Source organism: Photobacterium sp. 53610 (assembly GCF_036409375.1).
Classification (GTDB): domain Bacteria; phylum Pseudomonadota; class Gammaproteobacteria; order Enterobacterales; family Vibrionaceae; genus Photobacterium.
In genome coordinates this window covers 1-50,300 of the sequence record NZ_JAXOFS010000018.1, presented here as the reverse complement: position 1 = coordinate 50,300, position 50,300 = coordinate 1, and the positions used below count along the sequence as shown (strand labels likewise).

Sequence of the window (50,300 nt, the reverse complement as noted above, 5' to 3'; positions counted from 1 at the left end):
GGCTCTGGCTCTGGCTCTGGCTCTGGCTCTGGCTCTGGCTCTGGCTCTGGCTCTGCAGTTTGAGTTTCAGCTTCAGCCAGATCCAACTCATTCAGGTGTTCATCGACGGTTTTTTTTTCAGTCAGGTCCAGGGTGTCAAATGACGTCGCTTCGTCAAAATCCGCTATCTCACTCGCCCATGGCTCTTTAACTTCTGAAGACTCTTTATCCAGGGACAGCAGCTCATCAAAAACATCCGGACTGTCTTCGTCATTGTCCAGTTCCGGATCAACCGGCTGCTCCGGCTCGCCTTCATCCAGCAACTCATCCAGTAATACGGTACTGTTTTCTTCCAACTCAATGGCATTCTGCTCAGGTTCTTCTTCAATCAGCTCATCAAGCAAAACTGTGCTGTTTTCCTCCAGCTCAATCTTGGCTTCTGCTTCTGCGTCCGCATCATCTTCCTCGATCAGTTCATCAAGCAATTCGGTGCTGTTCGCATCAAGATTAAAGTCATCTGAAAGGTCATCCAGCGTCCAGTCTGTGTCTCCTTCAGCCGACTCAGAAACAGGGGCAGGTGATGCGGCGATTTCTGCCAGCAGAGGTTCTTCCTGAACGCTGCTCTCGCGTTCAAAATCTTCCATCAGCTCATTCAGGATGTCCTGATCCAGCATGCCAAGCTCAATGTTGTCGGTCTGTTGACTATTGACACCGTCAAGCAGCTCATCAAGAGAAGCCGTTGACTGGTACTGAGGTGCCGGGGGCTCAGGCTGGATTTTCTCATCTTCCATCAGGCCAACAGCGAGGTCAAAGTCGGTTTCCTCTTCCTCCTGGGTGCTCATTGGCTTATCCCAAAGACCACTCAGGCCGTCATCAGCTTCCCGCGCAGAAGGCTGATCGATTTGATCGAGCGCCCGCTCCATGTCCTGCAGGCCAATGGCCTGATCATTGTTCTTGACCGAGATATCACTTTTCGGCAATTCAGTGTCAAAAGCGTCATCCAGACCATCGGTCAGATCCAGCTCGTCAAGATCTGCGTCGTTTTCATCGAACAGGTCATCGGAAAATACAGGCTCATCCGTGTGATCTTTGTCGTCAAACAGCGCATCCAGACTGCTGTCTTCAACATCCAGTCCCAGTTGAGGCTCATCGTCGTCATCGTAAGAAACCGCGGATGGCAACGTCTCTTTCACTGGCGCTTCCGGTGCAGCAGCCGTTTCTTCTTCCTTCCGGCGACGGCCAAGGAAGAATGCAAGCAGGCCGGCAATCAGAGTTCCGGGAATCAGCGCAGCGCCAGCCAGTGCCAGTGGACTCGAAGCCAGCTTATCGAGCCAGTTTTCAGTCGGCACTGCAACCGCTGGTACCGGTTCCGTCTGGGCTGTTTTCTGCTGAGAGATGAAAGACTGAATTTCACTGCGCAGCTCATCATCCCCCGCCAGTTGCTCTTTCAGCGCACCAATTTCATGCTGCATCTCTGCAAGACGCAGCTTTAACAGATGGTTACTTTCACGCAGTTGGGCCAGCTCTTCATCAGAGACATTGAGTTGATCCTGCAGTGCAGCTGCCGCAACGGTGCTCCCAGCACCAGCTGAGGCAACAGACGCAGAAGATTCACCCGCTGTTTTCGATGAACTGACAGGCGTACTCACCGGCGCAGTCTGTGCCGTTGATTTTGCAGCCGGTGTTTTTCCTGCGGCACTTTGCCCGGCCGAACTTTTCAGTTCAGCGGCAGCTGTTTTCGGTACAGGCGCAGGTTTTGCTGCCGGTGTAGATTTTGCAGCAGGCGCCGCAGTTGATGACGCTTGTTTTGCGGATGGACCCGCCCCTGAAGCAGTAGTTGCCGTCCGCGAAGAACGGGTGGCACGCGACAGCTCACGGCGTTTCAGATCATCCTCGACACGCTGACGGAGTTGATCGGTATTCTCTGCCCGGATTTGCGCCATGGTTGGCATGGTCAGACGACTGCCCGGGATCAGGCCGTGAATATTGTTGTCGGTAAAAGCGTTCGGGTTCGCCCGGAAAATTGCGCCCAGAACCTGATAAATCGAAACACTGTCGTTCGGTTTATACCGGGATGCAATTGACCACAGCGTTTCATTTTCCCCGGTTGGTCCGTAAATACCGACCGAACGGGTAGCCGCAGGTGCGGATGTCCGGACCGGCGTGCTTACCGGAGTCGCCGGCGCAGCGACACGCTGGCTGCTGGCCGGGGCAGCGTTCACCTGACGTGGCTGAGATGCCGGAAGCGTCTGGGACTGGCTCTGAGTCTTAGCCTTTGATTGAGTCTGTGTCTGAGCCGGTTCGGCTACTTCATCCACAGGCCCCATAATCCGGATCGTATTGGCTTGTACTGCTACCGGTATTTGCAATGCCGCTGAGGCGATAACAACCGGTAGGATCACACGTTTGATTTTATTAGATGAGTCAGACACTGCCTGCTGTCCTCTCTGGCAGAGATAAAAAACGATGGTCTGTTGACCGGGCTGCAAAAACTGAGCTAAAGGCAGGACCAGTCTGTCTGGAATGCTTCGGCCTGTTGCCAGAAAACTTGAACATAGGATGTATAACCACAGGCTTGATGAATAAATACTGTGATTGTTGCGTGCAACGACATGATGTCAATCATCACGCCCTGCTTTTACTGTGAAGATCAAGAAATTGGCGACAGGTATCAAGTGAACGCTTTCCCTTCCGCTTTTTCTTGGACTTCGGGGCGCTGCAGCAGCCAATTTCTGCCACAGCGCCCCGTGACCGGAAAACCCGATCAGGACCTGTGAGTTACAGGTATTCCTGAATCAGTTTTTCAGCAATCTGGACACTGTTCGTAGCGGCCCCTTTCCGGACGTTGTCTGCAACCACCCACATGTTCAGACCACAAGGATGACTGATGTCTTCACGGATTCGGCCGACCATCACATGGTCTTTGCCATTGGCATCCTCAACCTGAGTCGGGAACTCAGTTCCGTGGAATACTTCGACGCCTTCCGCGTTTTCCAGCAGGCTAATCGCTTCTTCAATGATCACTGGCTGGCAGGTTTCAACATGGACTGCTTCAGCATGTCCGTAGAACACAGGGACACGCACACAGGTCGGATTCACGCGAATATTGGCATCACCGAGAATCTTCTGGGTTTCCCACACCATTTTCATTTCTTCTTTGGTGTAGCCGTTATCCATAAACACATCGATCTGCGGCAAACAGTTGAAAGCGATCTGCTTCGGATAAGCTTTGTTTTCAACCGGCAACCCATTCAGCAGCTTTGCCGTCTGCCCCGCCAGTTCATCAATACCGCTCTTACCGGAACCGGATACCGACTGATAAGTCGCGACATTAATCCGGTCAATACCGTATGCATCCTGAATCGGTTTCAGCGCCACCAGCATCTGGATGGTGGAACAGTTCGGATTAGCCACAATATTGCGGTTACGGAAGTCAGCCAGTGCTTCCGGGTTCACTTCAGGCACCACCAGCGGGATTTCCGGGTCATACCGGAAGCATGACGTGTTGTCGATCACCACAACGCCTGCATCCGCTGCAATCGGTGCCCAATATTCAGATGCTTCTGAACCGGCCGAAAACAGCGCTAACTGAACCTGCGTCCAGTCGAAATCATCGACATTGGTGACCCGGACACTCTTGCCCTTAAATTGCAGTCTCTTGCCTGCACTCCGCTCTGAAGCCAGCAGATACAGATTACGGACAGGAAAGTTACGTGCCTCAAGCACCTCGACCATGGCTTCTCCAACCGCGCCGGTCGCGCCGAGAATGGCAATATCAAATTCCTGACTCATGGTGTTTCCTCAACTGTAAAACCTAATTTAGCCAGCGACTCTAACTCAAAACGCCCCTGACCTGCTACCGTCACAGCACTGTATTCGCGGCGATCCCAGTAATTTTTACGCATCCGGTCGAATTCAGCCGCCATGCCCGCATCATCCACGGCATTCATCTTGCGGCGGAACACCCCGTCATCCTTTCTGACATCATAGATCAGTTGGATCAGACTAAATAAAGTGCTTTCATCCCATGCCTGACTCAGGCGGACAAAAGAAACCGGCGCAACCGGCAGCAACTCCGCAGCTTCGACCCGATCATCCAGCTCCAGAAATTCACAGAAGCTGTTGAAGATCATGGTCGTTCCGCGCGCTTTACCTTCCAGGCCGTACCCGGCGACGTGCGGCGTTGCAAAGGCCAGTAATGGCAATAATTCGCGATCCACCAAAGGTTCCTGCTCAAAAACGTCCAGTACGGCAGTCAGTGCTTTCCCTTCCCCCGACTGCGCTCGCTGCAGCGCCAGCTTCAGGGCCTGATTATCAACCACAGGCCCCCGGGCTGCGTTAATCAGAATCGCGTCCGGTTTCATGCGCTCCAGAAAAGATGCGTTGACGAGGTGTCGGGTCGGGTAATCACCATCGCTCGTCAGTGGCGTGTGGAATGTCAGGACATCACATTCCTGAAGCAATGTGTCCAGCGTATCAAACTGACGGGGATCGCCTTCGGCTTCTTTCAACGGGTCATTCAGGAAATACCGGATACCCAGCGCATCCAGACACCCGGCCAGATAAGTCCCGACATTGCCCGCGCCGACGATACCCACCGTTTTATCGAATACAGAAAAGCCTTGCTGCTGCCCCAGGACCATCAGGCTGCTCAGTACATATTCGGCCACTCCCACTTTGTTACAACCGGGTGCAGCCGTATAAGCAATCCCTCTGGCTTCAACCGCCGCCTGATCAATATGGTCCTGACCGGCAGTCGCTGTACCAATAAAACGCAGCTTGTCTGCTTTTGCCAGTAAGTCGGCATTTACTTTGGTGACTGAACGGATCATCAGTCCGTCAATATCAACCAGATCATCCGCGGTCAGTGTACGGCCGGGCTTTGCGATCACTTCCCCCAGGCGGCCAAACAGCTCAACCGCATAGGGCATATTTTCATCTACAAGGATTTTCATTCGGGCTCCACATGTGCCAGGAATAGCATTGCGAACTAGCTTGGGAAAATTTCGGCTGATGTCAAGAAAGCACTGAAGTGATCTCCGGCAACCGGTATAAAAAAACCCGGTCAGATTGACCGGGTTAAAATCCAGGATGGTAAAAACACTTGCGCGTGCCGACTTCCGCTCTGTAAACCAAAATCCGCACGGCAATATGTCGCGTCTGAATACTGGCATGAATCAGACCGTGCCTGTTTCATGCTGGCCTGGAAATCTGACCACTCAGGCTCCGCTCAGCGCAGCCTGATGAGGCTCTTAGCCTTCGTATTTTTTAATCACCAGCGTGGCATTGGTGCCGCCGAAGCCGAAAGAGTTCGACATCACGGTATTCAGTTCTGCTTCACGGGTCTCGCGAACAATGTCCAGACCTTCCGCAGCCGGATCCAGATTCTCAATATTGATGCTTGGTGCGATAAAGCCGTTGTCCAGCATCAGCGTTGAGTAAATAGCTTCGTGTACACCCGCAGCGCCCAGGGCGTGGCCTGTCATCGCTTTGGTTGCAGAAATCGCCGGGCTGTTCTGACCGAACAGCTCCTGAATCGCACCCAGCTCTTTCACGTCACCCACTGGCGTAGAAGTCCCGTGCGTGTTGATGTAGTCGATGGGTGCATCCAGATCCTGCATTGCCATCTTCATACAGCGAACCGCACCTTCACCAGACGGAGCAACCATGTCGTAACCATCTGAAGTTGCACCATAACCCACGATTTCACCGTAGATTTTAGCACCACGAGCCAGCGCGTGCTCCAGCTCTTCAACGACAACCATACCGCCGCCGCCAGAGATCACGAAACCGTCACGGTCTGCATCATAAGTCCGTGAAGCTTTAGTCGGATCATCATTGTATTTGGTCGACAGAGCGCCCATCGCGTCAAACATCATGGTCAGGGACCAGTCCAGTTCTTCACCGCCACCGGCGAAAACAACATCTTGTTTGCCAAGCTGAATCAGCTCCAGTGCATGGCCGATACAGTGTGCAGAAGTCGCACAGGCAGAACTCATGGTGTAGTTCACGCCACGAATTTTGAATGGAGTAGCCAGACAGGCTGACACTGTAGAAGACATAGTACGCGGGACCATATAAGGACCGACACGCTTTACACCTTTCTCACGCAGTGTATCCACGGCTGCAACCTGGTTATAAGAGGATGCACCGCCAGAACCGGCAACCAGACCGGTTCGTTCATTCGAAACCTGATCTTCAGTCAGCCCTGCATCTTCAATTGCCTGCTCCATAGACAAATACGCGAAGGCTGCGGCATCGCCCATGAAACGCATTTTTTTACGATCGATATGATCAGCCGGGTTCATTTTCAGATCACCCCAGACATTGCTGCGCAGTTTCGCGTCTGCAAACTGCTGAGAGAAGTTAATGCCTGATTTGCCTGCTTTCAGAGATTCCAGTACCTCTTTCACATTGTTACCGATACTGGAGACGATACCCATGCCTGTAATTACGGCTCGTTTCATGATGAATTCCTACTGTCATTTAACGCGGATGATAATAACGGGTTTGACAAGCTAAAGTGGTCAGCTTTCCCCGTGATCGGTTACAATCCGCTGCTTATCGTGGTCAATTGATGATCTTTTACCAAAGTTACACGCGGTTAACCAAGGTCAAAAACAAAAAATCATCAGAATATCTAAATTGGAGAGGTTTTCCTTTTGTCCCATTTGTCGCCAAAACAGATAGAAAATGCCGTGCTTGACTGGAATGATGCAGGTACACCGGTTTCGAACGATTTCGATGACGTGTACTTTTCCAATGCGAACGGGCTGGAAGAAACACGCTATGTGTTTTTGCAGCAAAACGGACTCCCGGCACGCTGGGAAACCTTTGACCGTCGCCGGTTTGTCGTTGCCGAAACCGGTTTTGGCACCGGCCTGAATTTTCTGGCCGTATGGCAATGGTTCAAAAACTTTCGCCAGAGCAACCCGGATGCTTGTGTCAAAGAACTGCATTTCATCAGTTTCGAAAAATTTCCGGTCACCCGGGACGATCTGATCAAGGCCCATGCATCCTGGCCGGAACTGGCTGAACTTGCCGATCAGCTACATGCCCATTACCCGCCAGCGGTTGCCGACTGCCACCGTCTTGTACTGGAAGACGGCATGATTACTCTGGATCTCTGGTTCGGCGACATCAAAACCTCTCTCCCTCAAGTATGGACCCATCAGGAAGGCTTGGTCGACGCCTGGTTCCTGGATGGTTTTGCACCCAGCAAAAACCCGGAGATGTGGAATCAGAACTTATTCGACGGCATGGCATCTCTGGCACGCCAGGGATGCACCACGGCGACCTTTACTGCTGCCGGTTTTGTTCGTCGCGGGTTAATTGAGGCCGGGTTCGACATGAAGAAAGTCAAAGGCTTTGGCCACAAACGTGACATGCTGGCCGGCACCTACGCAGAACGTCGTCAGGGCGCCAACTTTGCCCCCTGGTACGCCCGTCATCAGGCGGCTGACTTATCGGATATCGCCATCATTGGTGGCGGGATTGGATCAGCCACCACCGCACTGGCCCTGACCCGCAGAGGTGTCAGCGTCAGCCTGTACTGTGCAGATTCGATGCCTGCAGAAGGAGCATCCGGCAACCGGCAAGGAGCGGTTTATCCGCTGCTCAACGGCTCAAATGATGCGCTCAGCCGTTTCTTTGCCCCGGCCTATCTCTATGCCCGCCAGTTTGTGGAACAAGCTGCCCGGTTCAGCGAATTCAGCCACGACTGGTGCGGTGTGACCCAACTGGCCTGGAGTGAAAAATCCGCTGAAAAACTCGACAAAATGCTGAACGGCGGCTTCCCGCCGGAAGTCGTCCATGCGCTGGATATCGCGCAAACTGAAGCCGTAACAGGGATACACAGCGGCCACCGCAGTGTGCATTACCCGTTGGGCGGCTGGCTGTGTCCGCAGGAACTCACCCGAGCTCTGATTCAACAGGCACAGGCTTCCGGCCTGCTGATGCTCCATCCGGAAACAGACATCTGCAGCCTTGAGAGAAATGGTAACGAACAATGGCTCCTTTCAAGCAAAGATGGTCGCCAGTTCGTCCATAAGACCGTCATCGTCGCCAACGGCCATCGGTTTGAAGATTTTGAACAGACAAAACCGATCCCGGCCTACGCTGTCCGCGGTCAGGTCAGCCATGTTCCGAGTGAAGGTGAGCTGGCTGCTCTGAAAACGGTACTGTGTTACGACGGTTACCTAACACCGGCCAATCCCTCGACCCGCACCCACTGCATCGGAGCCAGTTACCGCAGAAACAGTACCGACCTGACATTTTCTGAAGAAGAACATACAGATAATCGAACCCGTCTGATGGACTGCCTGCCCGATGCAGCCTGGCCAGAAGCCATTGATTTTTCTGCACAGGATGCCCGGGTTGGCGTCCGATGCGCCAGCCGGGACCATTTACCTTTTGTCGGTGACATCTGCCGGTTTGATGATGTACTCAGCCAGTATGCGACCTTGCGGAAACAGCAAGAGAGTGCGGAAGAGGTCCCTGTTTATCCTGGGCTTTATGCAATGATCGGATTGGGCTCACGAGGACTCAGTTCTGCACCGCTGCTCGGGGAAGTCCTCGCATCACAGCTTTGCGGCGATCCGCTGCCATTGCCAATCAGCGTACTGGATGCACTGCATCCAGGCCGGATGTGGGTACGAAAGCTGTTGAAAGGAAAAGCGGTCGACAGCGCTTCCTGATGACAGAACACCGATGAAAGAACAGCATGAGACATCCCCTCTGCGGATTGATGTCTCATGAAGTCATCACACAGAAAATACTTCCCGGCGCACGGGTCCTGTGTCGCAGCTATTCCTGAGTCGTCACCGGTGGTGAAGTGCTATCACCGCCGCCACCAGTATCAGAAAGCGCCACGCCAATCACGACAGCTGCCACACCGACAGCAACAACCGTTGCCGTTAAACCTCCGGCAGATGCTGCCGAGGCTGTTGTAATACCCGCTGCGGAGCCTTTGGAAGCCGCCGTTGATGAAGCGACCGTCGAGGAAGAAGAAGTTACCGATGATGAGGATGTTGCCGATGCTTCTGCTGCGGTTTGCGCTGCAAGTGCCCCCGCATTCATCAACCCGGCAACTGTAAGCGCAATCACAAGAGTTCTCATTGCTGCCCCTGACCAACAAAAAAAGTAGGTATTTTCAGTATAGTCAGGGATGGGAGAAATCTGTGATCTTCATAGAGGTTTTAGGGCAAGAAAAGCACGCATCCTGCCCTAAGTTGCGGCATCTGATTGATTAATCAGAGCCAAATAAATCACGTGTGTAGACTTTGTCCGCTACTTCATGTAGTTCATCGGACATTCGGTTCGAAACAATCACATCCGACATTGCCTTAAACTCCTCCAAATCATGAATCACTCTGGAGTTAAAGAACTCGTCTTCTTTCAGTACCGGCTCATAAACGACCACCTCAACCCCTTTGGCTTTGATGCGTTTCATGATCCCCTGAATCGAAGAAGCACGGAAATTATCTGAACCACTCTTCATGATCAGACGGTAAACACCAACCACCTTCGGCTTCTTGCTCAAAATGGCTTCAGCAATAAAGTCTTTGCGTGTCGAGTTTGCATCGACGATAGCGCGGATAATATTATTCGGCACGTTCTGGTAGTTTGCCAGCAACTGCTTGGTGTCTTTTGGCAAGCAATATCCGCCATAACCAAAAGACGGGTTGTTATAGTGATTACCAATACGCGGATCCAATCCGACCCCCTCAATGATCTGGCGGCTGTCCAGTCCGTGCGCAGCAGCATAACTGTCCAGTTCATTGAAATAAGCTACCCGCATCGCCAGGTAAGTATTCGAGAAAAGCTTCACCGCTTCCGCTTCTGTCGAATCGGTAAACAGCACCGGAATCTCTTCCTTTTCAGCCCCTTCAATCAGCAGATCAGCAAAGACTTTTGCACGCTCTGATTGCTCGCCAACAATGATTCGGGAAGGATACAGGTTGTCGTAAAGTGCTCGCCCTTCACGTAAAAACTCAGGCGAGAACAAGATGTTCTCAGTCCCCATTTCCTCCTGAATGCGCTGGGTATATCCCACAGGAATCGTGGACTTAATTACCATGACCGCATCAGGATTGATTGCCATCACATCTCGGATGACAGACTCCACCGATGAAGTATTGAAGTAATTCGTCACCGGATCGTAATCCGTCGGGGTAGCAATAATGACAAAATCAGCATTGCTGTATGCAAGCGTTTTATCTGTTGTTGCCGTCAGATTCAATTCACGATGTTCGAGGTACTCGCTGATTTCTTTATCAACGATTGGAGACTTTCTTTGATTGAGAAGTACAACTTTCTCTTCGACAATATCCAGCGCAATAACCTGATGATGCTGGGCCAGCAATACAGCATTTGACAAACCCACATAGCCTGTTCCCGCTACTGTTATTTTCATTATCCTTCCTCAAACTTGGTCGATATAACACCAATGATAACTTTGTCTCAATCTTTAGTAATGGCTTTGCTAATGGAGTCCACCCCGGGCATGTTCAGCCATGAAATCATGCGTTCAAGCTATCACGGTATTTTTTCAGAGACTAGAATATCGAAAGACTCCCCTGATGCAAGCAATGACTTAATCCGGGGTCAGGTTTGCGCAAACAATCACCTTCGCATCCGGTTTAATCTTCCTGAGACGCTTTGCCAGCGCTTCTTGCGCCGGTCTGTCGCCATGTACCAGACGAATTTCATTAGGCCCCTGTTCAATCCCTCTGACGAAACGAACCAGATCATTCTGATCCGCATGCGCAGAATACCCGGTCATCGTATGCACTCTAGCTTTCACTTCAATTCTGCTGTTGTGAATCATCACGGCCTTTGCCCCATTCTGAAGTTCACGACCCAGTGTTCCCCGGGCCTGATAGCCAATCAGCAGCAAGTCTGTTCTGGGATCAGGCAATAATGCTTCCAGATAACTCATGATCCGTCCTCCCGTACACATACCACTGGCGGCCACAATGACAGCTGGTTCACCACTTGCTTTCAGGCGATTAACCAGTCCAATGTGGTCGCTGTGTTCATCTATCTGTGTACATTGGTCAAAATCAAGCGGGTGACGGCCACTGTCTAATCTGGCTTTGGCCTCTTTCGCCCACAATCGCTTAAATCCCTGATAGGCCAGAGTAATTCTCATAGCCAATGGCGAATCCAGAACAATGGGTAACGACAACCAAGGACTGTTCAATCGGGCATTCTGGCTTTCCCCCGTCACTATATTTTCCAAATCAAACAGCAGCTCCTGCGTCCGTCCAAGACTGAAGGCCGGAATGAGAATCGCACCACCATCCTGCAACGATTGCTCGACAATTTTTTTCAACGCCTGTTCACGGTTCTCCACTCCGGGATGTCGTTTATCGCCATACGTACTCTCCAGCACTAAGACATCGGCATGCGACGGCGGTACAGGATCCACTAAGAGCGGTGTATTGCTGGGTCCCAGGTCACCGGAAAACACGACTTTCTGATGTTCAGGCAGAGTTAACTCAACATATGCAGAACCTAAAATGTGCCCTGCCTGCCGAAAGAACAGGCTCACATCCTGCCCGTCCGGCAGCATAATTTGAGCCCGACAGTCAAAAGGAACAGGTTTAAGTTGTGAACGAACCAGACGAATAAAGGCTTCGCATTTTTCATCACTCAGCCCTAGTTGCAGTTTCAGGCCATCTTCAAGCATGAGGGGCAACAGCGATGCGGTAGCCTCCGTCGCATAAATCGGCCCACGAAAACCGGCTGCAAGTAACCAGGGAATTCTGCCCACATGATCAATATGGCAATGTGTAAGAATAAGTGCCTTGATTGGCTCAACAGGAAAAGTAATATCGTTGCCGATTCTGGCCTCCTCCCCCTGAAATGCGCCGCAATCAATTAACAGACTGTATTTTCCTAACTGTAGTTCGTGACAGGAACCGGTCACTCCGTCCCTGGCACCATGGTGTAAAATCTTCACCTGATTCCCCTGGTGTTTTATTCGTTGTTAAATTACTCACTCCAGCATGACAAAGTTACTAATAGGTGGAACGTTAATAGCAAAATTGCGCGACTTAATTCACGAAAAACTTCATCAGTAAACACGAATTAATGCCAAAATTCCGACAATTTAGTCATTAGCACCATCACTAACAACACTCCCATCAATAGTGAATAGGCGAATAAGTAACCATGTGTTCAGTGTAATTGTTAATTGCATACATGAAGGCTTTTTATTTCAACACTCAGAAAGCCACAAGCCAATGATTCAAATCACATAAAAATGAAACGCCGAGTGAAATGTTATGGGGAAATCCAACCTAAAATAAAACACCTCAAGCAAACAGACTCGCATAAATATGAAAGTAAATGTCATGGAAAAGTCACGTTTATCAACCAAAACTCACTCAATATTGTATTCCCTGATTTCACACCCGTTCATTCATCTAATTTTCTTCAGTTATCGCATTCAATATCATCATTTCCTACGACTGAAGTATTGATAATATTTCAGCCGTTTTCTCTTCCATCAACGTGATATCCCCTCTGGATTCGACATTCAGGCGAAGTAAAGGCTCCGTATTAGAGGCACGCAAATTCAAACGCCATTTCGCAAAACTCAGGCTAATACCATCCGTGGTATCCACATCTAAAGCATCAGGTGCAAAAACAGCACATACTTTTTGAATCGCAGTTTCTGTATCGGCTACTGTCAGGTTAATCTCTCCCGATACCGGATAAGCCTGAATTCTGGCAGCCACAATTTCGGACAGAGGCTGTTCTTTCACTGAGAGCAACTGAGTCACCAGCAACCAGGGAATCATTCCGCTGTCACAATAAGCAAAATCACGAAAATAATGGTGCGCACTCATCTCACCGCCGTAGACAGCATCCTCCTGCCTCATACGTTCTTTGATGAAAACATGACCCGTTTTTGACTGAATCGCCTGCCCACCAAAATGATCGACAATCTCCATCGTGTTCCAGATTAGCCTGGGATCATGAATAATTTTGATTGCCTCCCCTTCAGACTGCTGCAAAAAAGCCTCCGCCAGTAAACCCACGATGTAATAGCCTTCAATAAACTCTCCGTATTCATCGAACAGAAAACAACGGTCAAAATCACCATCCCAGGCAATACCCATATCTGCCTGATGTGTGATCACAGCTTCTGATGTTGCCATACGACATTCAGGCAACATCGGATTCGGGATCCCATTCGGGAAGTTGCCATCTGGGTGGTGGTAGATTTTCACAAACTGAATCGGGAGCTGTAACTGGCAAAAGCGGGCTTCCAGTGCATCGATTACATGACCTGCGGCACCATTTCCGGCATTAACCACCAGCTTCAATGGCCTGATTTTATTGGGAGAGATATAGGATATGAGATGTTCAATGTAAGCATCCAAAATGGATATCTGACTCAGCATTCCCTGCCGGTCAGAAAGAGCAAACTGATTGCTCTCGGCCAGTTGTCGGATTTCCGCCAACCCACTGTCATAACTGATTGGCACTGCCTCCTTACGAACCAGCTTCATCCCGTTATAATTGCCAGGATTATGGCTAGCCGTGACTTCTATCCCGCCATCCACGTCCAACGTCTGGGCTGCAAAATACACTTCTTCCGTTCCTGTCAGACCCAGATCAAGTACATCGGCGCCAGCATCCATCAGCCCCTTTCCCAAGGCTCTTTTCAGTGCAGCCGTAGTCAGTCGGGCATCACCACCAACGGCAACACGTTTGGGCCGGAAATACTGTCCATAAGCCCTGCCGATCCGGTAGGCGATATCTTCATTCATCTCAAAACCCACTTCACCGCGGATATCGTAGGCTTTGAAACATGTAAGAGATTCCATTGCGTCTCCTTGGCAATCACTAATCAGGATGCAGTCATTTCCTGCCATATCGGTCTTCAAACCGGACAATATCATCCTCACCGAGATAACTGCCTGATTGTACTTCAATCATTTCAAGCGGGATTTTGCCAGGATTTTCCAGAGCATGAATTACGCCAATCGGAATATAAGTCGATTCGTTTTCAGTCAGGAGCCAGGTCTTATCACCCTGAGTGACTTTCGCTGTTCCGGAAACAACCACCCAGTGTTCAGAGCGGTGATGATGCATCTGCAGAGACAGCTTTTCACCCGGATTGACCGTAATATGTTTCACTTGGTGGCGAAGGCCATGGTCGACCTGTTCATATTTACCCCAGGGACGATACACTTCCCGGTGAAACTCAAGTTCCGGACGATGCGTCTCCCTGAGCTGCGCAACGATGGCTTTTACTTCCTGCACTTTGTCCTTTGCTGCGACTAAAACTGCATCCTTGGTTTCAATGACCACCACATGCTCCAGTCCGATGGTGGCGACCAACCGGCTGTCAGCCCGAATATAACTATGCCGAGTCTCTGTCGTCAGTACATCACCTTGAACGACATTGTATGACTCATCTTTCTTGCCTAACTCCCATAAGGCAGACCAGGCGCCTACATCACTCCATCCGGCGTCCATCGACACCATAACCGCTGAGTCCGTTTTTTCCATCACCGCATAATCAATGGAATCAGACGGGCAGGCTGCAAATGCCTGACGATCGACACGGATAAAATCTTTATCCACCTCAAGGGACTGGACCGCATGCTGACAAGCAGACAAAAGATCCGGGCGATATTTCCCCAGTTCCTGAAGATAGGCTGACGCTCTGAATAAGAACATGCCACTGTTCCAATAATAGTGGGCGCTGACTAAATACTCTTTCGCCGCATTGAGATCCGGTTTTTCAACAAACTGAGCGACTTCGTAACCAGCTCCTGAGGGCTCACCGCGCTTAATGTAGCCATAGCCGGTTTCAGGAGATTGTGGCGGAATACCAAAAGCAACTAGTTTCCCGGATTCAGCAAGTGGTATGGCTTGCTCAACAGCCGCCACAAAAGCTTCATGGTTTTGAATACAATGATCAGCTGCAAGAACCAAAAGGAGGGGATCTGTTTCTTCGAGTGAAACCGCAGACGGGCACTCACTCGTCAGCAACGCAGCCAAAGCTATCGCCGGTGCGGTATTTCTGCCTTCAGGCTCAAGTAGAAAGCGATGCTTACCGATACCACAATGCCGTAATTGTTCAGCAGCAATAAAGCGGTGACTTTCCTGACAAATGACTAATGGTGGCTGATGGTCCAGCCCGTCAAGGCGCTGAATGGTCTGTTGCAAAAGCGTGAAAAATTGATCAGGAGCGGCAGAGGACAATTGCTTTTCTGATGACGCAATAAGTGACAAGAATTGTTTCGGGTATTGCTCCCGGGATAACGGCCACAACCGACTGCCCGTGCCCCCCGCCATAACGACTGGCAAAATCTGCATATCACCTCCCTTTCTGCAACTTGTTCAGCCTCAACCGGACTTTATGAATTGAGTTTTTTGTTCCGGGAACGTCTTACGAAAACAAGTATAGACAAGCCAGCGCCTGTAGGAATGATGAAAAGCATGACTTCAAATACTGCGAGAGAGCCTGAAATTTCTAAAAGAATTGAACAGAAGTAATAATTTACTAACCGGACATCTTTTCTCCTCTTCCTAGACTTGCGAAATCTTGGTAGTCTTTCGACGTTTTGACAGCTTTCGGAATTGAGCATGTTTGCAGATTTTTTCTTTGTATTTTTTTCCTCGTTCGCTGCACTTTTTTTACTCCGGAAGGTCGCAAAACGTGTGGGTTTGGTTGATCAGCCCAACGCAAGAAAGCTTCATGACGGAGCCGTGCCCCTTGTCGGCGGCTTGGCTATCTGTATCACGCTGGCTCAGTTCCTGTATTATTCTCCCAGCATCCTCGATGATGCCGGACTGTATACCCTCTGTATTGTCATCCTGACTGTCGTTGGCGCTTTAGATGACAAATTTGATGTCAGTTTCAAGATCCGGTTATTAATCCAGGCAACCCTTTCGGTCTGTATGATGTACTTTGCCGGACTGGAACTACACACCCTGGGAAATATGGTAGGATTCGGTAAAATTGATTTGGGCATGTTCGGGTATCTGGTCACCGTACTGGCAGTCATAGGTGCAATCAATGCCTTCAATATGGTGGACGGTATCGATGGACTGCTAGGCGGATTATCTATCGTGACTTTCGGCGGACTCGGCATCATGCTGTTCCACGACGGGCAGCTTTCACTGGCCTATCTCTGTGCCATTATTATCATCACCATCATCCCTTATATCCTGCTGAATCTGGGCGCATTTGGACGAAGACGCAAAGTCTTTATGGGAGATGCTGGTAGTATGCTCATTGGCTTTACCGTAATCTGGTTTTTGTTGCTTGCCAGTCAGAATGGCAGCCGCCCGCCTCTGCGGCCTGTGACCGCGCTATGGTTGATTGCCGTCCCCCTGATGGACATGGCAGCCATCATGATCCGTCGTATTAAGCGCGGAGACTCTCCTTTCAAACCTGACCGGGAGCATCTGCATCATATCTTCCAGCGCCTGGGATTGAATTCCACTCAAACACTGATTGCTATCTGTACTATTGCAACTTTACTGAGCGGCGTGGGTATCTATGGTGAAATCGCTAATGTACCAGAGTATGTGATGTTCTGGCTTTTTATTGTCGGCTTTGTCATCTACTTCATTCTGTTATCGAAAGCAGAAAAAAGAAACACAGCTGTGAATACTTAATCTACCGTGCAACCACATTCACTAATTCCTGTGAGAGCTGATTGAAGGGCGTTAAAAACACCTTTTTTCACACAAACTGATCTTAAACCGCATAATAATAAGTAAGTCTCAGTTTAATTCAATCTATCTACAATTCATGACGCCATAGTATGGATTAGCATACAAACAATCTTTCAATGGCAGGAATCATGACGACTAACGATCACATCCTTCGCTTTAAAGACTACTGGAAACAGATTTTCGCATTTGTTCTGGAAATTGGATTTTTATTGCTTTGGGAAGTGATTTACCAGCTTGCTCAGCTGGATAAATTTGATAAAGAAGCGAAGCAGCTTCGCAGAGAAGACAGATCAGATAGCCTGCAGTAAGAAAGAAAAAACCCAGACCGAGGCCTGGGTTAATGCGATGAGCATTCATAAGATCACATCCGACGACTCTCTCGAATGTCCTGACTTTATTGCTCAGAAGGAACTTGTTCCGGAGCTTTTGGCTGTGCTCGTCCTGTCAGACGATGAATCCAAGTCGTAATACGCCAGATATGGCTTATGACTGCAAAGTACACACCAAACATTAACAAGAAACCAATCAGCATGACCGTTTCGTTAATTTGCGCCAAATCTGACCATATCCCAATCATCGCCATCGTCGCTGCCAAACTGCAAATCACAATCAAAGTCATGAATGGTGATAACCCAATCCGCTGGCAGATATGATGCAGGTGTTCCCGGTCTGGTTTGAACGGTGACTGTCCTTTACGAATCCGGCGGATCATAATCGTCGCCATATCCATCAACGGCAGCGCAATTAACCAAAGTGCAGTCACAGGTCGCATCGCACTTTGTGCACCAGCTTGCGTCGCTTCCAGTAATAACCAAATTACCGTGAATCCAATAAAGATACTGCCAGCATCCCCCATGAAGACCTTAAAACGACGCCCTAGCGGAAAACCCAGATTCAACATGATATAGGGAACCATTGCCGTCACAATCAGGGTACAAATGGTAAACAGTTCAGTATCTCCGGATACATAAAACACATAGCCAAGTGCCGCAAAGCTGACTGATGCCAGACCACCAAGCAAGCCATCGATGCCATCCACCATGTTAAATGCGTTGATCGCACCAATAACTGCCAAGATAGTTAATGTCGAACTTAGTACGACTGGCAAATCGAGAGGGAAATTGCCAAGCATATAACCTAAATCATGCAGACTTTTCTCACCTATGAAAATCATCACCAGAGAGACACCAGCCTGTACCAAAAGTCGAAGTTTAAAGCTGATGTCGTATCGATCATCAACAACACCTATCACGACCAACACAGAAGCACACCCCAGATACAACCAAGGATTTTGTGGAAATAAATCAAACAAGCAGAAAGCAATTGCAAGTGTCATAAATATAGATACACCACCGACCAACGGAACAACACCTTGATGGTGTTTTCGTTCATTGGGTGCATCTACTAGTCCGATACGTTTTGCAATTTTCCTGCAGATAAACAAGCTGCAAAAGGACATTAAGAAGGCAAATAGGAATGCAGAGGTCATGGCATATTCTCTTACGGATATAGATAAAAAACTATCCATGCGAAATTATAGAAACACTATAATTAACTTAACTGATATGATCTAATAAATTAATTTTAGAACCAGCATGATTTAATTATTATCAAAAGAAGGGAATACTTTTGCATGCACTTCATCAAAAGGTCCCTCTTTCACTTCCAGCATTAATGCCCTCTCTGACAAACATTCGACACTATGAATAAGTCCAGGCTTAAGCTCAATCATTGGAATCACATCATCTGAACTAATAAAAATCCGATCAACAACAATACCTGAACTATTATAAAAAACAAGAACAACCTTACCTTTTATCACTGTAAACAGTTCCCATTGATGCGATAATTCATGATAATGTGGTTCAACAAAACTACCTTTAACCATTGCTATTAGTAGTCGTTGAACTTTATCCTCATGCGATTTATGTAATAGTAAATGAGCTCGTTTTCTTGAAGAGGATTCAGCTGAACTGAACAAAGCATCAATTTCATTGTCATTTATTTTATTCATAAATCTCTTCTTCATGATTTTTTATTCAGGGAATTGATTATGTCTTTAGCTATTGATGAAACTGCAAACTCTTTCTCAAGTAAATTTCTTGCATTTGATCCAAGCTTATTTCTGTATTGATTACATTGATATAATTTTTTAGCAGATTCAAACAATAATTCATTTTCCCCATTTACATGAACATGCCCAGCTTTAAACTCATTTACGAGTTCTTTAAGATCATTACCTGAATTAACACTTCCTAGAATGGGTAATGCTTCTACCATATAACCCAACAATTTCCCCGGGAAATTATGTGCTGTGTGGGCTGATGATAAAGAGAATAACCCAACATCAACTTCGGAGAGTATTAGTTTAAATTCTTCCTGACTAATAGAAGGAATATAAGTAAAATTATTTAACTTCCACTCTTGAGATAGCTTTAAAATAAGTTCGACTTCATCACCCTGACCAACAAATAAGAAATGAGCCTTTGGATATATCATCATTCTCCGTGCCAACCGAACCAAATTGGCCATATCTTGTGCATGACCAATATTACCGCCATAAAAAAAGATAACTTTATCTTTTAATCTCAAGCGTTCACGAATTGATACATAACCATCCGGATAATTAATAACTGGAATCAAACTTGCCCAATTTCTCAGAACATGACAATTGTAATGATTATAATCCTGTCGAAAAACCTCAATGTTCCTCTCAGACATTAAGCCAATAAAATTGGCCTGATTATAAGAGTGCCTCTCAAATAATCTAAAATATTTTTCTATAAGCGATCCTTCGCGTATCATTCCTGCATCAATAACCCAACGCGGAAAGAGATCTCTCAATATCAAATAAGATGGACACAGACAAATATTTTTTATTCTTTTAACAAGTTCACCCAAAAATATTGAAGGTGAGTAGTAAATCACTCCATCAAAACTATCTGAATAAACTTTTCCTTTAATCGAGGACCAAGCACTATATGATAAACGTGATTCATTAATTGCACGCTTAATTTTTCCAACATCCTTAATCGGTGAGCTCTTATAGCGCCAAACGGTAACACCTTCATAACACTCCATCAGTAACTTTTCTTTTTGATTAAAGCCTGGTGTTATTACTGTTACGTAATGACCTTCTCTCATAAGCTGCTGAGCCAGCTCATGAAACATCTTTGCCCCAACACGTGTACTATCAGGTAAGTAATCATCAATCAATAAAGCTAATTTCATTAATACTCTTTCCAGACAACACGCCTAACGTAATCTGTGTAAGAATGGATAATTCTTACAACTTTATCCGAAACATTAGGCATTGAATAATCTGATACTTGACGTAATAATCGTTCTGAACCTGATGGTTGGGTTTCCAAAATTTTCAATGCCTGCATTACCCTCTCAACACCGAGACCAACCATCATTACGGATGCTTCTTCCATACCTTCTGGACGTTCATGAGCTTCACGTAAGTTCAATGCTGGGAAGTTTAATATTGATGATTCTTCGTTAATTGTACCGCTATCAGACAAAACAGCCTTAGCTTTCATTTGTAAATGGTTATAGTCATGAAAACCTAAAGGCTTAAGTAAGTGGATATTCTGATGGAAATCAATTCCTTGAGCTTCAATACGATTGCGAGTTCTAGGATGCGTTGAAACGATTACAGGCAACCCATAGCAACTTGCAACTGTATTCAAAGTCTCAGCCAGTTTTTTAAGCTGTTTAGGTGAATCCACATTCTCTTCGCGATGTGTACTAACAAGGAAAAACTCGCCTGGTTTTAAGTTTAATCGCTCTAAAACATCTGATGCCTCAATCCTAGATTTATAAAAATTCAAAACTTCGAACATCGGACTACCAGTCTTAATCACCCTATCAGCAGGAATACCTTCTGCTAGTAAATAATCTCTGGCAATAGTACTGTACGTTAAATTGATATCTGCAGTGTGATCAACAATACGTCTGTTTGTTTCTTCTGGAACGCGCTGATCAAAACAGCGATTACCCGCTTCCATATGAAAAATTGGTATTTTTCTACGTTTAGCAGGCAACGCAGAAATACAAGAGTTTGTATCCCCTAAAACAAGCATTGCATCAGGGCTGATTGCTTCTAAAACTTCATCGACATTAATAATAACCTGACCAATGGTCTCTGCCGCATTTTTTCCCGCAGCACTTAAAAAATAATCAGGCTTCTTAACACCCAAATCATCAAAAAAAACCTGATTCAATTCAAAATCATAGTTCTGACCAGTGTGAACTAAAATATGTTCACAATGCTCATCTAATTTAGCTAAAACTCTTGACAGCCGAATAATTTCTGGCCTTGTACCTACGACAGATACGACTTTTAATTTTTTCACTTCAATGGTCTCGCAATAGTATCCGGTACATCTCTATCAAAAACTTCATTCGCCCAAAGCATGACTACTAACTCATCCCCACCAACATTAGTAATATCATGACTCCAGCCAGGAACAGTTTCGACGATTTCAGTCTTCTCTGATGATGTGGTTATTTCGTAAGTTTCACCAGTGATAACATGTTCAAATCTAAATTTAGCCATTCCCTTTAAAACTAAAAACTTTTCGTTTTTAGAATGATGGTAATGCCCACCACGTGTAATACCAGGGTGTGCTGTAAAAAAAGAGAATTGACCTGACTCTTTTGTCTTTAGCATTTCACAGAAAATACCACGTTCATCAGCATAACTTGGCACAGTATAAGTAAATTGTTTTGGTGAAAAATAACTTATATAAGTCGAATACAACGCTCTGACCAGCCCCTGCCCTACATGCTCTGTAATTAGAGAATTTCGGCTTGACTTAAACAATCGAATCGTCTCGGCGACACTACCAACAGTTGTCTGATATTCTGGGTGTACTGTTTTGAAACCAGGCTGCTTATCCCTACTAAGTAGAGAAATTAGCTCATTACAAACATCATCAATATAAATCAGATTGACAGATGCACTGGGATCATGAATGTTGATATCAATATCGTTAGCAATATTATGACAAAAAGTTGCAATAAATGAGTTGTAATTGGGTTTACACCATTTTCCAAACACATTAGGAAAACGGTATATGAAATAATCAGCCCCAGTACTTTTCCCGTAAAGCTCAACTTTTTCTTCGGCAATTTTTTTACTTAAACCATAAGGCGTATCATTTGTTGCTTGCATTGATGAGCTAACCATTAATGGTGTTTTACTCCCATTTTTAATTAACTCTTTGACAATAAACTCAGTTAAATCTGTATTACACTTTAAAAATTCAGATTCATATTCAGTTCGATTCACTCCAGCTAAATGAAAAACAAAATCGGCATCTGCTAATGCGGAGACTAAATCATCTGAAGTTGAAGAAGAGCCAAGCAGAACAAGGTTAGTATATCCACTTTCATTTAATCTTAGACAGAGGTTTTTGCCAATAAATCCGTAGGCACCTGTAACTACAATTTTCATATTAAGCATCCAATTCGTACTGTTCACCTGCACACATAGCTCGGATAAAAGGAAGCTTTAATAAGAGTGCTTTCATTCCAGCAACATCTAGTCGTTCAGTATTATGTGAATTATAGTCTTCAAACTCTGAAATTCTTGTATCACCATCTTCCACAAATTTTCCATAATTAAGATCACGTAAGTCAGGTGGAACACGATAATAATCGCCCATATCGGTTGCGGCAACCATTTCCTCACGACTTAAAAGAGCTTCATAGAGTTTTTCTCCATGACGTGTACCAATGATATTTATCGGGTGTTCATTAACATCGAGCATTTCCCGTAGTGCTTTCGCAAGAGTTTCAATAGTAGCTGCAGGTGCTTTCTGAACAAAAATATCACCACTATTACCATGCTCGAATGCATATAAAACCAGATCAACCGCATCTTCCAATGTCATCATAAACCGGGTCATATTTGGGTCAGTAATGGTCAAAGGTTTCTTTGCTTTAATTAAGTCAACAAACAACGGAATTACGGAACCCCTTGATGCCATCACATTTCCATAACGAGTGCCACAAATAACCGTTTTAGACTCATCAACATTTCGAGACTTTGCCACCATGACTTTTTCCATCATAGCTTTTGATATCCCCATTGCATTAATAGGGTATACTGCTTTATCAGTACTTAAACAAACTACACGTTTAACTTTGTTAGCTATTGCTGCTTCTAATACATTTTCAGTTCCGAGCACATTAGTTTTAACTGCCTCCATCGGGTGAAATTCACAGGAAGGTACTTGTTTCAATGCGGCGGCATGATAAATAAAATCAACACCTCGGGTTGCAGTCAAAATACTATTGTAATCTCTCACATCACCAATATAAAACTTCAGCTTAGGATTATTATATTTCTTCCTCATGTCATCTTGTTTTTTTTCATCACGAGAAAAAATACGTATTTCTTTAATATCAGTATGTAGAAATCTATTTAGAACAGCATTTCCAAAAGACCCTGTACCACCAGTAATTAATAAAACTTTATCTTTAAACATTCTTATTTTTCTCTCTCAAATATTTTAGAGTCTACCAGAAATCTATACCAAAAAGTTTGCAAGAAATAAAAAATTAATCCCTGCCTTCCATCAAGAAACCCTACTTTAAAAATATACCTATAAATAAACATAAGGAAAGCTCTTAAAAACATAGGAGCTCTGTAATACTTCTCTTTCAGTTTTCTGGATTTTTTTGCTGCACCTAAATTAGACGTTTCATCTTCTTTCGATAACATCTTATAATACTCGTTCACTTCTTTTTCTGAGTATTTATTATGTTTATCTATCCAAAAAGATAGCGATGATAAGTTATCATCAATAAAATCATTTCTTAAAAAATCAGTCTTACCAGAAAGTAGAACCATATGTTCATCCATCTCACGATTTTCACATATAGCTTTACCCTTCCTCCATAGTCTCATCAATACTGTTGGATAATAACCGCCATGTCTCATCCAGCGTCCCATAAAATATGTACGCCTTTTGATATTAAACCCATTAATATCATTAGGAACACCCCTAGAAAATAACTCTTTTAATTCAAGAATCAACTCTGGAGATAAATATTCATCCGCATCAATTCTGAATATAAATTCATTCTTGAATTCAATATTTTGAAGCGCCCAATTGATTTGATGAGAATGATTCACCCATTTATTTTGGTAGAATCTCGCTCTATTATTTTTTACTAGAACTTCAGTTTGATCCTGAGAAAAAGAATCAACTACAACGATATCATCAGAAACGTTTAAAATTGATTGAATGCACCTTTCAATATGTAATGATTCATTATAAGTTATTATAAGAAAGCTAATCATATTTTATTCCGTTTATAAACATATCAACAAAAACATTATTCGCCTTGATATAAGCTGGTTTGTAAGCACTAGAGTCAAATAAGTAATCTTTCATTTTCATTACTGTATCTTCGACATTAGCTATATCTATATAATTACAGTCCCCAATTACATCATTAACATAGTTAAGATTTGGAGCAAAAATAGGTAATTTAAGCATTGCTGCTTCAATTAATGGTAATCCAAAGCTTTCTAGAATTGATGGAAATATTAAAGCAGAAGAAGCTCGATATACATCAACGATTTTTTCAAATGGTAATAATCCCAGATTTTCAATAGAAACAATTCTTCTTTTGTTTATTACATTTATTTCATTCAAAATGTTCTCATAGCGTTCTTCATTTGGAACGGTTACTATTACTTTGCAAGGTATCTTCAATGTAGATAAACGAGAAAGGCAATCAAATAAAAAATCATGTTTTTTATGTATACTAGGTAGACCAATGAAGCAGAAATCATATAGTTTCTCAACTTTCTTGAATTCCAATTCCTTATAAAATGGTAATATAAGAGATTCTTTATTATAATAGGATATAATCTCTTTTTTCATAGACTCTGTCTGACAAGCCACATGAGAAACATTATGAATAAAAAACCGAATATATAATTTCAATAATGATATCTTTACTTGCTGTTTGAAATTAAGATGTTTATAACAAGTTCTTTTTTTTACTAGATATGCATTATGTATATACAAGATTGAGTTTTTAACTTTATTTAGAGGTGGGAGATTACCAAAAAACAGAACTCTTTCATATTTTTGAAAAATCAGTAACGAAAAAAAAAGGTTTCTTCTTTTTTTTACCATTACATTGTTGCTCAAATATATTTTATTTAAATCTAATTTCTCATGAATATACAAGTCCACTATAATGTGTTTTTTAGTTAATTCAGATAAAAGCTCATTAAGCAAGACTAAAGCTCCTCCTGTATTAACATTCACCGCACTTATGGCTATTTTCATCACAAACCTTTCGTTGACTTTGTCAGCTTAACTAGCATCCATTTAAGAAAAATAAGTGTCATAAATATAATAATGAATCTTGAGGATGCTCTCATTGATGCAATGTTTGACATTAATGTCAAATAAGTGAATGAAAAGAATAGCAACTTTGCAATGATATCCTTAGAAAGAGCTCTGACATCAACAAAATTCGCGATCCATCCTATAATACCACCCACAAGTAACATTCCATACGATCCGAACCATAAAATAGATTCACTTACAATGTCAGAATTTATCCCAATGCTAAATCCAAAATGAGGTGTCAACGATTGATATGGGACAAAAAGCTCAGTAGGCAAAATAAATGATGGTATTGGTGATATATATAGTAAAAATAGCAAAGGATCAGGTTTTATATTAATTGTTCCATCAGCTAATCCCGCATGGGTTAACGTTGTAGTTGCAAAACCAGAAACTGTTGCAAAAAAGAAATCAAATATTAACGGTATATCACTATATGTCTTCCCAAAACCTAAAATGAAGTTATCTATACCTATTCCGTTATTTCTAACATAAAGCGCATTAATATAAAAAGCAGATATAAAAAAAGTTAAAAGTAGCAACTTTAACTTACTAAGACCTCTTTCTGAAAAATATGAAGCTATTACTATCATCACAAATGGTAATACTACCGCTCTTCCCGACAATGACATAGGATATACTAATACATAGCATAGACCACAAAAAATTAGTATGTGGTTTTGTTGATAATTATAGTGTCTTAATAAAGAATAAAATAATGTTAGCAATGATATTATATATGCTAAATTTACTATTTTTTCATTATCAAATTCAAATCTAGTTTTAGGGAAAATAAACTCTTCAAGACCACCAGCTCCGACTATGAAAAGGAAAAGTGATATTACATACAGTACACAAATATGAGTGCTATTAAACCGTCTATAAAATTTAACAATCTTTTCGTTTTTCAAAATCAAATGATTATTCAACGTTTGAGATCTATTTTTCCTCCGTAAATTTAACTGCAAGATATATACAACATCAAATGTGCATTTGAACAAAAAATAAGACCAAATTGCCGATGATGCATAATCAGAGTAAAATATTGACTCATTGAATAATGTATCAGTATAGCCCAACACATATAAATAAGGGTAAGCATAACTGCCAAAATAAACCAATGTCGCAAGGGTATAAGCATTTATTATACTTTTTCTCTTATGATTCACATACAAAATCAATAAGAGTTGAAATATAACCCAAATAAGGAAAAAAGTATCAGACATAATTATCTCAACGATAAATCTAAAAATTCTTTCGACTTTACTCTTTCAGATTCAATTTTATCTGATACATTATTTGCCACATAATCTATAGAGAAATCACTGTGTGAGTTTATATTTTCTTTCCCATAAATCAGCCTATCGGATAGGCCAACTACATCTAACAAACTTACTATTCTATTTGATAGCTTTCCAGGAGACACTGCAAAGAAATTTTTCCGAAAAATTAGAGAAAAACATACACCATGGAAAGAATCTGTAATTATAAACTCTGCATTTTTGAATAAATGCAAAAACTCACCCACACTTGCATCTCTAATTTTTGTTTTTGCTCGATAATAAGGATATATATCTTGATCGATAGAAACCACGTCAAGTCCTGTTAATTTTGAAAAATACTCCACTACAATTCTTGTTTTCTTTACTTTAGGTACAGAGTAAAACAATATGTACTTATTATTTGATATTTGTTTTACACGCTTTGTTTCTTCTGGAAATCGAGACAGCCACTCATCCCGGCTTAAAAGTAAAGTAGGATCTAATACATGTGTGACGTCTTTACCGACTAATTCTTGGATTTCAGTCTTTCTTTCTATCTCTCTGACAGAGATATGATCATAAGAAGTTAAAGATTTTTTTAATGTATTTATATTCTTAGTGTCAATTTCAAATGCCCCCATTGATGATGCATAAGAAATCCTCTTTGAGTCATTTCTGCCAAAATTTAGTAAATAATTTGTATCCAAATTTTCATTGCTACTGACACATACAGGATTCCAAATTTGATCACTACCAGATACTAAAACATCAAATTTTTCATTTGCATAATTGTCTACTTCACTTGAATTTAACCTTGGCGTTAAGTTGAACTTATTAACTATGTCCAATTTGAACTTTCTTATCACTCTCCATCTTGGAATTATTCTTAATAAATCTTTAACTGCACCTAGACCTGACTTAATAGACGTTATATTAAATCGAATCAAATGAAAACTGCTTTCTAATTTCTCGTTCCTATAATCAATTACTTCAACATCACCATACTTCTTCAATGATTCTTGTGTTGCAAAGGCTTGTAAAAAAGCACCGTAATTATTTGCTCGATGTATGGTTATTAATCCAATTTTCTTATTTTTCACTATTATAATACCGTAACATTCTCGTTTAATGGACGTCTTGGAGAAACACAAACTTTATTATTTTTGCTAGGATATCCATATGAAATCATCATAATAACAGATTGCTCATCACTAATACCAATTTCTTTTCTTAACAGTAAATCTCTTTTTGGATCTTCACTCCAATTCAAACAACAACTCGCAACGCCAAGTGAGTGTAATGCATAGACTACTGACATCGCGTATAACCCACCGTCGATCCAATGTTGATATCTCTCCGAAGAAGATATAAATGGCGTCTGATCACAAGTGATAATTAATACACCTTTGACTTTATGCCCAAATCCTTTATTTCCAGATTGTATTTCTAAAGCTTTTTTTACTAGTGAATCTTTGGATAATAAATATGTATGCCAACCCTGCATATTACATGATGAGGGTGTTTTCTGGGCTAATTCTAATGCACGAAAAACCACATCTTGAGGCACTGGTAGATCATCATATTCTCTTAAACTAAATCTAGATTTAAAAAAACCTTCTGGATCATTAAGCTTCCCCAGATAAAATTCTTCTAGTGAAACATCTTTTGCACCAGATATTGATTTTGATGCTTTTAATTTTGGAATCTTTTTTTTAATATCAATGAACTTGGGATCATCGATATTCCCATCTAATTCGCAAAAATTTCTTAACACTTCTGCTGCAATTAAATCATGAAAGCCCGGATCTTTTTCATTAACGTAATAAAGCGTATCTAACAAAAGCATAGCGTTGCTATACGCGGCACCTTTTCGCCTCTCCTTGTAACTCATACTTTTCTCAAGCGTATGGTAAACTTTAGATATAAAATAATTTCTAAAATTCTTATCATTAAGATTTTTCTTCCAACCATTATTCTTGATGTATCTGATCCAATCGTAAAAAAAACCATAAAATGCAAGAGCACACCTACCCACCGATTTATACCCATCAAGCATTATTAATTCCTCCTCCAAACCTGAACCAATATTTAAAAGTATCTTTTCCAAAAAGTTTAAAATATATAGTGCTTAAAAATAATGCTGCTAACAAAATCTCTGAAAGTATCGTAGTGATAATTGCAGCATAAACTCCATAGTGGGGGATAAACAATAGATTTAAAAAAGCATTAAACATTGCAACTATTATCATGCAATTTAACTTTCGCTTTATTAAATCTCCTGTTGACAGTACAGCACCAAGCCCAGATATTAAAAACCTTATCGGTATGCAAATAGTAAGTAGTGATATATATTCTATTGATGTGATATATTTATCACCAAATAATATTAATATTAATGTCCCACCAAAAAAATATACCATTAATGCAGCAAGTACACCAAGGATCAGCATGATTCCATTTCCTTGTTGAAAAACAACAAGCATCATAGTTTTATTATGATTTGACCATTCATGTATTCTTGGAAGAAGCACCTTTTGATAAATAACTGCAGGAAATAAGTACACCGCAGTCAATATACTAAATGCTATGCTATAAAATCCTGCTGATTCAGCCGAGTCTAGGTATGAAAGTAAAAATATATCACTTTGAAAGTAAATCGTATGTGCAATAGCTGCGCTACCAAATGGAATTGAAATTTTACATATTTCTTTCAATCCATCTATAGTGATTTTATTAAAACCAACTTCGACCTGAAGAATTCTCCCCTTATAAACTTTTAAGAAGGAAGATATTGAAAAAGCCAATATTACAATTGAAGATGATGAATATAAATGGTAGATATATTTAACACCAACGAGATCAAAATATAGTAAAGAAATGAAAAATAACTTACTGAAATTATTAATGATTTGCCATATAGCCAAATCATGATAACGCCCTTCAATTTGTAATACAGCAGAGCGTAAATTAAAAGAGACTAGTGAAATTAAAACCGGGCTCAATATAAGTAAATTACTAAGATTGACATCAGTAAAAATAAATACACTTGTGGTAAGAACGAAAAGAAAGCTTAGTGATGTAGTTAAAAGAGAATAGAGGACTATATTTGCACCAAATTGATTACCAACCCTTTTTCCTCTACCGAATATCTTTAATAAGCCATTATCAACACCAAATCCTGCAATCGAACCAAATATCAATAAATATGTTAATAATGAATTAAACTCTCCTAGCCCGGAGGGTGTTAAAACTCTTGCTAATACCGCTTGCAGCAGAAATGCTAATACTGATGATAGTAATGAACTCAGCCACAGAGAAGAAAAATACTTAATATATTTTTTCATTAGACTCTATTATCATCAGAGTAATTATAATTGTAATAACCACCACTATAATGTGAACTGGCTGTTCTCAATACTGCATTCAGGATAAAACCTTTTACCTCAATACCATTTTGCTCAAAACGCTGTTTAGTCACTTCAATTTCTTTCACTGCATTCTGACCGAAACGTCCAACCAGTAAAGTTGTCCCAACATGGGCGCCAACGATTGCAGGATCTGTCACAGCTAGAATTGGAGGCGTATCCACGACGACGATATCATACTTTTCAGACGCCCATTCTAATAATTTCTTGAAGCGAGGATGCATCAACAACTCAGACGGGTTAGGTGGCACTTCGCCACGGCCAATGAAAGCTAAATTTTCGACTCCAGGCTGTTTAATTATTTCATCAATGCTTGCAGTATCAACCAAATAATTTGAAAGACCAGGAGTATGGGTTACTGCCATATTTTTTTCCAATCGGCCTTTTCGCATATCAGCATCAATCAACAAAACACGTTGCCCTGCTTTTGCAATAACTGCCGCCATATTTGAGGACACAAAAGATTTACCGATATTCGGACTCGGGCCCGAAATCATTAAAACATTATTTTTTGCTTCCATCATGGCAAAATGCAGACTTGTGCGCAGGCTCCTGAGAGCTTCAATTGATAGATCTGCAGGGTTCGCCACAGCCAGTAAGCTTTCTTCTACAGTCAAATGATGCTTCGTTTTGTGTTTCTTTTCCATATCCATTTGCCAATCTGACATTGGAATACTTGCATAAACTGGTAATCCAATAGCTTCAATCTCATCTGGATTTTCAACACCTCGATGGAAAGCTGCACTGACTAAAACCACAGCTACAGCTAATATACCGCCAAAGAGTATTGTCAGTATTACGATCAAAGTTTTCTTTGGTTTAATCGGTTTTGTGTATGACTGCGCTGCATCTAAAATGCGCACATTACCGACCGTGCTAGCTTTCAGGATATTCAATTCCTGTACTTTATTAAGCAATTGCACGTATATTTGTTGATTTACTTCAACATCTCGTGTAAGCCGTAGCACTTCGCGTTGTGTTTTTGGCAACTTTTGAACTTGCTGATTGAATCGTTCACGCTCTTTGAGCAATGTTTTGCGCTTATCCAGCAGGGCAATATAAGCTGGATGCTCTTTGGTAAATCGTTGTGAAATTTCGCTTTCTTTGAAGGTCAATTCATTCAATTGTGATTCCAGTTTCACCATCACATCCAAAGTGGATTTAGCCTCTAACCCTAAGTCGATGGATTCATTGGCCTGACGGAACTGATTTAGTTCGTCTTCTGCTTGATTTAACTGTAATTTTACGTCGGGCAAGTGGCCGCGAAGAAACTCCAAACTCTTTTCGGCTTCAGCAGAGTTACGAGCAACATTTTGGAGGAAATAATTTTGACTAATATCATTCAGGATCGCTGTATTTTGTGCTCTATTCGGCCCAGTAAATGACAACTGAAGAATCCCTGTTTGCTTTCCGCGCTCTGCAACACTGAGATTATGTTGAAGCCATTGGATGCTGTCGAGACGAGAACGTTTCTGTACCAAAAATTTAGTTCCTGATGCATTCGCGTACATTTCAGAAACGAAAACTTTGTAGTCACCCGCAATGGCCAACTCACCCACTTTGCCCGAAAGCACCTTTTCTCCATCCTGATCAAACAGGATATAAGTATTATTTTTAAGATCATCAACAACTAAAGAGAAATTTAATTTTTCTGCATCCTGCGAAATCTCAAAGCGGCTAATTTCGATGCTATCTTGATTATTGCTGATTCGATTAAGGCCGTTGCCAATGATTGGTAAAACTGCGGGCCCCGCCAAAGTAGTCAAGTTTAACTTATCAACAGTTTTGCCTAGAATCATTCTCGAACGTAGAATTTCAATTTCTGTATTAGACGAAGACTCACTGGAGAAAATTTCTCCCATATCACCTAACGCAGATAAACCATTATTCCTTTCTTCTACCTGCAACAGTGCATCTGCTTTATAAATGGGTGTCGCCAGCATCGCATAGGCCACGCCTACAACAGCAAAGGCAAATGTGATGGCAATAATGGTCCAGCGGCTGTCCAGTAAAATACCAAACAACTTCCCCATATCAATCTCGTCGGAGTCGGATTGTTTTACCGACACTTGTTGCGAAACAGTCATCGTATATTTCTACTCTGGCTACTTTTCTTAGCAATTATTCGTATCTGAGTCTGTCACTCGCATCTTCCTTCTTAGTGACAGGCTGCAGGTCGAGTACTCAACTTTTGTGATTACAACTTTTCCACCCAAGCAAGGGCAGCTTTGTCAATCAAATGATATGCATATTCATAAGCTTCCCTGCTCATTCGGAAAGGGTCCGGAATATCATGTTGTCCAATCCATTGTCCAAACAACATAGTTTTGCCTCGGGCTTCAGGGGCAACGGATACCACAGCATCTATATGTACTTTTTCCATCACCAGTATAAGATCAAACTCCCGGCATAACTCTGCGGTCAATTGTTGAGCTTGATGCCCTTCGAGAGACACACCATTTTCAGCCGCAATTTCAGTCGCCATGCGATCAGCAGGTTTTCCTTTCAATCCACTTTTATCAGTATTGAGTCCCGCTGAGCGGATTTTTTTTCCTGGAAGCAATCGCTTCAGAAGCGCCTCACCGGATGGTGAGCGGCAAATGTTACCCACACAGACAACAAGAATTTTATTAAACATGCTTTACCAATCCCTTACCCGTACAGCACCTTCTGTCAACTGGTTAAAACCAGTGATGGTCGGCAGTAACTGACGAATGACACGGTTCCATCGTGAAATCGGTGCGGCGGTGACATACACAACATCATAGGGTTCCAGTTCAAATTCTGTGCCCAGCACCAGTGCAGCAGCATCCTGAATATTCAACTGATAAATATCTGCCGTGACCAAGTTTGATTGATCTGAACTTTCCCCTGAGTTTGAAGCCAAAACACTATACTTCACCGTATAAGTCGGAGATCTGTGAACGTTACGGATCACGAATACTCCTGTTGCATCAGCTTCAAGTTCATTAATGCCACCGACACTACTTAAGGCTTCCGTCAGAGTCATCCCTGCACGATCTATCTTTAACAGCTGAGGACTATTGACTTCACCCATCACAAAAACTTTTTGCGCATCGTTTCGGGGCACATGGATAATATCACCAGGACGCAGCAAACGGTTTTGGGTCAGATCGCCGCGTTGCATCAGTGCATACAGTGAAATCGGCTGTTCTCCCCCCTCCCGTGTGAGCGTTACATTGCGCCAATCAGCATCTTTTGCCAGGCCACCTGCTCTATTGATAGCATCCAGCAAGGTTAATGGGACATTTGTGATAGGCTGTTGCCCCGGTGTATTCACTTCACCAGTGATATAGGCTTTCTGAGAACGGAAAGCAGCTACATTGACATCTACCTGCGGACTTTCAATGAAAGCCGCCAGACGGCGGGAAATTTCGTCACGTACCTGAGTCACGGTTTTGCCGCCAACCTGAACTGTACCGATATAAGGGTAAAAAATAGTGCCATCAGCATGAACCCAATTCCCTGATTCACTAGAGCTGCGGTAAGAACCAGCGGGAATGGTTAGCTCGGGATGATCCCATATCGTTATATTCAGGATATCCCCAGGACCAATATAATATTCATAACCATTAAGCTCCGCATCAAGCACAGGATTTGTTCTAGCAGAAATTTCGGGCCTTTTCGACTGGCGGATAACTGAAGGCGTCAATGGGTATACTTGAACCTGTTCAGCCATTCGAAATGCTTCATTGTCTTGTTTATTGTCAGGCACTGACAGATGAGAACCGGGTACCACTGTACAGCCTGCCAGTAACAGTGGCAACACAGCAGATAAAATGAGCTTCTTTGAGAAATCCATATCCAATCAACATTGATAAGTAAAAAATTGAATTTTGATCTAAAAACAAAGACTTAATTGTGAATTTAGATTGCCAAAAATGCAGAGAGTTGCGCACTATGATTATTGTTGTATCAGCAATGTATTGAATTGCTCTTCAATTTAGCTTACCAATTTCAAAACAATGCGCTAGAGCGAGTGATAGGATTATCTGATATCAAGAACAGCAAATGTGTCTTTGAACTTAGGCATTAGAGCTGAAAATTCGCATTTCAGGCACGCTACCGCCCTTAGGTTACAGCTCCTAAATGCCTTCATCACATCCATGATTTATGCGCAGGTTACAGTTTCAAAGTGACAACCGACTACAACCTATCATATTTTTTTGAAAAATTGTGATAAGAGCAGCGCTTGACGAAAATTTAACAAAATCCTTCAAAACAAATAACCACAACAACAGCCTATGCAGCTGACTGTCACTTTGGCTGCCGCATTCTACACAATCAAACCTCACTGAGAAACCATTAAATGCAACTAGTATCTATTTAGAGCAATTGTTCTTTGTTAGCTCTTTGTAAAAATACATATTGATAGCTATCAATAAGTTAGCATAAACTAATACTACTCACTCAATATGGCTAATCAAGACAATTCTATTAATAGTCTTTTTAGGCAACCTCAGCGATTGCCCTATTGAAAAAACATAAATCTTCACATTCAACACATTGCCATCCGTGATATATCCCAATATCATTGAAGAGCGCTTTGCCTTAACAATGAGCCGCATTAATACAATTCAATCACTCAACACAATAAGATAAGGGAATAGGATGAAAAAGGTATTCGTTTCTCTGGCTGCCCTCTTGATGGCTAGTTCAGCATTGGCAGCAACCGGAACTGGCAGTGTTGCTGCATCAACCTCAACAACATCTGCGACGACAGCTTCAACAGCAGCAGCAGGCACTGCTGCAGGCACTGCTGGTGCTTCAGCGGCCGCTGTTGGTGGTATTACAGCCACAACCGTAGCTGTTGGTGCTGCAGTTGCAGTTACAGCTGTTGCAATAGTTGATGCAAATGGCAACGACACAGCAACTACAACTTCGGTCAATCAGGGCTAATCACGAAAGTATGATTGCTTTCTTAGCGTTTGAATAACCGCACTGAGTGCGGTTATTTTTATGTTTTCAGATTACTTTTTAAAGATGGACATAGGATGTTGCCCTTTCGCCCATTTGTTCCGAATCGATTTATTCTCACAATCCTCCTATCCTCCCTCGTCATCTCTGGCTGCAGCCAGAAATTTCAGAGCGTATCAGATACCTTCAGATTGGCTGTCAGAGGGGAAACAGACACACATAAACCTCAATCATGGATTGAGCAGTTACCCTATGCAACTATATACGCCCGCATTGGCAACGGCCCTCAGGCCTTCATGGTTCTTGCATTGGCGGAAAGCTCCCCTAGTTTCCAAACAACTCCATCAGCTTCAGCGCTACAGTTAAAATGGCTGGCCGCAGACAAAGGCATGTTAGTCACCGAACAAGGTCGCCTGGTCAAAACATTGAACTTACCTCAGGGCAATTTACTTCATATCGAAGCAGACAAACCGGACCCGGTTGCTCTGGGTTTACAAAAACCTTCCACACCAAAATACTGGCAACGCCGAATCGATTGGCAACCTGGGTATCATTTTGGTTATCAACTCATTTCAACTTTCAAAGATCAGGGCCCAAAGACAATTTCCATCAATGGAATAATCCATTCCACCCGCTTTTTTGTGGAAATGGTTGAAGCACCAAGCCTGAAACTCTCTTTTGAAAATGAGTTTTGGATTCATCCGGATAATGGCCAAGTTTTAATGAGCCGCCAGCTCATTGCGCCGGGGTTACCCGTTCTGGAAACACAAATCCTGAAACCCTTTGGAAACTGACGGGTGATAAGAATGCACATGCTTCAAACTTACCGACACAAACGCCATAAAATCATTGTATTACTCATAAGTATTCTTGCTTGGTGCATGCTGACACCACCTGCTTTTTCCCAACCGGATACAAGAGTCATAGCATCGACTGTAGTCGAGGTCAGAATCAACCAATCGAACCAAGGCCTGCAATTACGTTACCCAACAACAGTTCGATTAGACCAAGTTCTTCAAGATACTTTGGCAAATTTAAATCAATTACCAGCTAAAGTTTCTGGACAGTCTCTTTACTGGTTTGGCTCGATGCTCTGGCGGTCAGATAGCATCACAAGGCAGGTGATGAAAGAACAGCAATCAGCTGTCATTCTGCAACTTCAGCAACTGGCACAACAGGTGCGTAACAAGAAACCTGAAACTAGCCATTCATTGCAAATACTGGCCAATGCTTTGTCTGCGCCTTTACCCGGACAACGAATCATTCAGTCATTAGACCGAGATTCGGTCAGAATTTCTCCTGACAAGAACCCTGGATTGAATGGTCAATTCAGACTGCAAGTTATCACCCGGCCAGAAACGGTCAAAGTCTTTGGTGCGTTTTTACAGCCCAACCTAGAAGATAGTAAAATTAAACTCTCCTGGCAGGAACGAAAAAACGCAACTGACTATTTACAGCAAGTCACGTCACTCACCATCAGCAACCCTGACTATCTCTGGGTCATTCAGCCTGATGGCAAAGCCGAGCAACATAATATTGCTTACTGGAATCGTAACCACAAAGATATTGCTCCCGGTGCAACCATCTACCTGCCATTCACCTCACTGCCTGATGGCTACGAATCACTCAATGACGACATCGTCGACTTGCTCAAACAAAGGCCTTATTGATGGTTACCTCTGCTTTTTCTCCTTACGCTCTGCGCCTCAGCCTGCTATTCGGGTTATCACTGAGTTGTGCCATCCCGTCAGCCATTGCAGATGAGTTTAGTTATCCAGCGTTTCAAACCTCTCAAAATGATTTCGGTGGGGTTGGGTTGATACAAATGCCTTCTGGACGTGTCGCCCCCGAAGGGGAGTTTACATTTGGTGCAACCTACAATAACGATTACTTGCATTACAATGTGTCGCTCCAGCTCTTCCCGTGGTTGGAAACAACCATTCGCTACACCTTGGTGCAGGATGTACTTTATAGTGAAGACCCAAGTTTCAGCGGCGATACGAAATACACAGATAAGGGGATCGATTTTAAACTTCGCTTGTTGGAAGAGAGCTACTGGCTGCCGGAAACTGCTATTGGCATTCGGGATTTTGGTGGCACAGGCTTATTCGATGGCGAATACCTAGCTGCCAGTAAGCACTGGGGACCATTTGATTTTACACTGGGACTAGGCTGGGGCTACCTTGGCAACAGTGCGAATATATCTGGTGATAAAAACCTGGGCAATGACTGTGACCGAAATACTGAATTTAAAGGCAAAGGCGGCACTGTGGATTTCGAACGGTGGTTTTCTGGTTGCACTGCCGTCTTCGGCGGTATCGAGTACCAGTCTCCCTGGCGGCCGATTCGCCTGAAACTAGAATATGACGGGAACGACTATTCCAGTGATTTTCCCGTCACTTTTGCCGGTATAAATTTAATTCAGGACAGCCCTTGGAATTTGGGCATTCTTTATCGTTTAGATAACTGGGGAGATGTCCGCCTGAGTTATGAACGGGGCAACACCTGGACGTTTGGTTTTAACTTAAACACTAATTTTAATACCCTGGCAACGTCCTGGCGAGATACGCCCAAGCCGACCTATGCGCCAGACCTTAAGAAACACGATTTAAACCTTGAGGATTGGCAAAACATCGCTGAGGCTTTACACGCTAATGCTGGATTCAAAAATCCGACAATCTACGCCGATGAAAAGACGGTGACTGTCCTGGCATCACAAGAAAAATACCGCAACCGGAAAGAAGGCTATGAACGTGCGGCCATCATTCTAAGTAATCATTTGCCGACATCTCCAACAACTGGCGCTCCGGCTTTTGATGAATATCGGCTCATCGAAACAGGCCATGATCTACCAGTCACTGAAACCATCGTTCGTACGAAAGCATTTGATGATGTTGCGCGCTACAACTATGTCGACGCAGCCATTGATGATGCGATCACGACTCAGGCACCAGATGCACCTCAAGGGCAACTCATCGCTCAAAACCAAAATCCATGGGATATCAGTATCTCACCGAATCTGCAACAATCTTTTGGCGGCTCTGAAGGCTTTTACCTGTATAACATTGGGCTCAATACCGGCGCGAGTTATCAGATGAATGATCAGTGGGAGCTGGGAGGCAGTCTATATCTGAACCTGCTGGATAACTACGATAAATTTAAGTATGACGTTCCGCCTGATGGCACCGACCTAAAACGTGTACGTACCTTGGTTCGCCAGTACATTGATGGTAATGCGATACGAGTCAATAACTTGCAGCTCACATGGATGGATCAGCTGGCGGAAAATTGGTATGCACAGGCCTATGGCGGCTATTTGGAAATGATGTTTGCCGGCGCAGGCAGCGAAATTTTATATCGACCGATGCAAACTGACTGGGCTATTGGTTTGGATTTGAACTATGTGATCCAGCGTGATCCGGATACCCAGCTCGGATTGTTTCGCGATGAGGTCCATACTGACCCTATCACAGGCCGAGATTACAGAGTCCAAACAGGCGCTTTGACTGGTCACGCAACGTTCTACTATCAACCACGATGGTCTTTCCTGCCAAACACACTAATGAAAATCAGTGCAGGCCGCTACCTGACCGAAGATATTGGGATGACTTTTGATTTATCCAAGCAGTTTGACAGCGGTGTGATTGCCGGCGCCTTTGTTACCTTAACCAACTTGTCAGCGGATGAATACGGTGAAGGCAGCTACAATAAAGGTTTTTATATTTCAATCCCTTACGATTTGATGACAGTCAAACCTAGCCGAAACCGCGCCACGATTTCTTGGTTACCACTGACACGGGATGGCGGCCAAATGCTGAACCGGAAATATCAGCTTTTTACCATTACAGATGCCAGAGAGCCTTGGTACAGCCGCAAGATAGCTCAGTAGCAATAATGCTATTTACCTATCAAAATCCACCGCTGATGCGGTGGATTCGCTTTGTGAGAGCGAAAAATGAACGTTTTCTTACAAATCAATCAGCCCTACAAACAGCCCAAGTGACTTATCGATTGATCTGCTCCTCAAAAAAACAGATAACCTTCAACTGCAATGGTGGAAAATTAATCTTCTCATCTCTTTGTCGCCTTCACTGTTTAGATGAATGAATCACTTGGCTTTCGTGAGGTCGTAAGATGTTCAAAAAGTATGCTGTTTTTTCTGTTAAGCATCCATTGCTACATAAAATGAACCTGTTATTTGCAATCACTTTTTTTGCCACTTGCTGCTATCAACTGGTCGTTCAGGAAAACCTGGTGTTTAGCTTGGGATTACTGGCCGTTTCAATCCTGCTGACACTCTTTGCAGGATCTTCAAATTACCGACGTAAGTACATCAGTTTTCCTTATACTCTGGATTAACGTGCTTTTCTGAGCATGCTATGGTGCGTATCAATGACCTTCTTGTTGCCCAACTTCCGATACAAAATGGCAGCTAAATCAAACTTGCGCCACAAATTTAGGACACAGGCGCTTGTCTGCTTGCCTCCACTTCGATGCCCCCCCTATAATTCCGATGTGAGTAAACATTTACCTGAGAATTATACCCAGTGCGACACTTTTTGATAAAATCACAAAGAAAGTACCGGTCCTTTTTTACTTTATCGCATCACAAATTGTAGTTATCAATGGAAGTATCATAGTGACAGATACACAGACCACAGCCGCACCTTCAGGCCCTAAACTTGTTCATTCTTCAAAAATATCTATGCAAAATCATGACAATACCGATGAAATCGATCTCATCCTATTGGTCAGAACACTCTGGCAAGAAAAACTGTTGATTATCCTGTTTACGATACTGTTTTCTATCGCAGGGATTGCCTACGCACTCTCGGCACAAGAGTGGTGGACAGCAAAAGCGAAAGTCATTCAACCACAGATCACAGATTTCGCACAACTTCAGAGGGAAATCAGTGCATTCCAGCCAACCTTTGAATCAGGTCTCCAACAGACTGAAGATGGCACTCTTCAGGTTAAAAACCAACTCAGCGATGTCATTGATGCTGAAGTTCTGTTTAAAAACTTTATCAACAGCTTTAACTCTCTTGCGAATAAAAAAGCCTACCTGCTGGGGAATTCAGATTTTAAACAATACCTGATTGACAATAAAATCACAGGTGATAAGGATACCGATCGTGCACTCGAGAGCTGGTTCGAAAAAATCAGTGCCAAGCAAGCGAGTAAACAGGAAGAAGATATTTTCCTGATCAGTCTTCAAGCGACTGCCAGCAACAATAGCTTTGAGATGCTGAATCAATATATCAATTTTGTGTCGGCGAAAGTTTATAAAGACACCATGAATAATATTCAGGCACTGATCTCGGCAAAGGAAAGTGAACTAAGCCAACAGCTTAAATTACTAGAAAGCCAAGCTACCAGCCTCCTGAAAGTCGAAAAAGAACGGACAGAATATGCACTCAAAATTGCCCGTGCGGCTGATGTTGAGCACCCTGTGCAAAATCTTGGTAATAACGAAATCTTTGCCATCAACTTGGGCGCCAAAGCACTGGCTGCAAAAATCAATGCACTGGATTCTGTGAAGAATCTCAGTGTTGTCGAACCTCGTATTCAGGAAGTTGAAGCCCGTTTGGCGTTAATACAGGGAACGGAATTAAATAAAAATATTCACTTTAAAACCTATCGTTTCCTAGAAAACGTTGAAAAGCCAGTGACAAAAGATAAGCCCAAACGCGCTTTAATTGTCATCATTGCAGCACTGCTGGGTGGCATGTTAGGCATTGCAATTGTCTTGATTCGTACTGCTTTCAGAAACCATGACTGACGCTTGAAAACGACATGAAACAAAAAGGCCAGTACATTGTACTGGCCTTTTTGGCTCTGGTTTGAGCAAAAAAACTAACTACTAAGCTGCACTTTCCTGAAGCTGTTGCCACAATGATTTCACAAGCTGTTGGTCTGCTGGATTCAGTTCAGATTGTGCCTCTTTCAGGCTCTCACCGACAGCCTGATTCATCGCTTCTGTGGTCGCCATACCATCTCGTTCACAAACCGCAGCAGATAACGAGATATGGCCACGCAGGTATCCTCCGGCGAATAATTCGTCATCAGATGCTGTTTCTACCATCTGATCAATCAGGGTAAGCAACTTTTCTTCGTATTGCTGGATCATCTCGTCACTCTTATTTGTCTATCAAATTCTGACCAATTTTCTGGCCACCACGTTTTTCAGACAGCCACTTCCGGTTCAGGAAAATCTTCCGCCCGTAATGGTACTACCCCGTAATGCTGGCGCAGCACATCGGAAAGTAACCCGACCCGCTCAGGCATTCTGTCACTCAGATACCTCAATACCTGCGCACGAACTTTGCGGGTAAATCCTACCCGATCGGGCTCATGATCACCACTCAGGTTGTCACAACTCACCTGAAAACAAAAACCACAACTGGCCGCCAGAATCCATTCAACGGCCTGAGGCTTAATTTCCACCTGTTCAAAAGCCGCTTGCTGGCCCTTATCCCGACCGTCAGGTAAATACCAATAGCCATAGTCTTCTAGTAAACGGCGTTCTTGGCCGGCAATGCACCAATGGGCGATTTCATGAAGTGCCGAGGCAAAATAACCACGCGCAAAGATAATCCGATGATGCGGATGCTGCTCATCTGCCGGTAAATAAACCGGCTCATCACCACCGAGAAGAAGTTCAGTGTTGTAAGGGCGCAAAAAAGTATGATTAAAAAGGTGTATCAGGTCGTGATAATTGTGAGACATGGACAAACGCGTTACTTCAGTTAGCTTATAAAAGGTGATTCTCAGTCAGGTTTTAACACCCTCCCGTAGCAGCAATGCTGGGGATTATAGCTATTTTGCATCAAGTGTGCGACGTTAAAACGAAAGTGCATATCAAAAGAGGGCTCCCCAAAGCCCTCCTTCCATTTCATGTGCTCTGCAGCAAATGCTACCTGATCTCTTTCAGCTGAGGCGTTGTTGTGATGACATCAGCATTTTGCGCCCGGTGACGCATTAAGTGATCCATCAGCACAATAGCAACCATGGCTTCGGCAATTGGTACCGCTCGAATCCCCACGCATGGGTCGTGACGGCCTCGCGTGACAACTTCAGCGCTTTCACCCTGCTTATTGATAGTTTCTCCCGGGACCGTGATACTCGAGGTTGGTTTCAAAGCCAGATGGGCGACGATGTCCTGACCGGAAGAAATGCCCCCCAGGATACCGCCGGCATGATTCGAATGAAAACCTTCTGGCGACATTGCATCACGGTGTTCACTGCCACGTTGCTGAACAACGTCAAAACCATCACCAATTTCAACACCTTTGACAGCATTGATTCCCATCAGCGCATGGGCAATATCAGCATCAAGGCGATCGAAAACCGGCTCGCCCAAGCCAACTGGCACATTCTCTGCGACTACAGTCAGTTTGGCGCCAATCGAATCACCATCTTTCTTCAACTGACGAATCAGTTCATCCAGCGCTTCTACTTTCGAAGCATCCGGGCAGAAGAAAGCATTTTGTTCCACCTGTGTCCAGTCGATGCTCTCAATCTTCACGTCACCCATCTGAGACAAATAAGCACGAACTTCAATGCCATGGACTTGTTTCAGGTACTTTTTGGCAATCGCGCCTGCGGCAACACGCATTGCAGTTTCACGGGCTGAAGAGCGGCCTCCGCCACGGTAATCACGGATCCCGTATTTTTGCTCGTAGGTGTAGTCTGCATGACCAGGACGGAAGAGATCTTTGATATTCGAGTAATCTTTGGAGCGCTGATCAGTATTTTCGATCATCAGACCAATAGAGGTCCCTGTGGTTTTGCCTTCAAATACCCCGGCGAGGATCTTTACTTCATCCGGTTCACGGCGTTGAGTCGTGTACTTAGAGGTGCCGGGACGACGGCGATCGAGATCATGCTGCATGTCGGCTTCGGTCAATGCCAGCCCCGGAGGACATCCGTCAACGATACAGCCCAACGCCACCCCATGACTTTCACCAAAGGTCGTAACGCGAAAAACTTGTCCTATTGTGTTGCCTGCCATGACTTCCCCTGTATCTTTGCTTTTCCGGCATGAAAGCCGTTTTGAATCATGTAATCACTGAATAGTGCAAAGTTGTACAAGGGAATGCAAGCAGAATCGGATTGAGACCACTACAGACTTCTTCTGACCGAGTCTGACTTAGTCCTGTTCCTTTTTCGACTTCCACTTTTTAATACCGGGAGAGGCAGGTTTTTGGCTGGCATCGTCCTGACGGCTTCTGCGCGGTCCTCTTGCGGACTGACCACCTGGTTTTGCACCATGCGAGCGCTGCTGCGAATCCGAACGAGTCCCATGGCTTTTACCCGGTTGACTGCCGGAACGGCGACGATCGACTTCACCTTTACCGTGATAAGTTTTGTATTTCACAGCCGGTTCGTCTTTTCTCTGCTGACGCGCATCATACAATTTTGCATCGGTTGCTTTCGCAATCGACTCCCCCTGGCCGCTGATCCGGGAAGCTTCTTCTGTCTTGCTCGACTGTGCCAGCAGACGGTAAATTTCAACCATTTCATCATCTGTGAGATAGCGCCACTTCCCATTTGGCAGGCCATCAATGGTGATGTTCATGATCCGCACCCGACGCAGTTTATATACTTCATAGTCAAGCGCTTCACACATCCGTCGAATCTGGCGGTTCAGTCCCTGGGTCAACACAATCCGGAATGAATAAGTGGTTTCTTTGCTGACCTGACAAGGCAAAGTCACCGTATCAAGAATCTCGACACCGGAGGCCATTTTATCCAGAAACGCCTGTGTCACAGGCTTATTCACCCGCACGACATATTCTTTCTCATGCGAGTTACCGGCGCGCAGGATTTTATTCACGATGTCACCATCGTTCGTCATGAAAATCAGTCCATCCGAGGCTTTATCCAGACGTCCGATTGGGAAAATACGTTTACGATGGCCAATAAAATCAACAATATTGCCTTCCACATGGCGCTCTGTCGTACAGGTAATCCCGGCTGGTTTATTCAGCGCGATATAAATCGGCGGCTCTTTGCGGCGCAGCGGCTTATCGTCCACCTGCACCTCATCATCAGGCCCCACTTTCATCCCCATCTCAGGCAGTTGCCCGTTAATCAGTACCCGGCCTTGCTCTATCAGCTTATCGGCTTCTCGGCGTGAACAGTAACCCGTATCACTGATGAACTTATTCAGACGAACCTGACCTGAATCTGAAGATGACGCGCCTGAACGCGACTGTGGTTTATTTTCTGACATGATGCTCTTCTTCACTGTGCGTTTCACAACGCGGATGGGAGCAGGAATTGTACTGGAAAATCGCTCAGAAGCCATGGTTTCAAGAGACTTTATCTTTAGCATCATTCACCCAGACCTGCTTCGTTCTCTATTCAATTGAATCGGAGTGGACATACCTATTGCACTTTCTGAACTCATCAAAATTGCTCAATTAACAGACGAAGTGGCTTCACACACGCCCAAGAATACGAAACAAAACACACAAACCATTGATTTTATATCCAATCATTGTTATTAAATTGTCGTTTTGTACAGTGTTCAATTATTTTCACCTTTGAGGTTCTATCCATGAAATCAATGACAACACTTTCAGCAATCTGCCTGCTGGCCTGTACGCCAGCGCTGGCGGCGCCATCTTATATTTATGGTGGGATCGGCCTCTTAGGTCCGAAACTGAAGGAGAAACCCGAGCATCTCACCGAAAACCTAACGCCCAATCTGACTTTGGGATTCGGTCACGAATTCAACGATTACATTGCCTTAGAAACTTTTATCAATTACAGCGCGACTGATTACACCAATGAGTGGAACCGACTGGATAACACTAAGTATGAAATGTCATTAAGCCAACTGGGTTTCAGCATTGTACCTTCTACCGGCGAAATTGGTCATTCAGGTATCAAGCTGTATACGCGCCTGAATGCTTCCATGGTAATCGCCGAGACGAAAATCACTCAGGGCTATACGATAAAAGACAGTGATTCAGGATTCATGTTCGACGCTGGTGTAGGGATTCAGTGGAATATGAACAAACGCTTCATGATTCGCGGTGAATACATCACAAATTTTGCAGACAGTTCTCTGGGAAATTTCGATTTCGACAACAGCATGACTTATGAAGGGATACAGCTGGCGCTGGGTTACCGGTTCTGAGAACCGATGGGTTTGAATCTGAGGGGTAATAATGCCCCTCGGTTTGCCTTTTTCAGAACAGCACACTGACTTGCGTCTGTTCCCCTCAAAATTCCATCAAGAAACAGAAATCTGAGCTCAAAGTGCTTCGCGGACTTCATCATTTGATACAAAAAACCGCCTCCTGATGTCACTTATCAAGCTTTCGTTCCATTGTGATGACAGGCTGCTCAATTCATATTGATTCATATCACAGGTTTTTGCTATGAATGTCGGGCACCCATCGATATAAAAATCTTTTCACGAGATACAGAAATGAAAAAAACACTCGTATTTGCTGCTGCCACAGTCATATGCAGCACAAACGCTCAGGCTTCTAAACCGACAGACGGGAATAACTATTTCTATGTCGGCGCTGGTGCCGTATCTCTGAAAAAGAAACAACCTCTCACTGGTGCAGTTGAAGAAACAAACCCGAGCTATACGGTTGGCCTGGGGCGGGAAATCCATCCGCATATCGCGGTGGAAGCAGTCTATAGCAGCGGTTCAACCACCTATAATAATCTGTTCACCAGCCAGGAAGCCGATGTGTCTCTGTCCCAGATTGCTGTCAGCCTGGTCCCGGCCACGGATTATTTGGGAGATACCAGTTTGAAGCTGGTCGGTCGCATGAGTGTCTCTTTTGTGAAAAGAACAACGGATTATCAGAACATTCCGGACATGACCTATGAAAGCAGCACGGGTGTGATGGTTGATGCTGGTATCGGCCTTCACTGGGATATCAATCGCCGCCTGATTATGAGAGCCGAATACATCACAAACGTCACCGATCACTCACTGGGCGATCTGAGCAAAAACTACGATTACAATGGCGCGCAGTTCACCTTAGGTTACCGCTTTTAATTGCATCTGACAGTGATGAAAAAGGGGCCTGAAGCCCCTTTCCTATTCATGATTTCGTCTGATCCAGCGGCAGTTCGCCATGAGAGCGACGTCCGACATAATCTCGTTCCAGCGCCTTTTGTAACTGTGCCGCCACATGCCCCGGAGACTGGGTTCGGGCACACACCAATCGGTACATGGCCGGGATCACAAACAGGGTCACCATCGTCGCAAACGCCATGCCGAAGAACACGACTGTACCGACGGAAATCCGGCTTTCATAGCCTGCGCCGGTCGAAAGCAGCAGCGGCAGTGCTCCGAAAAGAGTGGTAAACGCTGTCATCAGAATCGGGCGCAATCGACGTGCCGATGCATCCACAATTGCCTGCTCAAAGGCGATCCCTTTATCCCGCAACTGATTCGCGAACTCAACAATCAGAATACCATTCTTGGTCACCATGCCGATGAGCATGATCATTCCAATCTGACTGTAGATATTCAGGCTCTGCTCCATCAGCAACAACCCCATCAGGCCACCGAAAATCCCCATCGGTACAGTCAGCATGACCACCATCGGGTTGATGAAACTTTCAAACTGCGCTGCCAGCACCAGATAAGCAACCAGCAAAGCCAGGCCGAAAATCATCGCCATACTGCTCTGGTTTTCCCGGAAGTCTTTTGACTCGCCGCCATAATCGATCACGATGTCACTGGGCAACATCCCCAGCGCCTGTGCATCCAGATAGTCCAGTGCTTCGCCGAGCGTATGTCCCGGCAACAGGTTCGCAGTGATGCTGATCGATTTTTGCTTCTGGTTATGGCTCAGTTTTCGGGCCGCAGCGACCTCTTCCACTTTTGCCACACTGTTGAGCGATATCAGTTCCCCGTTCTTCGCCCGGACATAAATCCGGCTCAGATCCATGGCGTTATTGAAGCTGTTTTCGTCCCCACGCAGATAAACATCATATTCTTCACCGCGCTCGACAAAAGTCGTCTCACTGCGGCCACCCAGCATGACTTCCAGCGTTTCCGCAATATCCGATTGGGGAATTCCCAGCTCAGCCGCGCGTGGCCGATCGACTGTCACCACCAGTTCCGGAGTGGTTTCTGCATAGTCGATATCGACGCCGTCCATCATCCCGCTGCCCTGTGCGACATCTTTCAGTTTGTTTGCCCAGGCAAACAATTCATCGTAGTCGGCACCATTCAGAATGAACTGCACGGGTTCAGATGATCCCCCCCGAAAACCCGGCATAAACGGCCAAACCCGGATATCAGGGATTCCGTGCAGTGCCTTACGTACCACACCCAGCGCCTGCGTTGCACTGACATCCCGGCTTTCCCAGTCTTCCAGCTGCATGATGACAAAACCGGTCTGATCCCCCGCACGACCACCGAATGCTGGGGTCTGGATACTGACCGAGCGGATCAAACCCTGTCCGACCAGTGGCAGCAGCCGCTGTTCCACCTGTTCAATATTGCCCACCATCCGGTTGTAGCTGGTTGCTTCGGCCCCCCGGACAAAGGCAAAGATCACACCTCGGTCTTCCGAGGGAGCCAGCTGGTTCGGGATCAGCTGAAACAACCAGACACTGGCTCCCATCAGCGCCACGATGAACAATGGTGCTCCCCAGCGCCAACGAACTGCAAAAGTCACGGCTTTGCGGTAAACCGCTTCCAGTGACGCAAACTGACGGTCCACAAAACGATTGAACGGCCCCGGCTTCACATTGGCCTTAAGTAATTTACTCCCGAGCACCGGACTCAGGGTCAGTGCAATCAGCGAAGAGAAAATTACCGACATCGCCAGCAAGACTGAAAATTCAGTAAATAACGGCCCGACCATACCGTCCATAAAACCAATGGGCAGGAATACCATCACCAGCACCAGGGTTGTCGCGATCACCGCAAAGCCGACTTCCCGGGTTCCTTTAAAAGCTGCCAGTAAAGGCGGTTCACCCCGTTCAATATGATGGTAAATGTTTTCCACCACGACAATGGCATCATCCACCACTAGCCCGATGGCCAGAATCAGTGCCATCAAAGTCAGTAAGTTGATCGAGAATCCAAGATAATACGCAGCCATGAAAGCCGAGATCAGAGATACCGGGACAGTCACCGCCGGTATCAGGGTCGCCCGAGCCTGACCAATAAAGATATACAGCACCAGAACCACCAGTGCCCCGGTGATCAGCAAAGTGTTGTAAACCTCGTTGATAGAACGTTCGATAAAGACAGTGGAATCGTAATCCACTTCCAGTTGCGTGCCGTCCGGCAGAAAACGCTGCAAACGGTCCACTTCTTTATGAACGGCTTCGGCAACTTGCAGCGGATTTGCATCAGACATCGGGACAATGCCCAGACTCAGGCTGGACACACCATTGTTTTTAAATGTCGCGTCCTCGTTTTGCGCGCCGATCGCCACATCCGCCACATCTTTCAGGTAAATGGGAGAGCCATCAGACGTCTGACGAACGACCAGATACGCAAAGTCTTCCGCCGTTCGGTACAACCGAGCGGTACGGACCGACATCGTCGTTGCATCATTTCGAACCTCACCACCCGGCAGCTCAACGTTTTCATCGTTCAGCGCATCAATGATGTCCTTGGTGGTCACGCCACGTCCGGCCATCTGCTCCGGCAACAAACGCACATACATAACTTTGTAAAGCGCACCGGTCAGCTGCACTGAACTCACCCCGTTAATCAGGCTGAAGCGATCGGTCAGTACCCGATCGGCATAATCAGTCAGCTGAGCGCGATCCATTTCACTGGACGTCAGATTGATGTAAATCGCGGCTTCACCTGAACCATTGTCTTTCGACACAACCGGCTCATTGGCCCCGTTCGGGAGACGACGGCGGGCACGGGAAACGGCATCCCGGACATCACTTACCCCTTCGGTCAGGTTCCAGCCCATTTCAAACTCAACGCTGATCCGTGAACTGCCGTTCCGGGTCGTCGAAGTAATACTTTCAATCCCGCTGATTCCGGAGAGCTCATCTTCGAGCACCGTAGTGACCCGGCTTTCCATGATGGTGGCCGAGGCCCCCTCGTAAGTCGTCCCGATACTGATCACCGGATTTTCAACATCCGGCATTTCACGTACCGGCAGTTTGCTGAAAGACACCAGACCAAACACCACCAGCAGTACGCTGAGTACAATCGCCACAACGGGACGCTTCACCGAAACATCAGATAACCACATCAGGCATTGTCTCCGGTCCGGGTGACACTCACAGCCTGGCTGTCTGCGTTCCTGTCCGGACTGACATCCATCACGGCCAGACCATCCCGCATATTCACCAGTCCCTGCACCACAATGCGATCCCCGATCTGAATCCCGGACTCAATGACCACTTCATTTTTCACCCGGGCACCCAGCACCACTTCGGTACGATGGGCAATTCCTTGTGCGTCCACACGGTAAACAAAACGCTTGGTACCTGAATATTCCAGTGCCTGAACCGGAATGATCGCTGCATGTTGTGGCGTGAAATCCAGTGCTGCGGCCATTAGCATACCCGGTTTGAGCTTGCCACTGTCATTCTCAAACAGTACACGCACCCGGATATTCAGTGATTCGGCCTGAACACGGGAATCAATCGCCTGAATGGTGCCGGTAAAGATGTCGCCCGGCCAGGCCTGACTTTTCGCCTGAACAGCCATTCCCGGGGCCAGTTTGGAAAGATATTGTTCCGGCACCTGCACATCGAGCCTCATTTGCGACAGGTCGTCCAGGGTAAAGAGTTCACTGCCGACCGTCACAGTATGACCGGGACTGAAATCAATCAGACCAACTGTCCCCGAAAACGGCGCCCGGATTTGATGATCATCCAGCTCGGCTTTGGCTGCATCCAGACGGGCTTTGGCGATACTGACACTGGCTTGCTGTGCATTTAGCTCGGTTTGCGTCAGCGCCCCGCGCTTCACCAGCCGCCCGTATTCCGTGAATTTACGCTTTTCGTCATCATAGTAGGCTTTGGCTTCATCGTAGACAGCCTGCGGTTTGGCACTATCCAGCTGAACCAGCAGTTGCCCCTGTTTCACCTTGCGATCAGTATCGATAACGATCCGATCAACTTTGGCCGCCACCTCTGTCGCAATCACGACTGAGCGCTGGGCAGCCAGTTTGCCGACCAGAGAAACAGAACTCACCACTTCATGAGAAGCCACTTCGCCGGTTGCCACAGGCACGGGCCGGCTGGATTTTGGCTGATTCGCCTGCGCTGCATGTGAAGGCTGCTGAAAGTACACATATCCGCCCCCCGCCAGCGATGCCGCAACCAATACGGCCAAAACAACTTTTTTCATGCTTACGCACCCTGTCTTTTGGTATGGGCTAATCATATCTGACGCATATCAGGAACGGGGTAAAGAAATGTAAACTCAGGCAAATTTCCATCACAAAAAAGGCCGATTCCTCAACAAATTGTGGCAAATGACGAAAAATCCAGCAGCCAACTGTGAATATACAGAAAAAGGGTTTACAGTGACCGTTTGTTTGCTATTATCCGCTCCGCACTTGTGGAGGGGTTCCCGAGTGGCCAAAGGGATCAGACTGTAAATCTGACGGCTCCGCCTTCGAAGG

Annotated in this window: 40 protein-coding genes; 10 read left to right on the top strand and 30 right to left on the bottom strand. The window is 44.7% G+C overall.

What is annotated here, in order from left to right; genetic code table 11:
- The 4 genes from SPK40_RS21910 to fabB all read right to left on the bottom strand — a co-directional run.
- Nucleotides 1-2,411: FimV/HubP family polar landmark protein (locus SPK40_RS21910; protein ID WP_330961909.1), on the bottom strand; the 2,411-nt coding region annotated here is incomplete at its 3' end.
- Nucleotides 2,412-2,757: 346 nt separating this feature from the next.
- Nucleotides 2,758-3,771: an aspartate-semialdehyde dehydrogenase gene (locus tag SPK40_RS21905; protein WP_248141117.1), complete on the bottom strand. Its 1,014-nt coding sequence runs from the start codon at nucleotides 3,769-3,771 to the stop codon at nucleotides 2,758-2,760.
- On the bottom strand, nucleotides 3,768-4,934 hold the full coding sequence (locus SPK40_RS21900; protein WP_330961908.1) for a 4-phosphoerythronate dehydrogenase: 1,167 nt from the start codon (nucleotides 4,932-4,934) through the stop codon (nucleotides 3,768-3,770). Before SPK40_RS21900 ends, SPK40_RS21905 begins: the two co-directional genes overlap by 4 nt.
- Nucleotides 4,935-5,231: 297 nt before the next feature.
- Nucleotides 5,232-6,446, bottom strand: coding sequence for a beta-ketoacyl-ACP synthase I (gene fabB, locus SPK40_RS21895; protein ID WP_330961907.1), 1,215 nt, complete (start codon nucleotides 6,444-6,446; stop codon nucleotides 5,232-5,234).
- Between the two features lie 204 nt (nucleotides 6,447-6,650).
- Between fabB and mnmC the strand changes: the two genes are divergently transcribed.
- The gene (gene mnmC / locus SPK40_RS21890; RefSeq protein ID WP_330961910.1) at nucleotides 6,651-8,675 is read left to right on the top strand and encodes a bifunctional tRNA (5-methylaminomethyl-2-thiouridine)(34)-methyltransferase MnmD/FAD-dependent 5-carboxymethylaminomethyl-2-thiouridine(34) oxidoreductase MnmC; all 2,025 of its coding nucleotides are present in this window, start codon (nucleotides 6,651-6,653) and stop codon (nucleotides 8,673-8,675) included.
- Nucleotides 8,676-8,784: 109 nt separating this feature from the next.
- Here mnmC and SPK40_RS21885 read toward each other — a convergent pair whose 3' ends face one another.
- The 5 genes from SPK40_RS21885 to SPK40_RS21865 all read right to left on the bottom strand — a co-directional run bounded on the left by SPK40_RS21885 (nucleotide 8,785) and on the right by SPK40_RS21865 (nucleotide 15,321).
- Nucleotides 8,785-9,096, bottom strand: coding sequence for a hypothetical protein (locus SPK40_RS21885; RefSeq protein ID WP_248141120.1), 312 nt, complete (start codon nucleotides 9,094-9,096; stop codon nucleotides 8,785-8,787).
- A 130-nt stretch (nucleotides 9,097-9,226) separates the two neighbouring features.
- Complete coding sequence (locus SPK40_RS21880) at nucleotides 9,227-10,393, bottom strand: nucleotide sugar dehydrogenase (RefSeq protein ID WP_330961906.1); 1,167 nt, start codon at nucleotides 10,391-10,393, stop codon at nucleotides 9,227-9,229.
- 180 nt (nucleotides 10,394-10,573) lie between these two features.
- The gene (locus SPK40_RS21875) at nucleotides 10,574-11,944 is read right to left on the bottom strand and encodes an MBL fold metallo-hydrolase (RefSeq protein WP_330961905.1); all 1,371 of its coding nucleotides are present in this window, start codon (nucleotides 11,942-11,944) and stop codon (nucleotides 10,574-10,576) included.
- A gap of 505 nt (nucleotides 11,945-12,449) precedes the next feature.
- Nucleotides 12,450-13,820, bottom strand: a complete 1,371-nt coding sequence (locus SPK40_RS21870; protein ID WP_330961904.1) for a phosphomannomutase CpsG — start codon at nucleotides 13,818-13,820, stop codon at nucleotides 12,450-12,452.
- Nucleotides 13,821-13,854: 34 nt separating this feature from the next.
- Nucleotides 13,855-15,321: a mannose-1-phosphate guanylyltransferase/mannose-6-phosphate isomerase gene (locus tag SPK40_RS21865; RefSeq protein ID WP_330961903.1), complete on the bottom strand. Its 1,467-nt coding sequence runs from the start codon at nucleotides 15,319-15,321 to the stop codon at nucleotides 13,855-13,857.
- Between the two features lie 270 nt (nucleotides 15,322-15,591).
- On the opposite strand from SPK40_RS21865, the gene wecA (SPK40_RS21860) reads away from it, so the two are divergent.
- Both wecA (SPK40_RS21860) and SPK40_RS21855 read left to right on the top strand, forming a co-directional pair.
- Nucleotides 15,592-16,629: a UDP-N-acetylglucosamine--undecaprenyl-phosphate N-acetylglucosaminephosphotransferase gene (gene wecA, locus SPK40_RS21860; RefSeq protein WP_330961902.1), complete on the top strand. Its 1,038-nt coding sequence runs from the start codon at nucleotides 15,592-15,594 to the stop codon at nucleotides 16,627-16,629.
- Nucleotides 16,630-16,817: 188 nt separating this feature from the next.
- The gene (locus tag SPK40_RS21855; protein WP_248141126.1) at nucleotides 16,818-16,997 is read left to right on the top strand and encodes a hypothetical protein; all 180 of its coding nucleotides are present in this window, start codon (nucleotides 16,818-16,820) and stop codon (nucleotides 16,995-16,997) included.
- Between the two features lie 86 nt (nucleotides 16,998-17,083).
- On the opposite strand, the gene wecA (SPK40_RS21850) is transcribed toward SPK40_RS21855, so the two are convergent.
- The 15 genes from wecA (SPK40_RS21850) to SPK40_RS21780 form a co-directional block, all read right to left on the bottom strand.
- Nucleotides 17,084-18,178: a UDP-N-acetylglucosamine--undecaprenyl-phosphate N-acetylglucosaminephosphotransferase gene (wecA, locus tag SPK40_RS21850; RefSeq protein WP_330961901.1), complete on the bottom strand. Its 1,095-nt coding sequence runs from the start codon at nucleotides 18,176-18,178 to the stop codon at nucleotides 17,084-17,086.
- A gap of 111 nt (nucleotides 18,179-18,289) precedes the next feature.
- A complete protein-coding gene (locus tag SPK40_RS21845; RefSeq protein WP_330961900.1) occupies nucleotides 18,290-18,703 on the bottom strand; it encodes a WbuC family cupin fold metalloprotein in 414 nt (137 codons plus the stop codon).
- Nucleotides 18,704-18,714: 11 nt separating this feature from the next.
- A complete protein-coding gene (locus SPK40_RS21840) occupies nucleotides 18,715-19,920 on the bottom strand; it encodes a glycosyltransferase family 4 protein (protein ID WP_330961899.1) in 1,206 nt (401 codons plus the stop codon).
- The gene (gene wecB, locus SPK40_RS21835) at nucleotides 19,920-21,050 is read right to left on the bottom strand and encodes a non-hydrolyzing UDP-N-acetylglucosamine 2-epimerase (RefSeq protein ID WP_330961898.1); all 1,131 of its coding nucleotides are present in this window, start codon (nucleotides 21,048-21,050) and stop codon (nucleotides 19,920-19,922) included. Before wecB ends, SPK40_RS21840 begins: the two co-directional genes overlap by 1 nt.
- Nucleotides 21,047-22,153 (bottom strand): UDP-2-acetamido-2,6-beta-L-arabino-hexul-4-ose reductase, encoded by a 1,107-nt coding sequence (wbjC, locus tag SPK40_RS21830; protein WP_330961897.1) that lies wholly within the window; start codon nucleotides 22,151-22,153, stop codon nucleotides 21,047-21,049. Before wbjC ends, wecB begins: the two co-directional genes overlap by 4 nt.
- 1 nt (nucleotide 22,154) lies before the next feature.
- Nucleotides 22,155-23,189: a UDP-N-acetylglucosamine 4,6-dehydratase/5-epimerase gene (gene fnlA, locus SPK40_RS21825; RefSeq protein WP_330961896.1), complete on the bottom strand. Its 1,035-nt coding sequence runs from the start codon at nucleotides 23,187-23,189 to the stop codon at nucleotides 22,155-22,157.
- A 2-nt stretch (nucleotides 23,190-23,191) separates the two neighbouring features.
- Nucleotides 23,192-24,007, bottom strand: coding sequence for a glycosyltransferase family 2 protein (locus SPK40_RS21820; RefSeq protein WP_330961895.1), 816 nt, complete (start codon nucleotides 24,005-24,007; stop codon nucleotides 23,192-23,194).
- Complete coding sequence (locus SPK40_RS21815; protein ID WP_330961894.1) at nucleotides 24,000-25,010, bottom strand: glycosyltransferase; 1,011 nt, start codon at nucleotides 25,008-25,010, stop codon at nucleotides 24,000-24,002. The genes SPK40_RS21820 and SPK40_RS21815 overlap by 8 nt, the downstream gene beginning before the upstream one ends.
- Nucleotides 25,010-26,299: a hypothetical protein gene (locus SPK40_RS21810; RefSeq protein WP_330961893.1), complete on the bottom strand. Its 1,290-nt coding sequence runs from the start codon at nucleotides 26,297-26,299 to the stop codon at nucleotides 25,010-25,012. The genes SPK40_RS21815 and SPK40_RS21810 overlap by 1 nt, the downstream gene beginning before the upstream one ends.
- A gap of 2 nt (nucleotides 26,300-26,301) precedes the next feature.
- The gene (locus SPK40_RS21805) at nucleotides 26,302-27,435 is read right to left on the bottom strand and encodes a polysaccharide pyruvyl transferase family protein (RefSeq protein ID WP_330961892.1); all 1,134 of its coding nucleotides are present in this window, start codon (nucleotides 27,433-27,435) and stop codon (nucleotides 26,302-26,304) included.
- Between the two features lie 2 nt (nucleotides 27,436-27,437).
- Nucleotides 27,438-28,391, bottom strand: coding sequence for a nitroreductase family protein (locus SPK40_RS21800; protein WP_330961891.1), 954 nt, complete (start codon nucleotides 28,389-28,391; stop codon nucleotides 27,438-27,440).
- The gene (locus SPK40_RS21795) at nucleotides 28,384-29,679 is read right to left on the bottom strand and encodes an oligosaccharide flippase family protein (RefSeq protein WP_330961890.1); all 1,296 of its coding nucleotides are present in this window, start codon (nucleotides 29,677-29,679) and stop codon (nucleotides 28,384-28,386) included. The genes SPK40_RS21800 and SPK40_RS21795 overlap by 8 nt, the downstream gene beginning before the upstream one ends.
- Entirely contained in the window at nucleotides 29,679-31,847 is a 2,169-nt protein-coding gene (locus SPK40_RS21790) for a polysaccharide biosynthesis tyrosine autokinase (RefSeq protein WP_330961889.1), read from the bottom strand. Before SPK40_RS21790 ends, SPK40_RS21795 begins: the two co-directional genes overlap by 1 nt.
- Before the next feature lie 110 nt (nucleotides 31,848-31,957).
- Nucleotides 31,958-32,398: an arsenate reductase/protein-tyrosine-phosphatase family protein gene (locus SPK40_RS21785; RefSeq protein WP_330961888.1), complete on the bottom strand. Its 441-nt coding sequence runs from the start codon at nucleotides 32,396-32,398 to the stop codon at nucleotides 31,958-31,960.
- Nucleotides 32,399-32,401: 3 nt separating this feature from the next.
- A complete protein-coding gene (locus SPK40_RS21780; RefSeq protein ID WP_330961887.1) occupies nucleotides 32,402-33,583 on the bottom strand; it encodes a polysaccharide export protein in 1,182 nt (393 codons plus the stop codon).
- 809 nt (nucleotides 33,584-34,392) lie between these two features.
- Between SPK40_RS21780 and SPK40_RS21775 the strand changes: the two genes are divergently transcribed.
- The 5 genes from SPK40_RS21775 (at nucleotide 34,393) to SPK40_RS21755 (ending at nucleotide 40,480) form a co-directional block, all read left to right on the top strand.
- Complete coding sequence (locus SPK40_RS21775; RefSeq protein WP_330961886.1) at nucleotides 34,393-34,680, top strand: hypothetical protein; 288 nt, start codon at nucleotides 34,393-34,395, stop codon at nucleotides 34,678-34,680.
- A 95-nt stretch (nucleotides 34,681-34,775) separates the two neighbouring features.
- Nucleotides 34,776-35,492, top strand: coding sequence for a YjbF family lipoprotein (locus SPK40_RS21770; protein WP_330961885.1), 717 nt, complete (start codon nucleotides 34,776-34,778; stop codon nucleotides 35,490-35,492).
- Nucleotides 35,493-35,510: 18 nt separating this feature from the next.
- Nucleotides 35,511-36,368: a capsule biosynthesis GfcC family protein gene (locus SPK40_RS21765; protein ID WP_330961884.1), complete on the top strand. Its 858-nt coding sequence runs from the start codon at nucleotides 35,511-35,513 to the stop codon at nucleotides 36,366-36,368.
- The gene (locus SPK40_RS21760) at nucleotides 36,368-38,587 is read left to right on the top strand and encodes a YjbH domain-containing protein (protein ID WP_330961883.1); all 2,220 of its coding nucleotides are present in this window, start codon (nucleotides 36,368-36,370) and stop codon (nucleotides 38,585-38,587) included. Before SPK40_RS21765 ends, SPK40_RS21760 begins: the two co-directional genes overlap by 1 nt.
- Nucleotides 38,588-39,337: 750 nt before the next feature.
- The gene (locus SPK40_RS21755; RefSeq protein ID WP_330961882.1) at nucleotides 39,338-40,480 is read left to right on the top strand and encodes an LPS O-antigen chain length determinant protein WzzB; all 1,143 of its coding nucleotides are present in this window, start codon (nucleotides 39,338-39,340) and stop codon (nucleotides 40,478-40,480) included.
- A gap of 81 nt (nucleotides 40,481-40,561) precedes the next feature.
- On the opposite strand, the gene SPK40_RS21750 is transcribed toward SPK40_RS21755, so the two are convergent.
- From SPK40_RS21750 to rluF, 4 genes are all read right to left on the bottom strand, one after another.
- Complete coding sequence (locus SPK40_RS21750) at nucleotides 40,562-40,828, bottom strand: YfcL family protein (RefSeq protein WP_330961881.1); 267 nt, start codon at nucleotides 40,826-40,828, stop codon at nucleotides 40,562-40,564.
- Nucleotides 40,829-40,884: 56 nt separating this feature from the next.
- Nucleotides 40,885-41,427, bottom strand: coding sequence for an elongation factor P hydroxylase (locus tag SPK40_RS21745; RefSeq protein WP_330961880.1), 543 nt, complete (start codon nucleotides 41,425-41,427; stop codon nucleotides 40,885-40,887).
- Between the two features lie 187 nt (nucleotides 41,428-41,614).
- Nucleotides 41,615-42,712, bottom strand: coding sequence for a chorismate synthase (gene aroC / locus SPK40_RS21740; protein ID WP_330961879.1), 1,098 nt, complete (start codon nucleotides 42,710-42,712; stop codon nucleotides 41,615-41,617).
- Between the two features lie 138 nt (nucleotides 42,713-42,850).
- Nucleotides 42,851-43,936: a 23S rRNA pseudouridine(2604) synthase RluF gene (rluF, locus tag SPK40_RS21735; protein ID WP_330961878.1), complete on the bottom strand. Its 1,086-nt coding sequence runs from the start codon at nucleotides 43,934-43,936 to the stop codon at nucleotides 42,851-42,853.
- A gap of 327 nt (nucleotides 43,937-44,263) precedes the next feature.
- On the opposite strand from rluF, the gene SPK40_RS21730 reads away from it, so the two are divergent.
- Nucleotides 44,264-44,848 carry a porin family protein gene (locus tag SPK40_RS21730; RefSeq protein ID WP_330961877.1) on the top strand — a complete coding sequence of 195 codons (585 nt, stop codon included), beginning with the start codon at nucleotides 44,264-44,266 and terminating at the stop codon, nucleotides 44,846-44,848.
- Nucleotides 44,849-45,142: 294 nt separating this feature from the next.
- Complete coding sequence (locus tag SPK40_RS21725; RefSeq protein ID WP_330961876.1) at nucleotides 45,143-45,730, top strand: outer membrane beta-barrel protein; 588 nt, start codon at nucleotides 45,143-45,145, stop codon at nucleotides 45,728-45,730.
- Nucleotides 45,731-45,776: 46 nt separating this feature from the next.
- Here SPK40_RS21725 and SPK40_RS21720 read toward each other — a convergent pair whose 3' ends face one another.
- Together SPK40_RS21720 and SPK40_RS21715 are read right to left on the bottom strand one after the other, a co-directional pair.
- On the bottom strand, nucleotides 45,777-48,917 hold the full coding sequence (locus tag SPK40_RS21720; RefSeq protein WP_330961875.1) for a multidrug efflux RND transporter permease subunit: 3,141 nt from the start codon (nucleotides 48,915-48,917) through the stop codon (nucleotides 45,777-45,779).
- The gene (locus SPK40_RS21715) at nucleotides 48,917-50,023 is read right to left on the bottom strand and encodes an efflux RND transporter periplasmic adaptor subunit (protein WP_330961874.1); all 1,107 of its coding nucleotides are present in this window, start codon (nucleotides 50,021-50,023) and stop codon (nucleotides 48,917-48,919) included. Before SPK40_RS21715 ends, SPK40_RS21720 begins: the two co-directional genes overlap by 1 nt.
- Between the last annotated feature and the right edge of the window lie 277 nt (nucleotides 50,024-50,300).

Coding starts and splice junctions, on each gene's coding strand:
- SPK40_RS21905 (WP_248141117.1), bottom strand. CDS start 3,771: ATGAGTCAGGAATTTGATATTGCCATTCTCGGCGCGACCGGCGCGGTT.
- SPK40_RS21900 (WP_330961908.1), bottom strand. CDS start 4,934: ATGAAAATCCTTGTAGATGAAAATATGCCCTATGCGGTTGAGCTGTTT.
- fabB (WP_330961907.1), bottom strand. CDS start 6,446: ATGAAACGAGCCGTAATTACAGGCATGGGTATCGTCTCCAGTATCGGT.
- SPK40_RS21885 (WP_248141120.1), bottom strand. CDS start 9,096: ATGAGAACTCTTGTGATTGCGCTTACAGTTGCCGGGTTGATGAATGCG.
- SPK40_RS21880 (WP_330961906.1), bottom strand. CDS start 10,393: ATGAAAATAACAGTAGCGGGAACAGGCTATGTGGGTTTGTCAAATGCT.
- SPK40_RS21870 (WP_330961904.1), bottom strand. CDS start 13,820: ATGGAATCTCTTACATGTTTCAAAGCCTACGATATCCGCGGTGAAGTG.
- SPK40_RS21865 (WP_330961903.1), bottom strand. CDS start 15,321: ATGCAGATTTTGCCAGTCGTTATGGCGGGGGGCACGGGCAGTCGGTTG.
- wecA (WP_330961902.1), top strand. CDS start 15,592: ATGTTTGCAGATTTTTTCTTTGTATTTTTTTCCTCGTTCGCTGCACTT.
- SPK40_RS21855 (WP_248141126.1), top strand. CDS start 16,818: ATGACGACTAACGATCACATCCTTCGCTTTAAAGACTACTGGAAACAG.
- wecA (WP_330961901.1), bottom strand. CDS start 18,178: ATGACCTCTGCATTCCTATTTGCCTTCTTAATGTCCTTTTGCAGCTTG.
- SPK40_RS21845 (WP_330961900.1), bottom strand. CDS start 18,703: ATGAATAAAATAAATGACAATGAAATTGATGCTTTGTTCAGTTCAGCT.
- SPK40_RS21840 (WP_330961899.1), bottom strand. CDS start 19,920: ATGAAATTAGCTTTATTGATTGATGATTACTTACCTGATAGTACACGT.
- wbjC (WP_330961897.1), bottom strand. CDS start 22,153: ATGAAAATTGTAGTTACAGGTGCCTACGGATTTATTGGCAAAAACCTC.
- fnlA (WP_330961896.1), bottom strand. CDS start 23,189: ATGTTTAAAGATAAAGTTTTATTAATTACTGGTGGTACAGGGTCTTTT.
- SPK40_RS21820 (WP_330961895.1), bottom strand. CDS start 24,007: ATGATTAGCTTTCTTATAATAACTTATAATGAATCATTACATATTGAA.
- SPK40_RS21815 (WP_330961894.1), bottom strand. CDS start 25,010: ATGAAAATAGCCATAAGTGCGGTGAATGTTAATACAGGAGGAGCTTTA.
- SPK40_RS21810 (WP_330961893.1), bottom strand. CDS start 26,299: ATGTCTGATACTTTTTTCCTTATTTGGGTTATATTTCAACTCTTATTG.
- SPK40_RS21800 (WP_330961891.1), bottom strand. CDS start 28,391: ATGCTTGATGGGTATAAATCGGTGGGTAGGTGTGCTCTTGCATTTTAT.
- SPK40_RS21795 (WP_330961890.1), bottom strand. CDS start 29,679: ATGAAAAAATATATTAAGTATTTTTCTTCTCTGTGGCTGAGTTCATTA.
- SPK40_RS21790 (WP_330961889.1), bottom strand. CDS start 31,847: ATGACTGTTTCGCAACAAGTGTCGGTAAAACAATCCGACTCCGACGAG.
- SPK40_RS21785 (WP_330961888.1), bottom strand. CDS start 32,398: ATGTTTAATAAAATTCTTGTTGTCTGTGTGGGTAACATTTGCCGCTCA.
- SPK40_RS21780 (WP_330961887.1), bottom strand. CDS start 33,583: ATGGATTTCTCAAAGAAGCTCATTTTATCTGCTGTGTTGCCACTGTTA.
- SPK40_RS21775 (WP_330961886.1), top strand. CDS start 34,393: ATGAAAAAGGTATTCGTTTCTCTGGCTGCCCTCTTGATGGCTAGTTCA.
- SPK40_RS21770 (WP_330961885.1), top strand. CDS start 34,776: ATGTTGCCCTTTCGCCCATTTGTTCCGAATCGATTTATTCTCACAATC.
- SPK40_RS21765 (WP_330961884.1), top strand. CDS start 35,511: ATGCTTCAAACTTACCGACACAAACGCCATAAAATCATTGTATTACTC.
- SPK40_RS21760 (WP_330961883.1), top strand. CDS start 36,368: ATGGTTACCTCTGCTTTTTCTCCTTACGCTCTGCGCCTCAGCCTGCTA.
- SPK40_RS21750 (WP_330961881.1), bottom strand. CDS start 40,828: ATGATCCAGCAATACGAAGAAAAGTTGCTTACCCTGATTGATCAGATG.
- SPK40_RS21745 (WP_330961880.1), bottom strand. CDS start 41,427: ATGTCTCACAATTATCACGACCTGATACACCTTTTTAATCATACTTTT.
- aroC (WP_330961879.1), bottom strand. CDS start 42,712: ATGGCAGGCAACACAATAGGACAAGTTTTTCGCGTTACGACCTTTGGT.
- rluF (WP_330961878.1), bottom strand. CDS start 43,936: ATGTCAGAAAATAAACCACAGTCGCGTTCAGGCGCGTCATCTTCAGAT.
- SPK40_RS21730 (WP_330961877.1), top strand. CDS start 44,264: ATGAAATCAATGACAACACTTTCAGCAATCTGCCTGCTGGCCTGTACG.
- SPK40_RS21725 (WP_330961876.1), top strand. CDS start 45,143: ATGAAAAAAACACTCGTATTTGCTGCTGCCACAGTCATATGCAGCACA.
- SPK40_RS21720 (WP_330961875.1), bottom strand. CDS start 48,917: ATGTGGTTATCTGATGTTTCGGTGAAGCGTCCCGTTGTGGCGATTGTA.
- SPK40_RS21715 (WP_330961874.1), bottom strand. CDS start 50,023: ATGAAAAAAGTTGTTTTGGCCGTATTGGTTGCGGCATCGCTGGCGGGG.